At 72.6% G+C, this 56,016-nt stretch carries 52 protein-coding genes and 1 other RNA gene (1 of these 53 cut by a window edge); 28 read left to right on the top strand and 25 right to left on the bottom strand.

Going from position 1 to position 56,016, the window contains the following annotated elements:
- On the top strand, window positions 1-5 hold the 3' portion of the coding sequence (locus ACFWWQ_RS04780; protein WP_384590085.1) for a site-2 protease family protein. Its footprint begins 790 nt before the window's first position; only the last 5 of its 795 coding nucleotides appear in the window; the start codon falls outside the window, past its left edge; it ends in the stop codon at window positions 3-5.
- Window positions 6-39: 34 nt separating this feature from the next.
- On the opposite strand, the gene ACFWWQ_RS04775 is transcribed toward ACFWWQ_RS04780, so the two are convergent.
- From ACFWWQ_RS04775 to ACFWWQ_RS04765, 3 genes are all read right to left on the bottom strand, one after another.
- Complete coding sequence (locus ACFWWQ_RS04775) at window positions 40-264, bottom strand: hypothetical protein (RefSeq protein ID WP_384590082.1); 225 nt, start codon at window positions 262-264, stop codon at window positions 40-42.
- 145 nt (window positions 265-409) lie between these two features.
- A complete protein-coding gene (gene npdG / locus ACFWWQ_RS04770; protein ID WP_384590079.1) occupies window positions 410-1,159 on the bottom strand; it encodes an NADPH-dependent F420 reductase in 750 nt (249 codons plus the stop codon).
- Between the two features lie 134 nt (window positions 1,160-1,293).
- Entirely contained in the window at window positions 1,294-1,977 is a 684-nt protein-coding gene (locus ACFWWQ_RS04765) for a FadR/GntR family transcriptional regulator (RefSeq protein WP_384590076.1), read from the bottom strand.
- 179 nt (window positions 1,978-2,156) lie between these two features.
- On the opposite strand from ACFWWQ_RS04765, the gene ACFWWQ_RS04760 reads away from it, so the two are divergent.
- A complete protein-coding gene (locus tag ACFWWQ_RS04760) occupies window positions 2,157-3,116 on the top strand; it encodes a dihydrodipicolinate synthase family protein (protein WP_384590073.1) in 960 nt (319 codons plus the stop codon).
- Window positions 3,117-3,276: 160 nt separating this feature from the next.
- On the top strand, window positions 3,277-3,900 hold the full coding sequence (locus ACFWWQ_RS04755) for a hypothetical protein (RefSeq protein ID WP_384590070.1): 624 nt from the start codon (window positions 3,277-3,279) through the stop codon (window positions 3,898-3,900).
- Between the two features lie 21 nt (window positions 3,901-3,921).
- On the opposite strand, the gene ACFWWQ_RS04750 is transcribed toward ACFWWQ_RS04755, so the two are convergent.
- Entirely contained in the window at window positions 3,922-5,001 is a 1,080-nt protein-coding gene (locus tag ACFWWQ_RS04750; protein WP_384590067.1) for a sugar ABC transporter substrate-binding protein, read from the bottom strand.
- Between the two features lie 196 nt (window positions 5,002-5,197).
- Window positions 5,198-5,428, bottom strand: a complete 231-nt coding sequence (locus tag ACFWWQ_RS04745; protein WP_143940444.1) for a hypothetical protein — start codon at window positions 5,426-5,428, stop codon at window positions 5,198-5,200.
- Window positions 5,429-5,495: 67 nt separating this feature from the next.
- Between ACFWWQ_RS04745 and map the strand changes: the two genes are divergently transcribed.
- The 7 genes from map to ACFWWQ_RS04710 all read left to right on the top strand — a co-directional run bounded on the left by map (window position 5,496) and on the right by ACFWWQ_RS04710 (window position 12,443).
- On the top strand, window positions 5,496-6,353 hold the full coding sequence (gene map / locus ACFWWQ_RS04740; protein ID WP_384590063.1) for a type I methionyl aminopeptidase: 858 nt from the start codon (window positions 5,496-5,498) through the stop codon (window positions 6,351-6,353).
- Window positions 6,354-6,529: 176 nt separating this feature from the next.
- On the top strand, window positions 6,530-7,207 hold the full coding sequence (locus ACFWWQ_RS04735) for a heme oxygenase (biliverdin-producing) (protein WP_384590060.1): 678 nt from the start codon (window positions 6,530-6,532) through the stop codon (window positions 7,205-7,207).
- A 149-nt stretch (window positions 7,208-7,356) separates the two neighbouring features.
- Entirely contained in the window at window positions 7,357-7,671 is a 315-nt protein-coding gene (locus ACFWWQ_RS04730) for a hypothetical protein (RefSeq protein WP_384590058.1), read from the top strand.
- 389 nt (window positions 7,672-8,060) lie between these two features.
- Window positions 8,061-9,209, top strand: a complete 1,149-nt coding sequence (gene efeO, locus ACFWWQ_RS04725) for an iron uptake system protein EfeO (RefSeq protein WP_384590055.1) — start codon at window positions 8,061-8,063, stop codon at window positions 9,207-9,209.
- Entirely contained in the window at window positions 9,206-10,519 is a 1,314-nt protein-coding gene (gene efeB / locus ACFWWQ_RS04720) for an iron uptake transporter deferrochelatase/peroxidase subunit (RefSeq protein ID WP_384590052.1), read from the top strand. Before efeO ends, efeB begins: the two co-directional genes overlap by 4 nt.
- A 69-nt stretch (window positions 10,520-10,588) precedes the next feature.
- Complete coding sequence (gene efeU, locus ACFWWQ_RS04715; RefSeq protein ID WP_384590049.1) at window positions 10,589-11,581, top strand: iron uptake transporter permease EfeU; 993 nt, start codon at window positions 10,589-10,591, stop codon at window positions 11,579-11,581.
- A complete protein-coding gene (locus ACFWWQ_RS04710; RefSeq protein ID WP_384590046.1) occupies window positions 11,568-12,443 on the top strand; it encodes a hypothetical protein in 876 nt (291 codons plus the stop codon). Before efeU ends, ACFWWQ_RS04710 begins: the two co-directional genes overlap by 14 nt.
- Window positions 12,444-12,537: 94 nt before the next feature.
- Here ACFWWQ_RS04710 and ACFWWQ_RS04705 read toward each other — a convergent pair whose 3' ends face one another.
- The 5 genes from ACFWWQ_RS04705 to ACFWWQ_RS04685 all read right to left on the bottom strand — a co-directional run bounded on the left by ACFWWQ_RS04705 (window position 12,538) and on the right by ACFWWQ_RS04685 (window position 17,617).
- On the bottom strand, window positions 12,538-13,281 hold the full coding sequence (locus tag ACFWWQ_RS04705) for a bifunctional DNA primase/polymerase (protein WP_384590043.1): 744 nt from the start codon (window positions 13,279-13,281) through the stop codon (window positions 12,538-12,540).
- 149 nt (window positions 13,282-13,430) lie between these two features.
- Complete coding sequence (locus ACFWWQ_RS04700; protein WP_384590040.1) at window positions 13,431-14,027, bottom strand: TetR/AcrR family transcriptional regulator; 597 nt, start codon at window positions 14,025-14,027, stop codon at window positions 13,431-13,433.
- A 67-nt stretch (window positions 14,028-14,094) separates the two neighbouring features.
- Window positions 14,095-15,054 (bottom strand): small ribosomal subunit Rsm22 family protein, encoded by a 960-nt coding sequence (locus ACFWWQ_RS04695; RefSeq protein ID WP_384590037.1) that lies wholly within the window; start codon window positions 15,052-15,054, stop codon window positions 14,095-14,097.
- 53 nt (window positions 15,055-15,107) lie between these two features.
- Window positions 15,108-16,241: a serine hydrolase domain-containing protein gene (locus ACFWWQ_RS04690; protein WP_384590034.1), complete on the bottom strand. Its 1,134-nt coding sequence runs from the start codon at window positions 16,239-16,241 to the stop codon at window positions 15,108-15,110.
- Between the two features lie 53 nt (window positions 16,242-16,294).
- A complete protein-coding gene (locus tag ACFWWQ_RS04685) occupies window positions 16,295-17,617 on the bottom strand; it encodes a multidrug effflux MFS transporter (RefSeq protein ID WP_384590032.1) in 1,323 nt (440 codons plus the stop codon).
- Between the two features lie 289 nt (window positions 17,618-17,906).
- On the opposite strand from ACFWWQ_RS04685, the gene ACFWWQ_RS04680 reads away from it, so the two are divergent.
- From ACFWWQ_RS04680 to ACFWWQ_RS04670, 3 genes are all read left to right on the top strand, one after another.
- Window positions 17,907-18,803, top strand: coding sequence for a DUF4429 domain-containing protein (locus ACFWWQ_RS04680; protein WP_384590029.1), 897 nt, complete (start codon window positions 17,907-17,909; stop codon window positions 18,801-18,803).
- 214 nt (window positions 18,804-19,017) lie between these two features.
- The gene (locus tag ACFWWQ_RS04675) at window positions 19,018-19,908 is read left to right on the top strand and encodes a PhzF family phenazine biosynthesis protein (RefSeq protein WP_384590301.1); all 891 of its coding nucleotides are present in this window, start codon (window positions 19,018-19,020) and stop codon (window positions 19,906-19,908) included.
- 340 nt (window positions 19,909-20,248) lie between these two features.
- Window positions 20,249-21,616 (top strand): hypothetical protein, encoded by a 1,368-nt coding sequence (locus ACFWWQ_RS04670; protein WP_384590298.1) that lies wholly within the window; start codon window positions 20,249-20,251, stop codon window positions 21,614-21,616.
- A 403-nt stretch (window positions 21,617-22,019) separates the two neighbouring features.
- On the opposite strand, the gene ACFWWQ_RS04665 is transcribed toward ACFWWQ_RS04670, so the two are convergent.
- Together ACFWWQ_RS04665 and ACFWWQ_RS04660 are read right to left on the bottom strand one after the other, a co-directional pair.
- Complete coding sequence (locus ACFWWQ_RS04665; protein ID WP_384590026.1) at window positions 22,020-22,580, bottom strand: GNAT family N-acetyltransferase; 561 nt, start codon at window positions 22,578-22,580, stop codon at window positions 22,020-22,022.
- Window positions 22,581-22,601: 21 nt separating this feature from the next.
- Window positions 22,602-23,951, bottom strand: a complete 1,350-nt coding sequence (locus ACFWWQ_RS04660; RefSeq protein WP_384590023.1) for a hypothetical protein — start codon at window positions 23,949-23,951, stop codon at window positions 22,602-22,604.
- Between the two features lie 487 nt (window positions 23,952-24,438).
- On the opposite strand from ACFWWQ_RS04660, the gene ACFWWQ_RS04655 reads away from it, so the two are divergent.
- The 8 genes from ACFWWQ_RS04655 (at window position 24,439) to ACFWWQ_RS04620 (ending at window position 29,972) form a co-directional block, all read left to right on the top strand.
- The gene (locus tag ACFWWQ_RS04655) at window positions 24,439-24,780 is read left to right on the top strand and encodes a DUF6415 family natural product biosynthesis protein (RefSeq protein WP_384590020.1); all 342 of its coding nucleotides are present in this window, start codon (window positions 24,439-24,441) and stop codon (window positions 24,778-24,780) included.
- A gap of 435 nt (window positions 24,781-25,215) precedes the next feature.
- A complete protein-coding gene (locus ACFWWQ_RS04650; RefSeq protein ID WP_384590017.1) occupies window positions 25,216-25,785 on the top strand; it encodes a hypothetical protein in 570 nt (189 codons plus the stop codon).
- Window positions 25,786-25,815: 30 nt separating this feature from the next.
- A complete protein-coding gene (locus ACFWWQ_RS04645) occupies window positions 25,816-26,292 on the top strand; it encodes a hypothetical protein (RefSeq protein ID WP_384590014.1) in 477 nt (158 codons plus the stop codon).
- A 281-nt stretch (window positions 26,293-26,573) separates the two neighbouring features.
- Window positions 26,574-27,593 (top strand): radical SAM protein, encoded by a 1,020-nt coding sequence (locus ACFWWQ_RS04640; RefSeq protein WP_384590011.1) that lies wholly within the window; start codon window positions 26,574-26,576, stop codon window positions 27,591-27,593.
- Window positions 27,590-28,222: a dTMP kinase gene (locus ACFWWQ_RS04635; RefSeq protein WP_384590008.1), complete on the top strand. Its 633-nt coding sequence runs from the start codon at window positions 27,590-27,592 to the stop codon at window positions 28,220-28,222. Before ACFWWQ_RS04640 ends, ACFWWQ_RS04635 begins: the two co-directional genes overlap by 4 nt.
- Window positions 28,215-28,721: a hypothetical protein gene (locus tag ACFWWQ_RS04630; protein ID WP_384590005.1), complete on the top strand. Its 507-nt coding sequence runs from the start codon at window positions 28,215-28,217 to the stop codon at window positions 28,719-28,721. The genes ACFWWQ_RS04635 and ACFWWQ_RS04630 overlap by 8 nt, the downstream gene beginning before the upstream one ends.
- A complete protein-coding gene (locus tag ACFWWQ_RS04625) occupies window positions 28,718-29,512 on the top strand; it encodes an STM4013/SEN3800 family hydrolase (RefSeq protein WP_384590002.1) in 795 nt (264 codons plus the stop codon). The genes ACFWWQ_RS04630 and ACFWWQ_RS04625 overlap by 4 nt, the downstream gene beginning before the upstream one ends.
- Window positions 29,513-29,528: 16 nt before the next feature.
- A complete protein-coding gene (locus ACFWWQ_RS04620) occupies window positions 29,529-29,972 on the top strand; it encodes an NUDIX hydrolase (RefSeq protein ID WP_384589999.1) in 444 nt (147 codons plus the stop codon).
- Between the two features lie 482 nt (window positions 29,973-30,454).
- On the opposite strand, the gene ACFWWQ_RS04615 is transcribed toward ACFWWQ_RS04620, so the two are convergent.
- From ACFWWQ_RS04615 to ACFWWQ_RS04595, 5 genes are all read right to left on the bottom strand, one after another.
- Window positions 30,455-32,401 carry an FAD-dependent oxidoreductase gene (locus ACFWWQ_RS04615; RefSeq protein WP_384589996.1) on the bottom strand — a complete coding sequence of 649 codons (1,947 nt, stop codon included), beginning with the start codon at window positions 32,399-32,401 and terminating at the stop codon, window positions 30,455-30,457.
- Window positions 32,398-33,624 carry a cytochrome P450 gene (locus tag ACFWWQ_RS04610; protein WP_384589993.1) on the bottom strand — a complete coding sequence of 409 codons (1,227 nt, stop codon included), beginning with the start codon at window positions 33,622-33,624 and terminating at the stop codon, window positions 32,398-32,400. Before ACFWWQ_RS04610 ends, ACFWWQ_RS04615 begins: the two co-directional genes overlap by 4 nt.
- Window positions 33,621-34,571 (bottom strand): thioesterase domain-containing protein, encoded by a 951-nt coding sequence (locus ACFWWQ_RS04605; RefSeq protein WP_384589990.1) that lies wholly within the window; start codon window positions 34,569-34,571, stop codon window positions 33,621-33,623. Before ACFWWQ_RS04605 ends, ACFWWQ_RS04610 begins: the two co-directional genes overlap by 4 nt.
- A gap of 122 nt (window positions 34,572-34,693) precedes the next feature.
- Window positions 34,694-38,005: an amino acid adenylation domain-containing protein gene (locus tag ACFWWQ_RS04600; protein ID WP_384589987.1), complete on the bottom strand. Its 3,312-nt coding sequence runs from the start codon at window positions 38,003-38,005 to the stop codon at window positions 34,694-34,696.
- A complete protein-coding gene (locus ACFWWQ_RS04595; protein ID WP_384589984.1) occupies window positions 38,002-42,390 on the bottom strand; it encodes an acyltransferase domain-containing protein in 4,389 nt (1,462 codons plus the stop codon). Before ACFWWQ_RS04595 ends, ACFWWQ_RS04600 begins: the two co-directional genes overlap by 4 nt.
- Before the next feature lie 768 nt (window positions 42,391-43,158).
- On the opposite strand from ACFWWQ_RS04595, the gene ACFWWQ_RS04590 reads away from it, so the two are divergent.
- The 3 genes from ACFWWQ_RS04590 (at window position 43,159) to ACFWWQ_RS04580 (ending at window position 44,745) form a co-directional block, all read left to right on the top strand.
- On the top strand, window positions 43,159-43,671 hold the full coding sequence (locus ACFWWQ_RS04590) for a hypothetical protein (protein ID WP_384589981.1): 513 nt from the start codon (window positions 43,159-43,161) through the stop codon (window positions 43,669-43,671).
- Between the two features lie 298 nt (window positions 43,672-43,969).
- The gene (locus ACFWWQ_RS04585) at window positions 43,970-44,101 is read left to right on the top strand and encodes a hypothetical protein (RefSeq protein WP_384589978.1); all 132 of its coding nucleotides are present in this window, start codon (window positions 43,970-43,972) and stop codon (window positions 44,099-44,101) included.
- The gene (locus tag ACFWWQ_RS04580; protein ID WP_384589975.1) at window positions 44,077-44,745 is read left to right on the top strand and encodes a hypothetical protein; all 669 of its coding nucleotides are present in this window, start codon (window positions 44,077-44,079) and stop codon (window positions 44,743-44,745) included. The genes ACFWWQ_RS04585 and ACFWWQ_RS04580 overlap by 25 nt, the downstream gene beginning before the upstream one ends.
- A 219-nt stretch (window positions 44,746-44,964) precedes the next feature.
- On the opposite strand, the gene ACFWWQ_RS04575 is transcribed toward ACFWWQ_RS04580, so the two are convergent.
- From ACFWWQ_RS04575 to ACFWWQ_RS04560, 4 genes are all read right to left on the bottom strand, one after another.
- Entirely contained in the window at window positions 44,965-45,294 is a 330-nt protein-coding gene (locus tag ACFWWQ_RS04575; protein WP_384589973.1) for an Lsr2 family protein, read from the bottom strand.
- A gap of 90 nt (window positions 45,295-45,384) precedes the next feature.
- Window positions 45,385-45,606, bottom strand: a complete 222-nt coding sequence (locus ACFWWQ_RS04570; RefSeq protein WP_384589970.1) for a DUF397 domain-containing protein — start codon at window positions 45,604-45,606, stop codon at window positions 45,385-45,387.
- A gap of 434 nt (window positions 45,607-46,040) precedes the next feature.
- Window positions 46,041-46,441: RNase P RNA component class A (gene rnpB, locus ACFWWQ_RS04565), an RNA gene on the bottom strand.
- Between the two features lie 39 nt (window positions 46,442-46,480).
- Entirely contained in the window at window positions 46,481-47,974 is a 1,494-nt protein-coding gene (locus ACFWWQ_RS04560; RefSeq protein WP_384589967.1) for an RNB domain-containing ribonuclease, read from the bottom strand.
- Window positions 47,975-48,171: 197 nt separating this feature from the next.
- Between ACFWWQ_RS04560 and yaaA the strand changes: the two genes are divergently transcribed.
- Together yaaA and eda are read left to right on the top strand one after the other, a co-directional pair.
- Window positions 48,172-48,969: a peroxide stress protein YaaA gene (yaaA, locus tag ACFWWQ_RS04555; RefSeq protein WP_384590295.1), complete on the top strand. Its 798-nt coding sequence runs from the start codon at window positions 48,172-48,174 to the stop codon at window positions 48,967-48,969.
- A gap of 70 nt (window positions 48,970-49,039) precedes the next feature.
- Window positions 49,040-49,681 carry a bifunctional 4-hydroxy-2-oxoglutarate aldolase/2-dehydro-3-deoxy-phosphogluconate aldolase gene (gene eda / locus ACFWWQ_RS04550; protein ID WP_384590292.1) on the top strand — a complete coding sequence of 214 codons (642 nt, stop codon included), beginning with the start codon at window positions 49,040-49,042 and terminating at the stop codon, window positions 49,679-49,681.
- Between the two features lie 74 nt (window positions 49,682-49,755).
- Here the strand turns inward: eda and ACFWWQ_RS04545 are convergent, their stop codons facing one another.
- From ACFWWQ_RS04545 to ACFWWQ_RS04530, 4 genes are all read right to left on the bottom strand, one after another.
- Window positions 49,756-50,904, bottom strand: coding sequence for a bifunctional RNase H/acid phosphatase (locus ACFWWQ_RS04545; protein WP_384589964.1), 1,149 nt, complete (start codon window positions 50,902-50,904; stop codon window positions 49,756-49,758).
- A gap of 3 nt (window positions 50,905-50,907) precedes the next feature.
- A complete protein-coding gene (locus ACFWWQ_RS04540; RefSeq protein WP_384590289.1) occupies window positions 50,908-51,651 on the bottom strand; it encodes a zinc ribbon domain-containing protein in 744 nt (247 codons plus the stop codon).
- Window positions 51,648-52,523 carry a Nif3-like dinuclear metal center hexameric protein gene (locus tag ACFWWQ_RS04535; RefSeq protein WP_384589960.1) on the bottom strand — a complete coding sequence of 292 codons (876 nt, stop codon included), beginning with the start codon at window positions 52,521-52,523 and terminating at the stop codon, window positions 51,648-51,650. The genes ACFWWQ_RS04540 and ACFWWQ_RS04535 overlap by 4 nt, the downstream gene beginning before the upstream one ends.
- A 115-nt stretch (window positions 52,524-52,638) precedes the next feature.
- On the bottom strand, window positions 52,639-53,670 hold the full coding sequence (locus ACFWWQ_RS04530) for an ABC transporter substrate-binding protein (protein ID WP_384589957.1): 1,032 nt from the start codon (window positions 53,668-53,670) through the stop codon (window positions 52,639-52,641).
- Between the two features lie 233 nt (window positions 53,671-53,903).
- On the opposite strand from ACFWWQ_RS04530, the gene ACFWWQ_RS04525 reads away from it, so the two are divergent.
- Both ACFWWQ_RS04525 and ACFWWQ_RS04520 read left to right on the top strand, forming a co-directional pair.
- Window positions 53,904-55,553: a hypothetical protein gene (locus ACFWWQ_RS04525; RefSeq protein ID WP_384589954.1), complete on the top strand. Its 1,650-nt coding sequence runs from the start codon at window positions 53,904-53,906 to the stop codon at window positions 55,551-55,553.
- A gap of 133 nt (window positions 55,554-55,686) precedes the next feature.
- Entirely contained in the window at window positions 55,687-55,854 is a 168-nt protein-coding gene (locus tag ACFWWQ_RS04520; protein WP_384589951.1) for a hypothetical protein, read from the top strand.
- The last annotated feature ends 162 nt before the right edge of the window (window positions 55,855-56,016 follow it).

The raw sequence follows: 56,016 nt of genomic DNA, 5'->3' as shown, positions 1-56,016 counted from the left end.
GGTAGGGGTACGGGGGCGGCGGCCCCGGCCGCGCCCCCCTCAGCCCGTGGCCGCGGTCTCCGCCGCGGCCGCGCGGGCGAGCCGGGCGCGGCGGACGTAGAACCACGCCATGTTGCTGGAGATACCGGCCATCAGGATCCAGACGATGCCGAGCCAGCTGCCCTGGACGAACGAGACGACGGCGGCCGCCACGGCGAGGACGCAGACCGCGACGGCGAATACGGCCAGTCGCGGTGCCGGGCGGGACGAGGGAACGGAGGGCATGGGGGTCGGCTCCTGTCGGGATGGTGCGGTCCCTCCCAGTGTCCCCCATGGCTCCCGGGGGCCCGGCGGGGGTCGGACACCCCGGGAACCGCCACGGCACCGGCCGCGCCCCGCTCCCGCCGGGCGGTACGCCGTGCGGCGGGGCTCACACGTCCGTGAGCCGCACCCCTGCATGCGCCTTGTACCGCCGGTTGACGGAGATCAGGTTGGCGACGAGGGATTCGACCTGGTGGGCGTTGCGGAGGCGGCCGGCGAAGACTCCGCGCATGCCCGGGATGCGGCCGGCGAGGGCCTGGACGAGGTCGGTGTCGGCGCGGGACTCGCCGAGGACCATCACATCGGTGTCGATCTCGTGGGTGTCCGGGTCCTGGAGGAGGACGGCGGACAGGTGGTGGAAGGCGGCGGTGACGCGGGATTCGGGGAGCAGGGCGGCGGCCTGTTCGGCGGCGCTGCCCTCCTCGGGCTTGAGGGCGTAGGCGCCCTTCTTGTCGAAGCCGAGGGGGTTGACGCAGTCGATGACCAGCTTGCCGGTCAGCTCCTCGCGGAGGGATTCGAGGGTCTTGGCGTGGCCGTCCCAGGGCACCGCGACGATCACGATGTCGCTGCGGCGGGCGCATTCGGCGTTGTCGGCGCCCTCGACGCCGTGGCCGAGTTCGGCGGCGGCGGTCTGCGCGCGGTCGGCGGCGCGGGAGCCGATGATCACCTTCTGCCCGGCCTTGGCGAGGCGGTAGGCGAGGCCGCGGCCCTGGTCGCCGGTGCCGCCGAGGACGCCGACGACGTGCCCGGAGACGTCGGGCAGGTCCCACGGGTCGCGCTTGAGGGCGGCCTTGGCGCGGGTCGCGACGTTCTCGGAGAAGGCGGGATCGGAGGCGGGGATGTGGTCAGCAGTAGTCATGGCAGTGATGGTGCCATGGGCGGCGAGGCCGCGGATCATGCTGTGGACGGGCCTTTCGATCTTGGTCCGGGGCCGCGGGAACGCCCCGCCGTCACGACCCCGAAGCCGGCCCCCAGGCCGAGCGCATCGCCCCCTCACTCCGCCAACCGCCGCCGGATGTCCCCGAAGTGCCGGTGCATCGCCTCGACCGCGCGGTCGCCGTCGCCCTCCTCCAGGGCGGTGACGATCTCGGCGTGCTGATGGTGGGTCACCCGGGGGTCCCGGGGGCCGTCGGAGAGGTCGTCGCGGACGCGGCGGAGCGCTTCCCAGAAGGCGTCGAGGACGTCGCTGAGCAGCTGGTTGCCGAGGGAGCGGTAGAGCGCGAGGTGGAAGGCGCGGTCGGTGGAGCCGTTGACCTGCCCGGCGGCCGCCTCCTCCCCCATACGGGCGACGAGGCCCTTGAGGACGGCGAGGTCCTCGGGGGGCAGATCGCGGGCAACGGTGGCGATGAGCCCGGACTCCAGCGCCTCGCGGACCTCCATCAGCTCGTAGAGGCTGGATTCGCCCTGGTGGTGGCGGACGGCGGCACGGAAGGCGACGCCCTCGACGAACGGTTCGAGGGTGAGGGGGCCGACGTAGGTGCCGAAGCCGTGCCGGATCTCGACGATGCGCATGGCCTGGAGCGCCTTGAGCGCCTCGCGGACGGAGTTGCGGCTGACGTCGAGGAGGCCGACCAGTTCGGCCTCGGTGGGCAGCGGGTCGCCGGGCGTGAGCCTGCGCTCCAGGATCAGCTGCTTGATCTGCCCCTGAACGTCCTCGGACAGCGTGCCTCGCGCCATGAATCTCCCTCTCCCGCATCTGCTGTGCGGCGGTCGGCGACCCGCCCCTGCCGGGGACCGGCGCCCTTGACCGACCGCGTGTCCACCTGGCTATTGTGACCCAGACATAGGACATCCCATGTCCGATGTCCCGTGGGACGGGACGCCCGCCCGCCCCACGCACCACCGCTGGAGAGCCCATGGCACTGCCCGCACCCCTGCACGGCGTCGTCCCCCCGCTCTGCACCCCGCTCGACCCGCACGGCGAGGTCGACACCGCCTCCCTCGCCCGCCTGGTGCACCACCTCCTCGACGGCGGCGTCCACGGGCTGTTCGCGCTGGGTTCGACCGGCGAGGTCGCCTACCTCACCGACGACCAGCGCGCCCAGGTACTCGACACCGTCGTCCGGGCGGCGGACGGCCGCGTCCCGGTGCTCGCCGGGGTCATCGACACCACCACCCCCCGCGTCCTCGCGCACGCCGCCACCGCCGCCCGCCTCGGCGCCGACGCCCTCGTCGCCACCGCGCCGTTCTACACCCGCACCCATCCGCGCGAGATCGCCGCGCACTTCCGCCGCGTCCGCGCCGCCGTCGGCCTGCCGCTCTTCGCGTACGACATCCCCGTCGCCGTCCACACCAAGCTGCCCGCCGCGCTGGTGCGGGAGCTGGCCGAGGACGGCACGCTGGCCGGGCTCAAGGACAGCAGCGGCGACGAGGGCGGGCTGCGGCGGCTCCTCGTCGCACTGGGCGGCCGCACCGGGCGCCGCACCGGCCCGGCACCGCGCTTCTCGGTGCTGACCGGCTCCGAACTGACCGTGGACGCCGCGCTGTTGGCAGGCGCGGACGGTGTGGTGCCCGGGCTCGGGAACGTCGATCCGGCCGGGTACGTACGCCTCCACGACGCGGCGCGGGCCGGGGACTGGACGGCGGCCGCCGCCGAACAGGAGCGGCTGGCAGCGCTGTTCGCCATGGTGGACGTCGGCCCGGAGGCCGAGATGGGGCGCAGCTCGTCGGCGCTCGGGGCGTTCAAGGCGGCGCTGGCGCTGCGCGGCGTCATCGCGCACGGTACGACCGCCGCGCCCCAACTCCCGCTGGGCGAGGCGGCCGTCGCCGAGGTCGGCCGGATGCTGGACACCGCCGGGCTGCTCCCGGCGCGCTGACCGGCCGCCGCTCGCGAGCTCCCCGCAGACCGCGCGCGTCCGGCCCCCTGGAGGCACCGTGCACGCTCCGCAGCAGCCGCCCCGGGGACCGCGCCCCCTTTCGGGTGAAGTGCGGGTGGGGCGGCCCGGGGTGGCGGGCGCTGCGGGAGGATGCCGGGCCATGGACGCCGTACGGGTCGCGTTGCTGCGCGACGTTCTCGCCGGGACGGAGTGGCTACAGGCCACCCGCCGCTTCGCCGGGGCGCTGCGCTCCTCGGTCACCCCGCAGGGCGGGCTGCTGCTGGTGGGCGGCGAGACGTACGAGCCGTGGCATCTGGCGGCGCATCTGGACGAAGAGGCGTCCTGGTCGGGGCTGCCGGAGCTGTCGCCGACGCTGGTGCGGCACCGGGTGCCCGCCGGGAGCCCGGCGCATCTGGCGGTCTCCACGGAGCGGCTGGCGGCGGCCGGGCGGGGTGACACGCTGCTGGTCGTCTCGCCGTGGGCGCCGGGCGCCGGGCTGCTGGAGCGGGTCCACGACGCGCGGCGCGGCGGCGCCACGGTGCTGGCGCTGGACGGCGGGGACGACGAGCTGCACGCGCTGGCACACGAGGCGCTGGCGGCGCCGCCGTCGGTGGAGGCGGGGGGCGCCGACGCCTCGCCGCTCGATCTGGAGACGGTGCAGCACCTGGTCAGCGCCGCCGCCGGGGAGAACGGCAGGCCCGCCCCGCGCGGCCGCCACCGCTTCCGCGACCGGCTCTCCCGCCTGGCCGACGCGCTGACGTCACCGCCGCCGCCCCGGTGGTGACGGGCGCCGGGGCCGGCAGCGTCAGTCGAGGCCGAGTGCGGCGCAGTCGGCCGCGAGGTCCTTGGTGCAGATGAGGTCGGTACGGACCGCGCCGTCGCGGATCACGGTGTCGGCCATGTTTTTCCGGGTGACGAGCCGGGCACTGAAAAGCTTCGCGGGAATATGCGAATGGCTCTTGCTGTCGACGGTTGCCGGGGTCAGGGAACCGATGCTCTTTCCCTGGAGAAGATTGACCGCGATTTCCCCGGCGGTTTGCGCCTCGGGCCGGACTTCCTTGTAAACGGTGAAGGTCTGAACACCCTTCACCAGCCTTTGCAGTGCGGCGAGTTCGGCGTCCTGACCGCCGAGCGGGATGTGATGTGCACCGGCTGCTTCGAGTACGTCGGCGGCGGCGCCCGCCATTCCGTCGTTGGCGGCGTAGACCGCGTCGAATCCGGTCGGGCCGAAGGCGTTCACCGCTTCGGTGATCTTCTTCCGGGCCAGCGGTACGGACCAGCCGGGGATGTCCTTCTCGTAGACGATCCGGTCGACCTTGCGGTCGAGGACGGCGTGGGCGCCCTTCTTGAAGGCACCGGCGTTGGGATCGGAGGGCGAGCCGTCGAGCATCACCACCCGGGCGGTGGCGGCGCGCGCTCCGAGGGACGTGACCAGGCCCTCGGCCTGCAGTTTGCCGATCTTCTCGTTGTCGTAGGAGACATACGCGGCGACGGCGCCCTCGGCGAGCCGGTCGTAGGCGACGACCTTGACGCCCCTCTTCGCGGCGGCGTCCACCCACGGGCCCGCCGCCCGGGCGTCGACCGCGTCGAGGACGACGACGCGGACGCCGTCGCGCACCATCTCCTCGAACTGGCGTCGCTGCGTTTCCACGCCACCCTGGGCGTTTCGGTATTCGATCTTGCATTCCAGGCAGCGGGAGGCGATCTTCGAGGCCATGATGCGGCGGTCGAAATCGTCGTAACGCGCGGCTCTGTCCGGCAGCAGCAATCCGATGGATCTGTTGTCGCTCGGCGCCTTCGGCGGTTCACTCCCGCAGGCGGCCAACGGCAGGGCCAGGGAAAGGGCCAATGCGCCGATGAGGACTCTGCGCGGTTGTGCGTTCATTTCGGATTCTCCCCCGTGGGCCGTTCTGGAACGGCTGAAGTGAACGCCACTACCGGTCGTAACGTCAAGAATGGGGAGAGTAACGATACGAAATCACGTGGAATGCGGTGAGGGCAATGCAGTGAGGGCTCCGGAACGCCCTTCTCGTCAGAGCTCCGGAACGCCCTTCTCGATCAGGGCTCCGGGGCGTCCTTCGTCAGGACTCCGGGTCGTCCTTCTTGCCGCTGTCGTGCCAGCGGGGGTCGGTCTCCCACTCCAGGTTGCGTTCGCGGGCCGTCTCCATCGCGTGCGCCGCCTCCTCGCGGGTGGCGTACGGGCCAAAGCGGTCGGCGGCCCGGCATTCGGGACCCTCCTCGACCTTCTGGTGACGCAGGCAGTAGAACCACTCTCCGGGCCTGCCCTCGGTCCGCCTCTTGAACAGCGCCATCGCCGCCTCCTGTGGTCCGTTTCCGTGCCGCCATCCTGCCCGATGGCCCGCCGATACACTCGCTGGCATGTCTGGCCAGTCGCTTCTTGTCCCGGGGAAAATCTCCCCCACCCGCCCCGTCCCCGCCTCGATCCCGCGGCCCGAATACGTCGGGAAGGCCGCGCCCACCCCGTACAGCGGTCCCGAGGTGCAGGACGCCGACACGATCGAGCGGATGCGGATCGCCGGCCGGATCGCCGCGCAGGCGATGGCGGAGGCCGCCAAGCTGATCGCCCCCGGCGTGACCACCGACGAACTCGACCGGGTGGCTCATGAGTTCATGTGCGACCACGGCGCCTACCCGTCCACGCTCGGCTACCGCGGCTTCCCCAAGTCGCTGTGCTCCTCGCTCAACGAGGTCGTCTGCCACGGCATCCCCGACTCGACCGTCCTGAAGGATGGCGACATCGTCAATCTCGACGTGACCGCCTACATCAACGGCGTGCACGGCGACAACAACGCCACGTATCTGTGCGGCGATGTCGACGAGGAGTCGAAGCTGCTGGTGGAGCGGACGCGGGAGGCTCTGAACCGCGCGATCAAGGCGGTCAGGCCGGGCCGCCAGATCAACATCATCGGCCGGGTCATCGAGTCGTACGCCAAGCGGTTCGGCTACGGCGTCGTGCGGGACTTCACCGGGCACGGCATCAACACGTCGTTCCACTCCGGTCTGATCGTTCCGCACTACGACAGCCCCCACCACACGACGGACATCGTGCCGGGCATGACGTTCACCATCGAGCCGATGCTGACGCTGGGCTCGTACGAGTACGACATGTGGGACGACGGCTGGACGGTCGTGACGAAGGACCGCAAGCGCACCGCGCAGTTCGAGCACACGCTGGTGGTGACGGACACCGGCGCGGAGATCCTGACGCTGCCCTGACCTGCCTGGCCTGCCTGACCTGCCTGACCTGCCTGACCTGCCTGACCTGGTGCCGCGCGCCGCGGCATGGCCACCTACCGAATGTTTACCGACAGATCGTCGGGAACGGGTTGACCCGGGCGTCCGCCACGGGTCTACTCAGGCTTGCCTAAGTCACCCGTTCCCGGAGGTCAGCCTTGGACACCACCAGCACGGCCTCGTCCGCGCCCGCCCCCTTCTCGACGCTGCTGCGCACCGCCTCGCGCCCGCAGCACGACGCCACCTCGGGCGATTCGTTCCTCGCCGACCTGATCGACGCCCGGCACGGCGTGACCGCCTACCGCTGCTACACAGAGCAGCTGTGGTTCGTCTACGGCGCCCTGGAGGAGGAGGCGGAGCGGCTGGCCGGGGACCCGGTCGCCGGTCCGTTCGTCCGCCCCGAGCTGACCCGCACGCCGGAGCTGGCGCGCGATCTGGCCCATTTCCACGGCCCGTCCTGGCGCGCCCGGGTGGCGCCGCTGCCGGAGACGGTGGCGTACACCGACCGCATCCGGCACTGCGCGCGCCGCTGGCCCGGCGGTTTCGTCGCGCACCACTACACCCGCTACCTCGGCGACCTCTCGGGCGGGCAGGTGCTGCGCGCCACCGCCGAGAAGGAGTGGGGCTTCGCCCCCAAGGGCGACGGGGTGCGCTTCTACGTCTTCGAGCGGATCGCCCACCCCGCCGCCTTCAAGCGGGAGTACCGCGCGCTGCTGGACGCGGTCCCGGCGGACGATCTGGAGAAGCAGCGGATCATCGACGAGTGCAAGCGGGCCTTCGCGCTGAACGATGCGGTGTTCCATGCGCTGAGCGAGCGGTTTCCGCTGAGCGCGTAGGGGCGGGCCCGTGCGGGACCCGGGTGAACCTGCAACGGCAGTGTGATGCAGGTCACATGAAGAGGTGTCATACGGGGCGGCACCCGGATTCGTGTGCAGGGGGACGGGGCCGCAACGGGGCCCCGCACCACGGGGAAAGGATGCACACCATGCGTAACAGGCGAATCCTCGGCGGCGCGTTCGCGAGCGTCGCGCTGGCGGTGGCCGCTCTCGGAGCGACCCAGACCGGCGCCAGCGCCGCACCCGTCACCGAGACGGCCACCACCGTCGCCCCCGCCGCCCACGCCGTCCCGCAGCACAAGCCGATGGACGGCCCGCCCGGAACCGTCTGGACGGGCAAGAAGTTCTGGACCCTCAGCGGCTGCCAGGAGGCCGGTACGGACCTGGTGTCCAGCGGCAAGTGGGCGGACCCGTTCTGCGACGGCGGCGGCCTCCAGTACGACCTGTGGGCGCGTCCGCTGTAACGGACACCGGGGTCCGACAGCGGTCCGGCCCCCTCAGCACCGCCCCGTCCCGCGCGGATCCGCGGCCGGGCAGGACGGGTGGTGCGCCTCGACGGAACGGTGGAGCCGGGTGAGCGTCCCTATGGGCGGGCACCCGGCTCCGTCGCGTTCGGGCGGCTGGGGAAAGGATCAAGCCAGTGCCGCCACCCGTCACACCCATTCGACCGCGACACTCCTTACTTGACGATTTAATGACTTTCCCGTGACGCAAATCCGACCATTCCGTCATCGCACCGTGTCCCGTGAGAGCCGGATCACGGGCGTACGAGGGCATTTTTCAGGTAAGCCTCAGATAACTTAGGGCTGCCTTAGCAACCCCGTACCGTCCCTCGCCTCCACTGGAGCCCCGCATGCGAGCCCTCCGTTCACCCGTCGTCGCCGCCATCGCCGTGGCCGCGGCCCTGACCGTCGTCTCCGGCTGTGCGGCCAAGAGTGACGGCAAGGGCGGCAAGGGGGTGATCGAGGTGGCGGCGAGCGACAGCGCCTGTGAACTGTCTGCCGACACGTTCCCCGCTGGGCACGTCCGCTTCGCCGTGCAGAACAAGGGCTCCAAGACCACCGAGGTCTACGTCTACGCGCCCGGCGACCGCATCGTCGCCGAGCGGGAGAACATCGGCCCCGGCACCAGCGCGGAGATCACCGCCGAGATCAAGCCAGGCCACTACGAGGTCGCCTGCAAGCCCGGGATGAAGGGCGACGGCATCCGCCAGAAGGTGACGGCCGACGGCAAGGGCGCCGACGGCAAGCGCGACCCCCGCCTCGACGCCGCCGTCGCCGCGTACCGCACCTACGTCCAGCAGGAGGCCGACCGGACGCTGCCCGTCGCGCAGAAGTTCGCCGACGCCGTGCGCGCCGGGGACGTGGCGGAGGCGAAGAAGATGTACGCCCTCTCCCGCGTCGGCTGGGAGCGCACCGAGCCCGTCGCCGAGTCGTTCGGGGACATCGACCCGAAGGTCGATGTGCGCGCCGACGGCCTGGAGGACGGCCAGAAGTGGACCGGCTGGCACCGGCTGGAGAAGTCGCTCTGGCAGGAGAAGAAGATCTCCGCGGACGACAAGAAGCTGGCCGCGCAGCTGATCGACGACCTCAAGGACTGGCAGAAGCGCGTCGGCACCGCCGACATCACCCCGACCAGCATGGCCAACGGCGCCAAGGAACTCCTCGACGAGGTCGCCACCGGCAAGGTCACCGGTGAGGAGGAGCGCTACAGCCACACCGACCTGGTCGACTTCCAGGGCAACGTCGAGGGCGCCCAGAAGGCGTACGACCTGCTGAAGCCGGTGGTGTCGAAGAACGACCCGGAGCTGATGAAGGAGCTCGACCGGCAGTTCAAGGAGATCCGCGCCCGGCTCGACGACCACCGCGACAAGGGCTCCGCCGACGGTTTCGTCTCGTACGACACGGTCGGCAAGGAGGCCCGTAAGAAGCTGTCGGACAGCGTGAACGCGCTGGCCGAGCCGCTGTCGAAGCTGGCCTCGGCCGTGGCGGTGACCAAATGACCGAGCCGGTGGACGAGACGCCCGCGGACGAGACGCCCGCGGAGGAGAGCGCCGCGCCCTCGCGGCGGAAGCTGCTGGGCTGGGGCGGTGCGGGGCTGGCGCTCGGCGCCGTCGCGGCGGGCGGCACCGCCACCGCGCTGCGCTCCGGCAACGCCGCCCCGGCGGACGCGGACGCCGCCGCCGGAGCGGCCGTGCCGTTCCACGGCGCGCACCAGGCGGGCATCGCCACCGCCGTCCAGGACCGACTGCACTTCGCGGCGTTCGATGTCACCACCGACGACCGCGAGGCGCTGATCTCGCTGCTCAAGGAGTGGACGAAGGCGGCGGCCGCGATGACGGCGGGCGACGCGGTCGGCGACGGCGCGGTCGGCGGGCTCGCCGAGGCGCCGCCGGACGACACCGGCGAGGCACTCGGGCTGCCGCCGTCCCGGCTGACGCTGACGTTCGGCGTCGGCCCGACGCTCTTCGGCAAGGACGGCAAGGACCGCTTCGGGATCAAGGACCGGCGGCCGGACGCGCTGATCGATCTGCCGCAGTTCCCCGGCGACAACCTCGACAAGGCGCGCAGCGGCGGCGACCTGTGCGTCCAGGCGTGCGCGGACGATCCGCAGGTCGCGGTGCACGCCATCCGCAACCTCGCCCGGATCGGCTTCGGCAAGGTCGCCATCCGCTGGTCGCAGCTGGGCTTCGGCAAGACGTCGTCGACGACGCCGGGCGCGCAGACCCCGCGGAACATGTTCGGCTTCAAGGACGGCACCGAGAACGTCGCGGGCGACGACCCGAAGTCGCTGGACACGCACGTCTGGGTGCCCGCCGCGGAGGCGAAGGGCGACGCGGCGTGGATGGCCGGCGGTTCGTACCTCGTCGCGCGGCGCATCCGGATGCACATCGAGACCTGGGACCGCACCTCCCTCAAGGAGCAGGAGGACGTCTTCGGCCGGGACAAGGCCGAGGGCGCCCCGGCGGGCCGTACGCACGAGCGGGACGCGGCGCATCTGCCGTCGATGCTGCCGACCGCGCATGTCCGCCTCGCGCACCCCGACAGCAACGGCGGCATCCGCATCCTGCGCCGCGGCTACTCCTTCACCGACGGCACCGACGGGCTGGGGCGGCTGGACGCGGGGCTGTTCTTCCTCGCCTACCAGCGCGACGTCCGGCACGGGTTCGTGCCGTTGCAGCGGAAGCTGGCGCGGCACGACGCGCTCAACGAGTACATCCAGCATGTCGGTTCCGCGGTGTTCGCGGTGCCGCCGGGCGTCCGGGACGCCGCCGACTGGTGGGGCCGGGCGCTGTTCACGCCGTCCGCCTGAACCGCCCGCACCACCACCGCCGTACGCCACGTACGCCACGAACGCTATGAAGGAAGAGAAGGGACCGACGTGTTCGGCAACTATCTGATCGGTCTGCGCGAGGGTCTTGAGGCCAGCCTCGTCGTCTGCATCCTCATCGCCTATCTGGTCAAGACGGGGCGGCGGGAGGCGCTGCGTCCGGTATGGGCGGGGATCGCGCTCGCCGTGGTGCTGTCGTTCGCGTTCGGCGCGGCGCTGCAGTTCGGTTCGCAGACGCTGACGTTCCAGGCGCAGGAGGCGCTGGGCGGCTCGCTGTCGATCGCCGCGGTGTGCCTGGTGACGTGGATGGTGTTCTGGATGCGGCGCACCGCGCGGCATCTGAAGAAGGAGCTGCACGGCAAGCTGGATGCCGCGCTGGCGATGGGCACCACGGCGCTGGTGGTCACCGCGTTCCTGTCGGTGGGGCGCGAGGGCCTGGAGACCGCGCTGTTCATCTGGACGGCGGCGCAGTCGGCGCAGGACGGCGTCCGGCCGCTGGTCGGCGCGCTGTTGGGCCTGGCCACGTCGGTGGTGCTGGGCTGGCTGTTCTACCGGGGCGCGGTCCGTATCAACCTCGCGAAGTTCTTCACCTGGACCGGCGGGATGCTGGTGATCGTCGCGGCGGGCGTCCTCGCGTACGGCGTCCACGACCTTCAGGAGGCGGGGATCGTGCCGGGGCTGTCGACCCTGGCGTTCGACGTCAGCGACCAGATCCCGGCGGACAGTTGGTACGGCACGCTGCTGAAGGGCATCTTCAACTTCCAGCCGAATCCGACGGTGCTGCAGGTCGTGGTGTGGGCGGCGTATCTGCTCCCCACGCTCGCGGTGTTCCTCTCCCCCGGTAGGGTGGCGCCGAATCCTGCCACCCCGGCGGCGCCCGCGCCCGCCCCGGTCGCCCCGAAGGAGCCCGAGTCCCATGACACGCAGGTCGCCGTTCCGGGTGGCGCTCACACTGACGTCGGCAGCGGCGGCACTGGCGCTGCTGACCGGGTGCGTGACGGTGCACGGCGAGCGGGAGATCGTCCCGGCGGTGACGAAGGCTGACGCCGCCAAGGCGCTGAAGCACTTCATTGACGGCTTCAACAAGGCGAACCGCACGCTGGATCCGGCCGTCAACGCCTCGTACGAGTCGGACGCGCTGCTCATGATCGACCGGGCGGGCATCAAGGCCGCCCACGCCGCGCATCCGCAGGGCAACCCCAACGCCAGCCCGCTGACCTTCCGCGACCCGCATTTCACGGTCCCGAAGCAGGCGGGCTGGCCGCGTTTCTTCCTGGCCGACGCGGTCAGCAACCGCCGGGACCGCAGCGGGCAACCCTCCCGCTGGTTCCTGGTGTTCAGCCGCACCGCCGCCGACGCCCCGTGGCGGGCGGCGTATCTGGCGACGCTCTCCGGCGACCAGGTACCGCAGTTCAGGACGGACGCGGACGGGTTCGCCGAGCCGGTGCCCGCGGACGGCGGGAACGGCCTGGTGGTGGACCCGGCGCGGCTGAGCACGGCGTACACGGACTATCTGCGGACCGGCAAGGGCGATCTGTTCGCGCCGGGCTTCCGCACCGATGCCTGGCGCCGGGACCGCGAGGCGAAGTCCCGCACGCCGGGGTCGCAGATCCAGTACCTGGACCAGCCGGCGCGGTTCGCGCCGGTGGCGCTGCGGACGGCGGACGGCGGGGCGCTGGTGTTCTTCGCGAGCTACTACCACCAGCAGAAGACGGTGTCCGAGGGCTCGACGATGCAGGTGTCCCCGCAGGTGCAGGGCGTCATGGACAAGCCGGTGAAACAGGCCACGAAGATCACGCTGACGAATCTGACGGCACAGGTCGTGAAGGTCCCGGCGAAAAGCGCGGGTGGCAAGGTCGCGGTGCTGAACCACGTCGAGGCGCGGACGTCGGCGAAGGTGCCGTAGCGGCGCCGAAGGGCGCGGGCCGGGAGAGGCAGGCGCGCGGCGTCCGGGAGGTGCGCCGTGGCGGTGGCCCGCCGGGCGTCCCGGCGGGCCCGGGTCAGCGGCCGATGGGCCAGGCGGCCGTCTCGTGGTCGGGGGTGCGGCCGATGAACTCGGCGCAGGCGTCGGTGAGGGTTTCCAGCAGCGTCAGCGGGTCGGGCAGCGGGCGCTCGGGGCCACGCAGCCAGGACACGGCGGGCCGGTCACCGGGGAGGCGGGACGGCGGCAGCAGGACGTAGCTGCCGCGGCAGTGCCAGCGCAGGCCCGGATGCTCGTCCATCGTCTCGGGGTGGCAGTCCAGCTCGCACGGCCACCATTCGTCCTCGTCGTCCGGGGTGCCGCGGGTGGCGGTGTAGAAGAGCATCCGGCCGTCGCCGATACCGGCGCCGCTCAGCGAGACCGGGCCCAGCTCGACGGAGGCGGCCTCCAGGCGCTCCAGGGCGGTGCGTCCGGCCTCGGCGGGGACGTCGAGGACGTCGTGGGCGATGCCGGTGGCGGTGATGAAGTTGGCCTGCGGGAGGGTGCGGACCCAGGCGGCGACCTTGTCGCGGTCGGTGGTGGCGACGGTCTGCCAGCCGAAGGAGACGGGGTGGCGGCCGGGGGTGGGACAGCCGATGCGTGCGCAGGAGCAACCGTAGCCGGACGGGTGTGCGGCGGGGGCGATGGGGAAGCCCGCGTCGGCCGCGGCCAGCAGCAGGTCCTCGCGGCCGCGCGCGGCCGCCGATCCCGTGTCCGTCTCATCGCCGTCCGATCCGCTCTTCGGCCGACGCAGCCACTGGGAGAACCTGCTTTTGCGTTCCATCTATCCCCTCAATTCGAGCGGTGGTCTGGGAACAATGCTGCCACCATCCTGCGCTCCGGGTGACCCGTGTCAGGATCTGGGGCCCGTACGGGACGGACGAAGCGGGCATTTGCCATCCCGTACGAGGGAGCGCACGCCGGGCGCGCGGCTCAGTCGTGGGGGCGCACCGCGCGGAGTACCAGGTCGACGAGGGTGTCGGTGTAGGCGTGGGTCAGTTCGCCGGTGCGCATCAGCCAGCGCTGTGAGAAGGGACTCAGCAGCATCTCGGTGACGATGCGGGGGTCGGCGTCCGGGTCGATCTCCCCGGCATCCCGGGCGGCGCGCAGCCGGGCCTCGTAGACGGCGAAGCCGGGCTCCAGCAGGCGGGCGACGAAGGCGCGGGACAGCTCCTCGTCGGCGGCGCCCGCGGCGGCGAGCGCGCGGTAGGGCGCCTGGAAGGCCGGGTCGTTGAACTCGTCGCAGGTGGCCCGCAGGACGTACTTCAGGTCGGCGGCCAGGTCGCCGGTGTCGGGCAGTCCCTCGCCGTAGCTCTCGACGCCCTCGGTGAACGCGTCGAGCAGCACCGCCGCCTTGGAGGGCCACCAGCGGTAGATCGTCTGCTTGCCGACCCCGGCGCGGGAGGCGATGCCCTCGATGGTCAGGCGCGGGTAGCCGACCTCGCCGACCAGGGCGAGGGCGGCGTCGAAGATCGCGCGGCGGGAGCGCTCGCTGCGGCGCGCGGCGTTGGGCGAGGGGGTGGTGGGCATGGCGCGATCGTACCGAGCGGGCCCCCTGGACGAGACGGGTCGTCTCGCTGGAACCGGGGCGCGGCGGTCACTCCCAGGCGTCGCCCCAGGCCGCGTCCCGGGCCGCGCGGTACCGCTCGCCGTGGCGTTTGGTCACCGTCGCACGGCGCAGCCCCTCCTCGGCGGTGCACAGGTCCAGCAGCACCTGGCCCTTGCGGAGCTGCGGTTTGCGGACGATGCGATCCACCGCAGGCACAGCGGGGTCCGCGGGCAGCCGGACCGCCGCGACGTAGGAGAACTTCTCGTCCTCGTACGCCAGCGAGCCGCCCTTGACCTGGCGGTGCAGGGAGGAGCGGCTGACCCGGGCGGCGAAGTGACACCAGTCCTCGCCGGGCACGATCGGGCAGGCGGCGCCGTGCGGGCAGGGGGCGACGATCCGCAGCCCGGCGGCGGTCAGTTGCTCGCGGGCCTCGCGGATGCGGAGGTAGCCGTCGGGGGTGCCCGGTTCGATCAGTACGACGGCGGTGGCGGCGGCCGCGGCGTCCACCACGGCACGGCGGGCCTCGGGCCGCAGCTCGCCCAGGACGTACGAGACGGTCACCAGGTCGGTGCCCTCCGGGACGGAGAGGCCGTCGCCGATGACGCCGCGCCGCCACTCGGTGCCGGAGAGCGTGCCGTCGGCCAGCTCCCGGCCCAGGTCCAGGGCGGGCTGCGCCCAGTCCACGACGGTGCTGCGGTGCCCGTCCCAGGTCGCGGCGGCGGCCCAGGTGGCGGCGCCGGTGCCGCCACCGATGTCGAGATGGGTGCGCGGCGCGAACTCCGGCACCCGGGCGGCGAACGCGGTCAGCGCGGACCGTACGGCCTCGAAGGTGGCGGGCATGCGGTACGCGGCGTAGGCGGCGACGTCGGCGCGGTCGCGGAGCACCGGGGCGTCGGTGGGCGTGGTGCCGCGGTAGTGGAAGATCAGCCGGTCGACGGCCCGCGTGGCCTGCGTGGGCGGCAGGCCGTCGAGCAGGCCGGCCAGGGCTGCGCGCAGTTCGTCGTGCATGCGGCCAAGTTTACGGGGCGGAACGGGGACGCCCGGCCCCGTCCCGCCCCGCGTCAGCCCGCCCCGTCCCACGCCGCCACCGCGCGCGCCAGGCAGGTGGCGGCCGCGGCGCGGGGTGCGCTGCCCGCGGTGCGGCGGCGGGGGTGGACGGTGGTGGCCAGCAGGACGAGGAAGGTGTCGGTGGCGCGGTCCAGGACGAGGCTGGTGCCGGTGAAGCCGGTGTGTCCGGCGGCACCGCGGCCCGCCAGCTCGCCCATGAAGTACGGCTGGTCGACGGCGAAGCCGAGGCCCGGCGGGTCGAGGAGGGCGGCGACGGTCTCCGGCCGCAGCACCCGCACCGCGCCGTACGCCCCGCCGTTGAGCAGCGTCCGGCAGAGGACCGCGAGATCCTGCGCGGTGGAGAAGAGACCCGCGTGCCCGGCGACGCCGCCCAGCGCCCAGGCGTTCTCGTCGTGCACCTCGCCGCGCACCATGCCGCGGTCGGCCTTCGCCCACGGCCGCTGCTGGTCCTCCGTCGCCGCCACGCCCTGCGGCGCCAGCGGCCCGTACGCCGTGGAGTGCAGGCCCAGCGGGGCCGTGACGCCGTCGCGGACCAGGGCGGCCAAACCCCGGCCGGTGCGGCGCTCCAGCAGCAGGTGCAGGGCGAGGAGGTTCAGGTCGGAGTAGCGGGGGCCGCTGCCGGGGCGGTTGTCGGGCGCGGCGGCCTGCGCCCAGAGCATCGCCATCTGCTCGGCCCGGTTCCTCCCTTCGTACAGCGGCAGTTCGGGGCGGAGGCCGGACGTGTGCGTGAGGAGGTGGCGGACGGTGATGCCCGGGGCGAAGGCGGGGAGGGTGGCGCGGACCTCCTCGTCGAGGGTGAGGGCGCCGCGTTCGACGTGCTGGAGGGCGACGAGCGCGGTGAAGAGTTTGCTGACCGACGCCAGGTCGAAGACGGTCGTGGGGCGCATCGGCTCCCAGGCGTCGCGGGGCAGCGGGACGCCGCGGCCGGCCGCCGGGTCGTGGGCGTGGTAGCGGACCGCCCACCCGGCGGCTTCCTCGACGGCGACGACCGGGCCGCGTCCGGCGAGGACGACGGCGCCCGCACACCACGGGTCCCGGCCGTGCGGCAGCGCCCGGACGCCGTCGGTCAGCCGCCCGGTCCAGCCGGGGTCGAGCCCGGCGTCGGCCGGGGTGCCGGGCCGGAGCACCGGTGCGTACGGGACGGGTGAGGCGCCCGGGGTGTGCGGCGGCTTCGGTGTGTTCAGAGCGTGACCCTCCCGTCGGCGGTGCCCCCGTGCGTGCCCTCCCCACGCTGCCACGGGCGGCACAGGCCGAGGAAGCACGCCAGCGCCAGAACGGCGCATCCGAGCTGTACCACGGCCATCGGGACGGCGGTGTGCTCGCCCGCGATGCCGACCAGCGGGGAGGCGACGGAGCCGAGCAGGAACGTCGAGGTGCCCAGCAGCGCGGAGGCGGAACCGGCGGCGTGCGGGGTGCGCAGCAGCGCCAGGGTGTTGGTGCTGGGCATGACCAGACCCATCGACGCCATCAGGACGAAGAGTCCGGCCGCGATCGGCCACAGCCCGACCGGGCCGAAGACACCGGAGGACATCAGCAGCAGCGCCGTACCGGCCAGCGCGATCAGCGTGAGGCCGGTGCCCAGCACCTTGTTCAGCGGCACCCGGCCGACCAGCACCTTGCCGTTGATCTGGCCGACCGTCACCAGCCCCACGGAGTTGACGCCGAACAGCAGGCTGAAGGTCTGCGGGGAGGCGCCGTAGATCTCCTGGACGACGAACGGCGAGGCGGAGATGTACGCGAAGAGGGCGGCGAAGCCGAAGGCGCCGACGAGGAGGTAGCCGGAGAACACCCGGTCGGCGAGGAGGTCGCGCATGGTGCGCAGGGTCTCCCCCAGGCCGCCCGCGTGGCGCCGCTCGGGCGGCAGCGTCTCGTGCAGGGTGCGCCACACGACGGTGGTCAGCAGCAGGCCGACGACGGTGAGCACCACGAACACGCCGCGCCAGTCGGTGATCCGCAGGATCTGCCCGCCGATCAGCGGTGCGACGACCGGGGCGACGCCGGAGATCAGCATCAGGGTGGAGAAGAACCGGGCCATCGCGACGCCGTCGTAGAGGTCGCGGACGACCGCCCGCGCGATGACGATCCCGGCGGCGCCGGCCAGGCCCTGGAGCAGCCGGAAGGCGATGAGGATCTCGGCGTTGGGGGCGAAGGCGCAGAGCGCGGTGGCGAGGACGTAGATGACCATGCCGGTGAGCAGCGGGCGGCGGCGCCCCCATTTGTCGCTCATCGGGCCGACGATCAGCTGCCCCAGCGCCATCCCGGCGAGGCAGGTGGTCAGGGTCAGCTGGACGGTGGCGGCGGGGCTGTGCAGCGCCTGGGTGACCTCCGGGAGGGCCGGGAGGTACATGTCCATGGAGAGCGGCGGGACGGCGGTGAGGCCGCCGAGGACGAGAGTGAGGAGCAGTCCGGTGCGGCGGGACGCGGACGGCGGTGCTGCCGCGCCCCGCCCGGATATGGGGGGAAGATCCTTGTTCTCTGCCGTGCCGGGCGCGGCGTCCGTCATGAGCGTCTCCAGTTTTTGTTGATGGCCGCGGACCATCGTGTCATGCAGCGGCCCCTTTCCGGCCGCTTCGCCCGGGGCGGCCGGACGGCCTCCGAGGGGTGGACGGGCCCGGCGCCCGCCCGCCCCCGGAGGCCGTTTCAGGCGGGCCGCAGCCCGGGGTCGCCCGCCTCGGAGACGAAAGAGGCGGCGGTGTGCACCGGGGCGTCCGGGGTGGTGACGGCGGGCGATTCCGGGACCGTACGCGTCGGCTCGGGGGCGGCCGGAGCAGCGGCTCATTAGGGTCCTGGGCATGGCAGAACTGATGACGCGGGACGGCAGCTGGGCCTTCGACGGCGAGGCCGTACGCATCGTGCCGGGCAGCGAGCGCGGGGTGCACCGGCTGCGGCAGGAGCTGGGCGAGCACACCGTCCCGCTGGAGGCGGTCGCGGGCATCTTCTACGAACCGGCGCGTAAGGGCGGCCGGTTGCGGCTGCGGCTGCGGGACGGCGCCGATCCGCTGCTCCAGGCCACCGGCGGGCGGCTGCCGGACGACGCGAGCCCGTATCACCTGGCGGTCGAGGCGGACCGCGCCGGTGTCGCCGAGTACCTCGTCGGCGAGGTCCGGCGGGCGCTGACGCTGGAGGAGATCCCGGAGGAACCCTGCGACCGCTATCTGTTGCCCGGTCCGGCGGTGCCGCTGTCGGCGGCGGGCGTCGACGGCACCGCGACGTTCGACGGCGAGCGGGTGGAGATCGCCTGGCGCTGGAACACCAACGAGCACAAGAAGCACGCCGGTCCCCAGGAGTTCGCCATCGGCGATCTGGAGGCGGTGGAGTGGCGGCCGCCGGTCGGCCTGGACTCGGGCTTTCTGCGCTTCCGCCCGCACGGCGTGAAGCCGCACGGCAAGCCGGAGCACGACCCGCACGCCATCGAACTGTGGGGCTTCAAGAAGGAGAGCGGCCGCACCGCCCTGCTGGCGTCGGCGGTCACCGCCCGCCTCCCGCACCCCAAGGCACCCGCCCGACGCCTCGAGGCCGCGCCGTCCGGACCGGCCGCCGAGCCGCGCGCGGCCGCCCCCGCCGAGGACCACGACACGCTCCTGCGGCGCCTGCGTGAACTGGGGGAGCTGCGGCGCGACGGCGTCCTGACGGAGGGGGAGTTCGCCGCGGCCAAGGCGTCGGTGCTGGAACGGTTCCACGGGGCGTGAGGCGGGGCCCGGCCCGGTGAGCCGGGGGTGAGCCCGGCCCGGGGAGGCATGTTCCTCTGCGCCCGCCCGGGAGACGTCGGCGCACACCGGGCCGTACGAGGCGGCCCACCCCGGGCGGGCACCCCCCGGGAATAGCTCGCCGCACGAGCAGGTTCTCGCCGCCATGACACGCGACGACAGCTCCACGGCCGGTACCGGAACCACGGGCGTCACGATGGCGGCGCGCTCGGCCCCCTCCCTCAACTCCCCCGAAATCCTGCGCTACACCGCCTTCTCCGACGATCCCGCGGGCGGCAACCCTGCCGGTGTCGTCCTGGACGCGACGGGGCTCGACGACAAGGCCCGGCTCGCCATCGCCGCACGGCTCGGCTACTCCGAGACGGCGTTCCTCACCGCCCCGCCCGAGGGCCTGGGCGTCCCCGGACGCGCGTTCACGATCCGGTACTTCAGCCCGCTCGCCGAGGTGCCGTTCTGCGGCCACGCCACGGTCGCCACCGCCGTCGCCCTCGCCGAGCGCCACGGCCCCGGCGAGCTGGTCTTCGCCACCCGCTCCGGCACCGTCCCGGTCACCGTCCGCGAGGAGGGCGGCCGCCTCGTCGCCACCCTCAGCAGCGTCGAGCCGTACGTCACGGACGTCGCCCCGGACGCTCTCACCGAGGCGCTGGCCGCGCTGGACTGGCCCGCCGCCGACCTCGACCCGGCACTGCCGCCCCGTATCGCCTACGCCGGGGCCCGCCATCTGGTGCTGGGTGCCGCGACCCGCGCCCGCCTCGCCGACCTCGACTACGACTTCCCGCGCCTGGCCGCCCTGATGCGGCGCCTGGACCTCACGACGCTCCAACTGGTCTGGCGGGAGAGCGAGTCCGTCTTCCACGTCCGCGACCCGTTCCCGGTCGGCGGCGTCGTCGAGGACCCGGCCACCGGCGCCGCGGCGGCGGCCCTCGGCGCCTACGCCCGCACCCTCGGCCTCGTCACGGCCCCCACCACCCTCACCCTCCACCAGGGCCACGACCTGGGCCGCCCTGGTCTACTCACCGTCGCACTGCGCGACGGCGACCCCCGCGCCCACGTCGGCGGCACGGCCACCGTCCTCCCGGGGAGATGAACAGCCCTTCCCCGCCCCGGAGTTCGGCCCGGATCGGGGAATCGGGGCCGGGCGCCGCTCCCGGTGGACGGCGCCCGGCCCGGCGTGCACGGGGTCGTACCGGGGCGTTCCCTCCACACTCGGAATCCCTCTGGTCCGGACCATGGCCGCGGGACTCCCCGCTCCGTATCGTGTTGCCCGCGCCGCCGACCGCTGTTCACCTCCCGTATGCCCGGGGGTACGGCCGCTGTTGACGGCGGTCCAGGACATTGTTCGCGACACCGGAGCCGTCGAAGGGCACACCGTGCGCAGTCGTCTTTCCCTGTCCCCCCGCCCCTCCCCCCGCGGGTCTCTGCACCGGATACCGCTCGCCCTCGGCGCGGCCCTCGGCCTCACCGCTCTCGGGCTGGGCGGGCCCGCGCTCGCCGCCGCCTCCGGCAGACCGGGCATCTCCCTGTCGTCCGGCTATCTCTCCGGCGCGGTGGGCGCCACCAGCGACCCGTCGGTGACCGTCAAGCTGTCGGGCGGCGACGCCTCGGCGCTGAAGGTGTCGGCGCGCGCCAGCTCCGACACGTCCGTCGCCCGCACCGGCGACGTCCACGTCAGCGGCGACGGCGCCACCCGTACGCTCACCGTCACCGCCCGCGGCGTCGGCTACACCGACCTGAAGATCGAGGTCACCGACGGCGACGGCGCCTCGGCCACCGCCACGCTGCACTACGCGGCGTCCGCCGCCGTCCAACGCGCTGCGGACACCCGCTACTTCACCGGCTCCAGCGACGCGTCGGCCGCCGTGGACGTCGGCGGCGGCTATGCGGTCGTCGCCGATGACGAGTCGAACGTGCTGCGCCTCTACGACCGGCGGGCGGGCGGCGCGCCGGTGAAAACCTGGGACTTCAGCGACGAGTTGGGCGTCTCCAAGGAGATCGACATGGAGGCGGCGGCCCGCGCCGGCGACACGATCTACTGGACCGGTTCGCTGGGCAACAGCAAGAAGGGCAAGTTCCAGCCCGACCGCGCCACCGTCTTCACCACCAAGGTCAGCGGCTCCGGCGCCGGCACCCGCCTCTCGCTCGGCGGCTCGTACAAGAAGCTCCGCGACGACCTGGTGGCCTGGGACAAGAAGCACGACGACAGGTACGGCTTCGCCGCCGGTACGGCCGAGGGGCAGGTGCCCAAGCAGATCGACGGATTCAACGTGGAGGGCCTGGAGTTCGCGCCCGGCTCCACCACCACCGCGTACGTCGGCTTCCGCGCGCCGCTGGTGCCGCCGAAGAAGGGCGGCAAGGCGCTGCTGGTGCCGGTCACCAACCTCGACAAGGTCGTCGGCGACGGCGCCCACGCGGCCATCGGCACCCCCGTCGAACTGGACCTCGGCGGCCTGTCGATCCGCGACATCCGCAAGAACGCCGCCGACCAGTATCTGATCGTGGCCGGTTCCTGGGCCGCCGACGACAACAGCGCGGCGTATGCCCTCTACACCTGGGACGGCGTCCCCGGACACGCCCCGGCGAAGGCGCAGGACCTGCCGACGAAGGACCCCGGCGGCTGGGAATCCGTGGTGGACGTCCCCGACCTCACCGCCCCGGACGCCCGCGCCCAACTGATCACCGACGACGGCTCCGCCGACCTCTACGGCGACGGCACCGAGGCCAAGGACCTCCCGCACGACGCGTGGAAGAAGTCCCGCGCGACGTGGTTCCCGGTGGGCACGAAGAGCGGCCGGTAGGCCGTACCGAGCGGCACCCGGTACGTACGGACCGGGTGCCGCCGCACGCCCGGAGCCGGGGCCCGGCACCGGCATACCCCTGGCAGCGCAAGACGTCCGGGACGGTCCGCGTCGCTCCCTGAGACCGCGGAAGGGACGCCCATGAGCATCAACGCACCCCGCCCGTCCGGGCGACCGCCGCACGACCCGCCGCAGCCGTACACCCCGCTGCGGCAACGGCTGCGCGGGGACGAATGGCCGATGCCGCGCATCCGCGGCATCGGCTCTTCGGGCTGCGGATCAGACTGCTCATACGGGCCGCGGTGTGGCTGCTCGCGCCTCCCGTGGTGGTGAGTGGCCAGGCAGACACTGCGGCAGTTACGAATTCCCACCCCCACGCTTTCCAGGGAAATGCGGAATTGACTCACGACCCGCCGCTTGCACCGCTCCACTCGGAGTCGAGAATCCCATGAACTATCGAATCACGCCATTTACCGGACTTGAAAATATGCTCGCGAATCCTACCCTCTTCGGTCATGCCGATCGTGGCCATCATGTGAGCTGACGCAGCATTGACCGGCGACCTAGCACCCCAGATTCGATGCAATCCGAGACTGTCGAACCCAAAGTCAAACAGAAGACGCACAGCGTCTAGTCCATAATGTGCGCCCCAGTAATTCGGGTTGAGCGCGATGCCGAAAGTCGCCGCTCGCTGTTGGTGCGGGTCATTCGCCAGTCGAGTGAATCCGATCAGCTCGTTGCTGAATCGCTCTACTACAGCAAGCGCGTATTCATCACGTGGGGAGTTCGCGGCTGACGCAATAGAGCGAGCGACGATGCCGCTGGTCTGCTCCAGAGAACGCGGCTCGAACGAGAGGTGTTCTGTTGCCTCGCTGCTCCCATAGATGGCGTATACCGCACCGACATCACGGACCGCGAGTTCTCGCAACGCCACACGGCTACTGCAACGGCTGACCGGATACATGGAGTGTGACCCTACCTTGACCTAGCCCGGAAGTGCGGGCCGGACCGGTTCGTAGTTCGCGATCTCAGCACGAAGCTCGCTGGCCAACCCTGCCGATCGCACCGAATGACGGCTGAGGCCGTGGCGAATGCGTTCGGCGGAGACCACGATGCCGTTGTTCCTGTGACTGGGAGCCAGGTCGAGAACCGGGCGTACGGCATCAGCTACCCCGTCGAGATCTCCTGCATAGAGACGTACCAGCGCCAGGTTGCAGCGCGCACCTGCCTCGTCACCGAATGCCCAGTTGGGGTCTTCCGCGTTCTGGAACCCGCCGACCGCACGCTCGGCCCGCTCAGCGAGTTCCGGCCCACCATGCCCGAGCAGCACTTCCGATTCCACCATGTAGTACAGCTGTTTGATCTCCGGGTAGGTGAGAAGCCCACCCAACGCATCGAGATCGTCGGGGACAACCAAGTCCCGGAGGTCTTCGGATCGGCGGTTTGCGGATCGCACCGTGTCCTCGTCACCGAGAAGAGCCGCCGCCCGTGCTTCCAGGCCGGGCAACCATACGCTGACCGTGCCACGCACTCCCTGAGCGTTGACTGCTCCCTGTCGCGCGTAGTGAAGCGCGTCTTCCGGGCGGTTCGCCCAATACGCGATCAGCGATTTCAGCCCATCGACAAGGGCCATCAACCCCGTGTGTTCGGCTGCCTTCGCACAGAAACCAGCGACACGCGCTTGCTGCATCGCGACCTTCGAGTCCCCCATGTCGTGAGAGCCCTTCGCCATGAGGAAGGACAGCACCGTCGCCATGAAGTTGAGGTCACGGGTCTGCGAAGGACGTGTACGTCCTCCTTCGAGAAGACGGAACGCGTCGTCCTGTGCTCGGGCCAGGTCCTCCCACACCTGTGACAGCGGCGTACGCGGGTACACCTCGACAATGCGGTGCACCTCATCACTGAGGAATCCGAGAGCTTCGTCGCCGACTTGTTCCCGCTCCGCTCCAAGCGCGAAGTCCATAGCTCGTCGTGCAGCCATTGCACCTGTCCTTCTCATCTCGGGCAGGCCCATGCCGGGTTCGGCACGGCCGTCGTTCGAAGACGTGCTGATAGCCGGGGCAGTGATGGGGAGATCCCCCTTCGGCACATGCGTCCACAGCTGCTCAGTGTTGTACCCGAACATGCTCAACAGCACGCGCCGGGCGTCCGGTTGAGGTCGGCGCTTCCCGTAGTACCAGGCTTCGAAGGTCGCCCTCGCGGGTGCTAGCGCTGCCAATGGCGGATTCTCTTCGACCTTCGACAACTTCCGAGCAGCCTCTTGGAAGGACCGTCGGAACGCCTCGTAGTCACTGATTTCACGCTGATCGATCAGGTACCGGAGCAATGTACGCATGGGCTCCCTCGCTTCTCGCACATCGAGCACGCCTATGCGTCAGACAGTAGAGCCCGACGGCTACAACCTCCCCTATTTCAGGCAGCTTTAAGGACACCGAGGCAAGACCGAGGAATTCCCGACGTGGACCTTCATTCAGCCTCGCCAGGTCCGAGGGGGGAATGGGGGTGGATCTGTCTCTCACACGGCCATCAAGCTCGTAGCACTCCTGACAGAGAGTGCCCATCCGAGCTCCGTCCGTGGACCCCAGGGAGCCGCAGTGACGCCCCAGAACGAGCGACCATCCACCGCCACGTGCGAGAAGCCCTCCTGCGATCCTGCAATCTGGACGGCTCTCGACACCGGGACGGCCCGCCTCCTGCGGCTCATCGGCAGGATGCATGACGACTATCTGGCCGAGTACGACGACGTTCTCGATGCCGTACTCGGCGCACCGGCCGGCCCGGCGGGAGTCGCTGGAAGCCGTCGGGTACCTGGGCTCCGTTCGATGTCTGAGCTGTTGCGCCGCCGTCCCGGCGCCCCTTCCGTCCACGGGCTGGATGTCACCTCCGAGCGGGTACTCCTCGCGGAGCGGTTGGACCGTCTGCTGGGGCAGCTCGCCAACATCGCCCGCGCACGAGCTGGCGGCCACCCCGGCCCGGAGTTCTCCACGGCGATCGAACGCGCCGACGGGCTCCACACCGGCCCGGCCGCTACCGTCAATGCCGATGAGGCCCACGTCCGTCGGATGGCGATGGCGGCCCAAGACCTGCTCGACCACCTGGAGCCGGACGACGCCTCGCCGTTGCCGACTTTCGAGCCGCTGCCCCAGAGGCTGTGGTGCGCATGATCCCGTCGCTGCCGCCCACGTACTGGGCGCGCCTGGACCGCACCGGCACCGACAGCCGGCCCGTCGGCGGGCCGCGCTGCATCATGGCATCGTGCCCGGATGCGGCGATGACGTGGCTTCGCGCCTCCGTCCGTGAGGCTCTTCTCGACCTTGACCGCGCCGGTTTCGACTGTTCGTGGGCGTGGCTGGGTGATCACCGTGCCGCCGCTGACTCCGCGGCCGGCCTTCTCCAGGGGCGTCCCGTGCGCTTCTCTGTGACGTCGCCGGCCGGTCGCTGGTCCTGGAGCGCCGTCCCCGTCAGCGGGCTCCTGCCCGTCGCTGGAGGGTGCCCCGCTTCGCCGTCGCCGCCCAGCCGCAGTGGCTCGGCCGACCCGATTCGACGCCGCCCCCTTCCCTCGCTCGTGGCCAACTAACCAGCTCTGAAAGGATTTTCCGATGCCGAAGCACACCTCCGAACTGACCGGGTCCGTAGTCCCCTCCCTCGCCGCTCGCGTACTGACCGACGGGCTGCGCGCCGCGGGCATCTCTGCACAGGCATCCATCACCCCGGATGGCGAGATCACGCTGAGTCCGCTGTCCGAGGGCCAAGTGGAGCTGTTCGCGGAGCATCTGCGCCCCGACCTGCTTCCGGTCGTGGACGAGCTGCGCGAGGTGCTGGAAGCTCACGGGATCCGCGCCAGGCCCACCGTGGCACACGGAAGGATTTACCCCGGCGCGTACTCCATGGCGGACGTCGACACCCTTGCCATCGCCCTGGGCGGGCCTGCGCAGCCCGGCTTGGACCAGGGCTGCTGTCCCGACTGGCCCGCCGCTCATGACGCGTGCTGCCGCCTCGAAGCGGCGAGCGCGGAGGCGATCGGCCATCGCCTCCGCGGCGATCTCCGCCCGTACTGCGCCAGCTGCGACCGAGACGTCGCCCTGAAGCTCCTCCCGCTGGAAAGCGGCGTCACGCGCCGTCTCACCGAGGCCCTCAACCGCGCCGCGAGCCGGGCGCCCCGCACCTGAACGCCGGCTATTCAGAAAGGGCTTGTGTCCATGACCACGGTTGAGTTGTCGAGGGCGGAGAGGCAGGTCGTGCTGGGGGTCGCCTACGGCCTGTCGTTCCAGTCGATCGCGTCCCGGCTGGCGATGCGGCTGGAGGCGGTGCGGGGCCTGATGGCCCTGGCCAAGGGCAAGCTCGGCGACCGCGACATGCCGGACGCCGCAGCCATCGAGCGTGCCTACAAGGCCGGCGCCCTGCCCGACCCGCCACCTGACGGCATGCCGGTACGTCTTACTCCTTCTCAGATCACCCTGGTCTGGCTGGTCTCCCTGGGGATGACCATCCAGGAGATCGTGATCCGCTCCGCGGTCCCGGCCGCCACTGTGGAGCGAGACCTCGTGGCGCTGTGCGCCGCCGTCGGCGCCCAGTCCCCACCCCACCTGATCACCCGCGCCCGGCAACTGCGCATCCCCTACCACCGCCGGCTCCCCCACCCGGCCCGCTCCTCCCGTCGACGCGCCACGGTGTAGCCGGCCCGACATCTCTGGCGCCGACGCCCCCAAGCCCGGCGACTGGTCACCGCTCTCGCCCCCGCACCCGGCCCCGCCCTCTCCCCACCAGTCCGAGCAGAAGAGCTGCGCAATTCACCGACCAGAGCCGAAGCAGGCGGTTGCCTGCCAATGGCACGGGGGCTGCCGCCATTCGGAGGGAGACAGACCGCACCGTCCGCCGGCCGATCGGCGGCCGGCCTGTGATCCGTGAACCACCCCGCTCCGCACGCCGCGGAGCGGTCCCGGCACTGGGAGGAACCGTGCACGACCTGCTCGGCAGCAAGCCTTCAACGGACTGGACCGCCCTCCACAACTTCGCCGCCCTGCGTGGGCAACTCCGCGTCTCCCTCACGCCCCGCTGCAACATCGCCTGCTGGTTCTGCCACAACGAAGGCGACGTCCCGCCGCCGCTCACCCGCCGCGACCGCACCCAGCAGCCGCGCGAGCGCGCCCTGACCGCCGACAACTACCTCATGCTCATCTCCGCCCTGATGGACGCCGGCCTCAAGCGCGTCTACTTCACCGGCGGCGAACCGCTCACCTCGCCGCTCGCCCGCCCCGTCCTCGAACGCCTCCCCGCACCCGCGCCGGACGCCTCCTACACCCTGATCACCAACGGCACCCTTGTCCGCGCCCATCAGTCCTGGCTGGCCAAGACCCACCTCGACAAGATCAAGGTGTCGCTGCACTACTTCTCCGACGCCTCCCTCAACGCCATCGCCGGGACCCGCATCGGCATCGACACCGTCCTCGACGGCATCGAAGCCGCCCGCGAGAGCGTCCCGCGCGTCGAGGTGAACACCCTCCTGCTGAAAGAGAACACGCACGAGGTCCGCGCCATCCTCGACTTCGCCCTCCAGCGCCGCCTGCCCGTGCAGTTCATCGAGCTGGTCTCCACCGACTTCAACGCCGCCCGCTCCGCCAGCGCCGTCCCGGCCGACGCGATCGTCACCCATCTGCGCACCCTCACCCACGACGAACACGTCGAGGTCGCCGGAACCGGACAGGGCCGCCGAGTCTTCCGCGTCGACGGCGTGGAGATCGACGTCATCCACCGCCACCTCGGCCGCCACCACGTCGGCCAGTGCGGCACCTGCCCCCTGCGCAGTACCTGCGTCGAAGGGTTCTGGGCCCTGCGCGCCGACCACAACGGCGGCCTCCAGCCCTGTCTGCTCCGCGACGACCTGCGCCTCGACGTCCGCGACCACCTCTCCGACCCCGCCCGCCTGGCCGAGGCCGTCGCCGGTCACCTGGCCGCCTTCACCGAGGGAGTCCTGTGACCAGCCCGCCGCCCTACGCGCCGTCTCCCGCCGTCCGCCGCGGCCCGTTCGTCGTCCTCGAAGGGGTCTCGGGCATCGGCAAGTCGACCCTCGCCCGGCTCCTCGCCGACCGCCTCGACGCTGCCGCCCTGCACACCCTCCCGGGCCCGCACGCCACCTGGGCGCACACGGCCAGCACCGACCTGGAACCGCTGCCGCAGTTCGCGTTCTACCTCTCCGGACTCCTGCACGCCTCCGACCTCGTCCACCGGCAGCTGGCCTCCAGCCCGGTGATCGCCGACCGGTACGCCTCGTCCGTGATCGCCTGCCACGCCGCCGTCCACCGCCTCGACACCGACGACGTCACACACCTCCTCGCACCGTTCACGCCCTACCTCGCCGCGCCCGACCACACCTTCTATCTGCGGTGCTCGCCCGGCGCACTGCGTGAGCGGATGGCCACCAAGAAGGACCTCAAGGCCGACGACACCGCTCTGTTCGGCATCCCCGGACGCCTGGAGCGCCTGGTCGCCAACTTCGACGCGGTAGCCGACGCCGACACCACCGCCATCCGCCTCGACACCGACGGCAGGTCCCCGGACCAGCTCGCCGACACCGTCCTCGACCACTTGGAGCAGGCCCGTGCTTAACCTGATCGACGTCGACGCCGTCCTTGCCGACGGCTGCGCCAGCGGCCGCTACCCCGGCCAGATCCACGAAGGTGTCGCCTGGTGGATCGGCGCCTGCCTCGTCGTCACCACCCGTGCCCACCGGATCGCCGTCGCCCACGACGGCCGCCCGCTCTCGGCCCGCTTCCACGAGCGCCTGTGCCGCGGCGCCATCAACGCCCGCCACTACGCCGCCACCGTCACCGACCTCGGTCACGCCAGCGAGCACGACCTCTCGGACGCTGCCCACGGCCTCGGCGGAGTTCCCACCGTCTTCGTCTCCACCCTCCACGACACCGACACCGACACGGTGACCCTGACGCTCCACGACCACGCGGGCGACCACCTCACCGAGGACACCGGGCTCGCCGCCATCCGCCGCATGATCGCCGAAGACCGCGTCCCGATCCCGGTCAACGACGCCGCCCGCGGCAGCATCGAGCCTCACCGCCCCAGGATCAGGGCGGAGGCCGGGCGGTGATCGACGCGCGCGAGATCATCACCACGGGCACGAACATCCTCTTCGTCACCCTCGACTCCCTGCGCTACGACGTCGCCCAACACGCCCACGCACTCGGCGAAACCCCGCACCTCGCCCGCCTGCTCCCCGGCACTGGCTGGGAACGCCGCACCACGCCGGGCACCTTCACGCTCCCCGCCCACACCGCGTTCTTCCACGGCTTCCTGCCCAAACTCCCCACCCCGCACCAGCCCCCGCGCCTGTGGGAATGCCGCCCACCGGCCTTCAAGAGCGTGCGTCCGCCGACCTTCGTCCTCGACGCCCCCAGCCTGCCCGCCGGACTCGCACAGCACGGCTACCGGAGTGTGTGCATCGGGGGCGTCACCTACTTCTCCCGCGAAACGCCGCTCGGCAACGTCCTGCCCGACATGTTCGACGAGGACCACTGGCAACCCGCTTTCGGCACCGCCGAACCCGACTCCACCCGTCACCAGGCCGACTACGCCCTGCACCTCGCGGACCGCTACCGCGACCGGCCGCTGTTCCTGTTCCTCAACGTCTCCGCCACCCACGTCCCCCACAGCCACTACCTCGGCCACAGCTCCGACACCGCCCACTCCCAACGTGCCGCCCTCGCCTACGCCGACGTCCATCTCGGCCGCCTCATCACCACTTTCACCGCCCGCCAGCGATGGCTGATCATCCTGTGCGCCGACCACGGCGACGCCTACGGGGACGACGGCTTCCATGGCCGCGGCATCATCCACCCCGCCGTCACCACCGTCCCCTACAGCGCCTTCGTCCTCGGGTAGCCGCTACGCTCCGCGCATGACCGATGCCGACCGCACCACGCCGTCCCGGGACGCCTCCGTCGTGGTGGCCCGGGACGATCAGGGCCTCGTCGCTCTCCTCACCGCCGACTTCCCCAGCCACGGCGGCCACCATCTCTTCCTCCCTGGCGGCCGCATGGAGACCGGCGAAACGCCCGAGAAGTGCGCGCGCCGTGAGCTTCGCGAAGAAGCCGGTGCCACAGCACAGCAGTGGCGTTCTCTCGGCTCCTACGCCATGACCCTGGCCTCCACCGCCCGCGTCCACCTCTACGAAGCCCGCCACCTCACCCTCGGCCCACAGCAACTCACCGATGCCGAAGAGGACTTCAAGCTCATGTGGTGGCCCATGAGCGACGCCCTCGACGCCGCCCGCCATGGCAGGTTCCTCCTCCCGGCAGGCCCTCTCGCTCTCTTCCTTGCCGAGGTCCACAACCGCCCCTGAGTGCCGACGGGTCCGCGAAGCGGCTTCGCCCGCTGCTTTCCGACGCGACCACATCCTCGCCGTCCTCACCAACACCGCCCACGGGCTCGGCCACGCCCGCAACATCGCCGGGAAGATCGCGTTCGCCAACATCGGCCTCGAAGGCCCGCGCGCCACCGTGCGCCGCGTCCCCGGCGACCACGATCGGCCACCGCCTCCGCGGCGATCTCCGCCCGTACTGCGCCAGCTGCGACCGAGACGTCGCCGTGAAACTCCTCCCGCTGGAAAGCGGCGTCACGCGCCGTCTCACCGAGGCCCTGGCCCGCAGTACGAAGCCGACGAAAACCCGAACCTGAACTTCAACTCGCCGACTCATAAGCGAGGTTGTACACATGGTCAGGGTCGACTCGTCGGGCCTGGAGACAAAGGTTCTGCTGGGCGAAGAAGGCCCGCCCCGGTGCCGGGTCGCACCGGGGCGGGCCCTCCCGCCGCGTCCCCGGCGCCTACAGGCTCCCGGCGACCGTACGGGCCCGGTTCAGGGCCTCCAGCAGGGGGGCCGGGGCGTGCGCGTCGCCGACGCGGTGGACCGTCAGGCCCCGGTCGCCCAGCGGTCCGGCGAGGTCGTCGGCGGGGACGCGGACGGTGGACCAGACGACCTGGCCGACGTCGTCGACGGTGGCGCGCTCCCCGCTGAAGACGTTCTCGTAGTGCAGCGTCCCGTCGTCCAGCCCGGTCGCGGCGGCGCCGGTGACCACCTCGACCCCGGCGGCGGACAGCCGCCGGTGGATCCCCAGCCGGCTGGTGTACGGCACCGTCTCGGCCAGGGCGAGGCGGGGGGTGAGCAGCACCGTCCGCGGGTGGCGGGCGGCGAGGAGTTCGGCCAGCGCGCAGGCCGCGGCGCCGTCGTCCTCGGCGAGGAGCACGGCGGTGCCCGGGGCGGGCGCCTCCGGTGCGGCGAGGTAGTCGTTGATCCCGGTGCCGCCGGCGACGGGCGGTCTCATCCGCGCCCCGGTGGCCAGGACGACCGTGTCCGGCGCGGTCGCGAGGACCTCCGCCTCCCCGGCCGGTGCGTCCCGGACGATCTCGACGCCGGACCGGCGCGCCGCGGCCTCCTGGGCGGCGACCAGCACCCCGAGGTCGCCCCGCCCGGGGAGCGCGGCCTCGGCACGGGTCCGGCCGCCGAGGCGCGGTCCGGCCAGCAGCGTCACCCGGTGGCCGCGGTCCGCCGCCGCCCGGGCGGCCTCCAGGCCCGCGACGCCGCCGCCGACCACCGTCACCCGCAGCGGGGATTCCGCCGCGGCAGGCGGCTCGGCCTCCTTCGCGGTCAGGCCGAACGCCGGGTTGACCGGGCAGGCGGCCGGGCGCCCGGCGTGCACCTCACCCCAGCAGGCGTTGCAGTACACGCAGGGCCGGATCAACTCCTCCCGGCCCGCGCGGGCCTTGCGCGGCAGGTCCGGGTCGGCGACCAGGGCCCGGCCGAGGGCGACCAGATCGGCGGCGCCGGAGCGCAGCGCCGTCTCCGCCTCCGCCGCCGACCGGATGCGGCCAACGGCTACCACCGGCACCCCGCCGGCCGCGGCCCGCGCCTCGCGCTGGAGGTCCAGGTACGGGCTGGGCGGGTAGGACGCGTCGGGGACGTGGTCGCCGAAGCTGGGCGCGATGGTGCCCTGCGCGAAGCACACGTAGTCCACGGGCGCGCCCGCCTGGATGCGGGTGAACAGCGCGGCGGCATCCGCGGGCCGCAGTCCGCCGCGTACGCCCTCGTCGCCCGGCATCTTCAGGCCGATCACGAAGTCCGGGCCGGTGACCGACCGGATGGCCTCGATGACCTCCCGCAGGAAGCGGGAGCGGCCCGTGGCGTCGCCGCCGTAGTCGTCCTCGCGGTGGTTGGACCACGGGGAGAGGAAGAGCGAGAGCAGATGGCCGTGGGCGGCGTGGAGTTCGACGCCGGAGAAGCCCCGTGCGGCGAGCATCGCCGCGGAGCGGGCGAACGCCTCGGTGAGCGTGGCGATATCGCCGTGCGACATGGCCCGCGGCATGGTGCGGCTGTAGTGGTCCGGGAGCGCGGAGGGGCCCATGGGCCGGGCGCCGCCCGTGGTCCACAGCTGGCTGCGGCCCAGGTGGTAGAGCTGCCCGATCATCCGGCAGTCCTCGCCCTCGACCGCCTCCGCGATCCGCGCGAAACCGTCCCACCCGGCCGGGTCGTAGGTGACCAGGGCGAACGGCTTCGGCTCGGACGTCGGATGGACCGCCAGCGCCTCCGACACCACCATCCCGGCGCCGCCGGACGCCATACGGGCGTACCCGGCGACGGTGCGTTCCGTGGGAAGGTTGCCGGCGCCGAGGCCGGTGATCATCGCCGGGAAGGCGATGCGGTTCTTCACCGCACGGCGGCCCAGCGTCATGGGGGTGAACAGCTGCTCGTAGCGGCCGTCGGAAGCGGCGGTCATGCGTCCCACTCCAGCCACAGCTTCCCGGGGCCGCGGAAGCAGATGTTCCGCGGGTAGTCGACGTCCTTGCCGGCCAGCCGCAGGCTCGGTGCCCGCTCGGCCAGCAGCTCCAGCATCACCCCGATCTCCATCCGGGCCAGCGGTGCCCCGAAGCAGTAGTGGATGCCGCGGCCGAAGGTGAGGTGGTGGCGGGCCGCCTCGCGGCGGATGTCGAACGCCTCGGGGTCGTCGAACGCCTGCGGGTCGTGGTTGGCCGAGCCGATCTGCAGCAGCAGCTTCGCCCCCGCCGGGACCTCGACGCCGCCGATGTCGACCGCGCGGGTGGTCTGGCGGCGCCAGGTGAAGAGGCTCGGGTCGTACCGCAGCGCCTCCTCGACGGCCTGCGGCACCAGCGACGGGTCGGCGCACAGCGCCTCCCACTGCTCGCGGTCGCCGAGCAGCCGCAGCAGCGCGCTGGTCGCCACGTTGGTGGTGGTCTCGTGGCCGGCGAAGCTGATCGCGTGGATCACATTGGTGATCTCGTCGACGGTCAGCGCCTCCGGGTCGTCGAGGTGGACGCGTATGAGGTCGCTGGTGAAGTCGTCGCGGGGCTCGGCCAGCCGCCGGTGGACGAAGTCGACGCAGTACTTCCAGTACCGCACCATGAACTTCGCGACGTCGGTCTGCTGCTCGGGCGTGGCCCGGCCCCAGGTGAACACCATCCGCTCGGCGGCGAGTTCCTTGAGCATCACGGTGTCCTCGGCGGGGAAGCCGATCAGCGCGAAGACCACCGAGGCGGGCAGCGGGTAGGTCAGTTCGTTCACCGCGTCGAACCGGGGGCGGCGCAGCATCCGCGCGATCAGCTCGTCGGCGCGGGCCCGGACCGTCGGTGCCAGGACCTCCAGGCGGCGGGCCGAGAAGACCTTCAGGCAGTGGGAGCGGACCCGGCTGTGCTTGGGCTCGGGGCCGTTGGACATGGTGGGGCTGGTGCCGAAGCCGTCGGCGAGGAGGGCGCGGGCCTCCTCGTCCAGCGGGAAGACCGGTTCCTGGGTGTTGGCGCCGGAGAAGGTCCGGTGGTCCTTCATGATCCGCTCGATGTCGGCGTGCCGGGTGACCACCCACAGGTTCAGCTCGGGGTGGTGGAACACCGGGGTTTCCGCGCGGATCTCGGCGAGCTGCGGATACGGGTCGGTCAGGAAGGCGGGGGCGAGCGGGTCGTAGCCCGCGTGTACGGGGCAGCTCATCGGCCGGCCCGCTCGACCGCGGCGCGCAGGGCGACGCCGACGCGGGACATGTGCGGCTCGGCGCAGTCGAAGAGGGTGCTCGCCTCGGCGTCGATCTTCTCGATCTCGACCCGCTCCGGATCCATGGCGTCGAGGGCCTTCGCGTACGGCGAGCCGGGGTCGACGACGTTCTCGCGGCGGGCGTCCTCGCCGACGGCGAGGACGTGCAGCCGTCCCTTCAGGCCGCCGGCCGGGCGGTAGGCGAACATCGCGCCGAGGTTGGCCTGGTACACCGCGATGCGGTGGCGCAGCACCCCGGGGTCGACGCTGCCGAGACCGGGCTGGGCGGCGAGGAAGTCCACCAGGATGTCGGTGCGCTCCTCCTCGGGCGCGGCCGCGATCCGCTCCAGCGGCAGCTCGACGGGGTGGCCGAGGAGCCGTTCGATGATGAAGCCGTAGTCGTGCAGGGCCCGGGTCTGGAGCGATTCCGCCTCGGGCAGCTCCCGCCAGGCGCGGGCGAACGTCGGCATCAGGTGCAGGACGAGCGGCACCTCCTCGCCGGCGGCCTCCAGTTGGCGGGCGGCCTCGAAGGCGGGCAGGCCGCCCATGCAGTTGCCGGCGAGGAAGTAGGGGCCCTCCGGCTGGACGCGGCGGATCTCCTCGATGCCGCGTGCGGCGATCTCCTCGACGGTGGTGGTCGGCGACTGGTCGCCGTCCAGGCCGGGCGACTGGCAGGCGTACACGCCCCAGGGGGCGGGGACATGCGGCAGATAGCCGCTCATGTAGCCGACGCTGCCCTCCGTCGCCGGGAAGAAGAACAGCCGGGGGCTGCCCTCGCGCAGCACCTTGAGGTGGGAGCCGGTCAGCTCCAGCAGGCGGGCCTCGGCGTTCTTCTCGGCGAGCAGCCGGAGCAGCGCGAGCCGCTTGGTGCCGGACAGGCCGCTGACCCTGTTGGCGAGATCGGTCATGGGGAACTCCAGGGGGATTCATACCGAAGTGGGGATTCGTGCCGAAGTGGTTCTCGGGGGTTCGGTGAGGGGGGATCGGGGAGGGTGACCGGGGTGGGGAGGGTGGTTGGGGGTACGGGGGGCTAGGCGGCCGGGCCGGACAGGAGGGCCGCGGCCTCCTCGTCGGAGAGGGAGTCGAGCAGGGCGAGGGCCGCTTCGAGGTCGTCGGCGGGCCGCAGGTGGCCGGCGACCGCCGCGACCGAGGCGTCCTGCATGAAGACGTGCAGCGGGATACGGGTGCCGGTGGACTCGCGCAGCCGGTACAGGACGCCGGTGGCGGCCAGGGAGTGGCCGCCGAGGCGGAAGAAGTCGTCGTGCCGGCCGATCCCGGTCAGGCCCAGGACCTCCTCGTACACCGCCGCGACGGCCTGCTCCTCGGGGCCCGCCGGGGGCTCCGCGCCACCGGAGGCGAGGGCCGCCGGGAGCGGCGTCCGGCGCAGCGCGCCGCGGTCGGTCTTGCCGTTGGCGGTACGGGGCAGCTCCGTGTGCGGGATGAACCGCTGCGGGATGAGCGCGGGGCGCAGCAGCCCGGCGAGGTGGGCCGCCAGCTCCTCCTCGGCGGGCGGGGCGGCCGGGTCGGCGGCCCGCAGATGGGCCACGAGCACCTCGCCGTCGGCCGGGACGACCACGGCGTCGCGGACCGCCGGGTGGCGGCGCAGGGCGTGCTCGATCTCCTCCGGCTCGATGCGGTGGCCGCGCACCTTGAGCTGGTCGTCGGTGCGGCCCAGGAAGACGGGCGTGCCGTCGGGCAGCCGCCGGACCAGGTCGCCCGTACGGTAGGCGCGTTCGGCCCGTCCGTCGCAGGTGTCGAGGGTGACGAAGCGCTCGGCGGTCAGCTCGGGCCGGTGGAGGTAGCCCAGCGCCAGGCCGTCGCCGGTGAGGTACAGCTCGCCGGGGACGCCGGGCGGGACGGGCATCCGGTTCCGGTCGAGGACGTGCAGCGCCGTGTTGGCGACCGGCCGGCCCAGCAGGACCGGCCCGTCCCCCGGCCCGGCCTGCCAGCGGGTGGACCAGATGGTCGTCTCGGTGGGGCCGTAGAGGTTCCACACCTCGGCGCAGCCACCCAGCAGCCGGTCGGCCAGGTCGCGGCTGAGGGCCTCGCCGCCGGACCAGACGCGCAGCCGGGTGCGGCCGGGCCAGCCGGAGTCCAGCAGCATCCGCCAGGTCGAGGGCGTCGCCTGCACGACCGTGGCGTCGTGCCGCTCCAGCAGGGCGGCGAGGCGGTCGGGGTCGCGGGTCTCGGCATCGGTGGCGACGACGAGGGTGGCGCCGGTGAGCAGCGGGAGCAGCAGCTCCAGCAGCGAGATGTCGAAGAAGAGCGCGGTGACGGCGACGAGCACGTCGTCGGCGCCGAGGCCGGGCTGATCGCCCATGGTGGTGAGGAGGTTGACCAGCGCGGAGTGCGGTACCTCGACGCCCTTGGGGGCGCCGGTCGAGCCGGAGGTGTACAGGACGTACGCGGCCGTCGTCCGCGGGTCGCGCACCGCCCGCTCCGGCGCCGCGCCGGGCGGCGGGACGTCCGCGGTGGCGTCCAGTGCGCGGATGCCCTCGGGCAGCAGGGCGGCGGTGTCCGGGCCGGTCCAGGCAGCGGTCAGCCCGCAGTCGGTGGTCATCCGCGCCATCCGGTCGGCGGGCAGGTCCGGGGCGAGCGGGACGAAGGCGGCGCCCGCGCGCAGGGAGGCGAGCACCGCGGCGACCATGTCGGCGGAACGGTTCATCAGGATCCCGACCCGGCCGCCCGCGCACCCCTGGTCGTGCAGCAGCGCGGCGAGGGCGTCGGCCCGGGCGTCCAGGCGGCGGTAGGACCACTCCTCGTCGCCGCAGCGCAGCGCGGTGCGGTCCGGGGTGCGGGCCGCCTGCGCGGCGAACAGGTCGGCGGCGGTCGCGTCCGACGGGTAGGCGCGGGCGGTGTCGTTGGCCGCCGCAAGGGCCCGCCGGTCGTCGTCGGACAGCACGGTGACGAGCTGCGTGGCGCGGTCCGGGTCGTCGGCAAGCCGCTGTGCGAGCTGCTGCCAGCGGTGGGCGAAGGCGGTCGCGGTGGCCGGGTCGAACAGCTCGGTGCTGTGGCGCAGTTCCAGCTCCAGCGCGCCGTCGGGCGCGGGCGTGAAGTACACCTCCAGGTCGAACTGGGTGGTGCCGGCGTCGAACGGCACCGGGGCGGCGGTGACCTCGGGCAGGTCCAGGCAGCCCGGCAGGTCCTGGAGCGCCAGGAACGTCTGGAACAGCGCGTTGCGGCCGGGGTCGCGCTGCGGGGCGAGCCGCTCGACCAGCCGCTCGTAGGCGTAGTCGCAGTGGTCCCAGGCGGTGGCGCAGGTCCGGCCGGTGCCGGCGATCAGCTCCCGGAAGGTGGGCCGGCCGGTCAGGTCGACCGGCAGTACCAGGGTGCTGACGAAGCAGCCGGCGGTGTCGTGGAAGCGGGCGTCGGGCCGGTTGGCGTACGGCGTGCCGACGACCGCCCGGTCGCCGCCGGTGTGCCGGCCGAGCATCACGCCGTGGACGGCGAGCAGCGCGGCGAAGAGCGTGGTGCCCTCCGCCTCGGCGAGCGCGCGCAGCGTGTGCACCGTCGTGGCGGGCAGGGTGCGGCCGGCGGTGGCGCCGCGGTAGCTGCGCTGCCGGGGACGCGGCCGGTCCGCCGGCAGTTCGGCGGTGGCGTCGGCGGTGGCGAGCGTCTTCTCCCAGTGGTCGAGGGCGGCAACCCGGCCGGGGGCGTCCTCGACGGCGCGCTCGTGGGCGACGAAGTCGGCGTAGTCGGCGGCCGGTTCGACGGCCTTGCCGGCGTACGCCTCGGACACCCCGTTCAGCAGCAGGCCGTACGTCCAGCCGTCGGCTATGAGGTGGTGCACCGTCAGGCCCCAGATCCATTCGTCGTCGCCGAGCCGCACCAGCGCGGAGCGGATCAGCGGCGGACGGGCCAGATCGAAGGGGCGTACCAGCTCGGCACGGAGGAGCGCGGGCCACTCCTCGCCCGGACCGGGGTCGAGGACGGTGGTGGTGACGGTGGCGGCGTCGGGCAGGAACTGCGCGGGGTGGCCGGCGAGTTCGGCGAAGCCGGCGCGCAGGCCGGGCTGGGCGGCGAGGACCGTGTTCAGCGCAGCGTCGAGGGCGGCGGGGTCCAGCCGTCCGCGGAGCCGGTGGGCGTAGCTGAAGGTGTAGCCGGTGCCGCTCGCGTCCAGTTCCTGGAGGAACCACAGGCGGCGCTGGATGCCGGAGAGCGGCAGCACCCGCCGGTCGTGGAGCCGGGCGAGCAGGGCGTCGCGGTGCGCGGCGACGTCGTCGCGCAGCGCGGGGGTGAGGATGCCGTCGGGGCCGCGCAGCCGGAGGCGGCCCGCTTCGGCGCGGAGGTCGCCGCCGCGGGCGACGAGGGCGGCGAGTACCGGGTCCGTGGGGTCGTTCACAGCAGTACCTCCGTCGGGGCGTCCTGGGAGTGGCGTGCGTCGGCGCCGGCGCCGACGGCTTCCTCGGCGAGGGCGGTGAGCGAGGGGGCGGCGAGGATCCGGGAGACCTTGAGGTCGGTGTTCAGGTCCTCCAGCAGGGTGTTGCGCAGTTGCATCGCGACCAGCGAGCCGGCGCCGAGCGCGAGCAGCGGGACGTCGTCCGGCAGTTCGGCGGGGTCCGTCTGGAGCAGGGCGGCCAGATGGGTGCTCAGGTGGTGCCGGATCAGCGCGGCGGCCTCGGCGGGCGAGGAGGCGGCGGCGAGCCGGTCGGCCGGCGGCACCCGGTCCGTGGTCTCCTCGACGGCGCGCGGCGGGTCGGTGATCCAGTAGCGGCGGCGCTGCCAGGGGTAGGCGGGCAGTGCGGTCAGGCGCCCGGCGGGCAGCGGGACACGGTCCCAGTCGAGGGCGACACCCGCGGTGTGCAGGGTGGCCAGGGCCCGGGTGAGGGTTTCCGGGTGCGGCACGTCCCGGCGCAGCGCGCCCACCACGCCGCCGTCCTGCCGTTCGCGCATCAGGTCCTGGAGCGCCGGGACCAGCACCGGGTGCGGGCCCAGTTCCAGGAAGCAGACCGGCCCGTCGGCGGCGATCCGGTCGACGGCGTCCGCGAACCGCACCGGCTCCCGCAGGTTCCGCGCCCAGTACCCGGCGTCCAGGGCCTCGCCGGGGTGGACGCGGCCGGTGACCGTCGACACGAAGGGCACCCGCTCCGCCCCGGGCGTCAGCGATTTCAGCGCACGCCGCAGATCCGGAAGGAGCGGTTCGAACTGGCGGCTGTGCCCGGCGACACCGACCTGGAGGATGCGCGCCATGACGCCCTGGGCGTCGAGCTTCCGGGCCGCGTCGGCGATCTCGTCGGCGTCGCCGGTGAGCACCGTGGTACGCGGCCCGTTGGCGGCGGCCAGTTCCACGCTCGGCGCGTACGGCGCGACCGCGGCGAGTGCCGCCTGTGCGTCGAGGTCCACCAGCAGCATGCCGCCCCGTCCTGTCAGCGGGCCGAGGGCCGAGCTGCGGCGGCAGATCACGCGCACGGCGTCGGGCAGGGAGAGCGCACCGCAGGCGTACGCCGCCGTGACCTCGCCCATGCTGTGGCCGACCACGGCCGCGGGCTCGACGCCCCAGGACCGCCAGAGCGCGTCGAGGGCGACGCCCACCGTGAACACGGCCGGCTGGACCGTCTCGATGGCCTTCGGGTCCAGCGGCCGCTCCCCGCGCAGCCAGGGCAGCAGGTCGATGCCGCCCTCGGCGTGGATCAGCTCGGCGCAGGCGTGGGCCGCGCGGCGGAACGCGGGCTCGTCCCGGTACAGCTCCTGGCCCATCGCGGCGTGCTGGCCGCCCTGGCCGGGGAAGACGAAGACCGTGCGGGTGGTGGCGGCGCGGGCCCGGCCACGCACCAGGCCCGGCGGGTGCTCGCCCCGGGCGTACGCGGTGAGGGAGGCGGCCGTCTCCCGGGCGTCGGCGGCGACGAGCGCGAGCCGGTGCTCGTGGTGGCCGCGGTGGGCGGCGAGCGTGTGGCAGATGCCGGGCAGTTCGCCGGGGGCGGCCGTGTCGAGGCGGCCGGCGGTCAGCCGTGCGGCCTCGGCGAGCGCCCACTCGTCGCGGGCGGACAGGGTGAGCAGCGGGGGCCACGCGGTGGGGGCGGGGGCGTGCGGGAGTGCGTCGGCCGTTGCCGTGAGCTGCGCGGCGGCCGGTTCGCCCCGGCGCATCGACGGCAGGGCCACCCCGCGCCCGTCCAGCGTCCGTTCGGTGTCGAGCTGCGTGACCGGGTGCGGGTTGAGGTCGAGGAAGTGGCGGTGGCCGCGGGCCGCGAGGGCTGCGATGCCGTCGCCGAAGAGCACCGGCTCGCGCAGGTTGCGGCACCAGTAGTCGGCGTCCAGCTCCTCCCCGGCGGCGGTCTCCCCGGTGACGGTGGACCACATCGGTACGGTGCCGGGGCCGGGGGCGAGGCCCGCAAGGGCCTTGCGCAGGGGGGTGAGCAGCGGGTCCATGTGCGCCGAGTGCGAGGCGTAGTCCACGTCGATCGGGCGTACCGTCACGTCCTGCGCGGCGAGCGCGGCGGTCAGGCTCCCGATCGCGGCGCGGCCTCCGGAGACGACGGTGCGGTCCGGTCCGCCGACGACGGCGACCGCGAGGTCCGGGGCGCCGTGGCGGGCGAGGGCGGCCCGGGTGTGTGCGGCGTCCAGGCCCACGACCGCCATCGTCCCGTCGCCGGCCAGCTCGTCGACGAGCCGGGCGCGGACGGCGACGAGGCGCGCCGCGTCGTCCAGCGAGAGCGCGCCGCTGACGTGGGCCGCCGCGATCTCGCCCATGCTCTGGCCGATCACCGCCGCCGGGCGCACACCCCGGTCCGCCCAGAGCGCGGCGAGCGCGACCTGCATGGTGAAGACGGCGGCCTGGACGGCGCTGGTGTCGTCCAGCGGCTCCCGGCGCAGGGTGAGCAGGTCCTTGACGCTCCGCCCGCCGAGGTGCGGCGCCAGCGCCCGGTCGCAGGCGCGCACCGTCCGGGCGAACGCCGGTTCCGTCATCAACTCCACACCCATGCCCGGCCACTGCGACCCCTGCCCACCGAAAACGAAGACCGGGCCGGCGGTCGCGTCGCCGGCCGCTCGGGGCGCGGCCGGGTCCGCCGGTACGGGCGCGAGCGCGGCCTCCGGACCCGCCGGTACGGGCGTGGCCGGCGTCGTGGTGCCCGCCGTCTCCTCCCGGGGCGCCGCGGACAGCAGCAGGTGGCAGTTGGTCCCGCCGAAGCCGAAGCCGCTCACCCCGGCCCACGCCTCCTCGTCCGCGCCGCCCGGCCAGGGCCGTGCCGCCGTGGGCACCGCCAGCCGTAGGTCGTCGAAGGGGATGTGCGGGTTGGGGCTCTCGAAGTGCAGATTGCGCGGGACCTCGCGGTGGTGCAGCACCAGCGCCGTCTTGACGAACCCGGCCACCCCGGCGGCCGCCTCCAGGTGGCCGATGTTGCTCTTCACCGCCCCGAGCAGCAGCGGCGCGTCGGCGGCCCGCCCCTCGCCGTAGACGGCGCCCAGCGCCCCGGCCTCGATCGGGTCGCCGAGCATGGTGCCGGTGCCGTGGGTCTCCACGTACCGCACGGTGGCCGGGGCGACGCCGGCGTCCGCGCAGGCCCGGCGGATCACCGCCTCCTGCGCCTGCGGGCTGGGCGCGGTCAGGCCGTTGCTGAAACCGTCGTTGTTGACGGCACTGCCGCGCAGGGTGCAGTAGATACGGTCGCCGTCCGCGCGGGCCCGGGAGAGCGGCTTGAGCACCACCAGGCCGCCGCCCTCGCCGCGGACGTAGCCGTTGGCGCGCGCGTCGAACACCTTGCAGCGGCCGTCCGGCGCCATCGCGCCGAAGTGCGACATCGCCACGGTGCCCGCCGGGCCGCAGAAGAGGTTGACGCCCCCCACGAGCGCGAGGTCGCACTCCCCGGCGAGCAGGCTGCGCCGCGCCTGGTGCAGCGCGACCAGCGACGACGAGCACGCCGTGTTCACGGTCAGGCTGGGGCCGGTGAGGCCGAGGGTGTAGGAGACGCGGGCGGAGATGATGCTGAGGTCGCCGCCGGTGGCCGAGTGCGCGGTCAGCCGCGTCGGGTCGGCGGCGGTCAGCGCGGCGTACTCGCTCCACATCGCGCCGACGAACACCCCCGCCGCCCGGCCCCGCAGGCTCCCCGGCACGATGCCGGCGTCCTCCAGCGCCTCCCACACCAGCTCCATCACCAGCCGCTGCTGGGGGTCCATGTGAAGGGCCTCGGCGGGTGAGATCCCGAAGAACAGCGGGTCGAAGCCGGCTATCTCCTCCAGGAATCCGCCCCACCGGGTCGCCATCCGGCCGGGCTCGCCGGGCGCGTACCAGTCGTCGACGGCCCAGCGCTCCGGCGGCGTCTCGGTGACCGCGTCCCGGCCGCCGGTCAGCAGGTCCCAGTACGCGGCGAGGCCCGGCGCCCCGGGGAACCGCGCGGCCATCCCCACCACGGCGACCGGCTCGTCGACCGCCGCCGCGACGGACTCGGCGACGGCCGGCGCGGCGCCGGTCCCGGACGGCTCCGCGCCCTGCCCGGCGAGCTGCCGCGCCAGCTCCGCGGGTGTCGGGCAGCTCCACGCGAGGGTGGGGGCGAGCGGACGCCCGAGCCGACGCGACGCCTCGGCCACGAGGCGGGTGAGCGCCATCGAGTCCAGCCCGTAGGAGGTGAACCGCCGGTCCGCACGGACCTCGTCGCGCGCCCGGCCGGTCGCCCCGGCCACCCACTCCAGAAGCCAGCCCTCAAGACTTCCGGCGTCACCGGCCGCCGGTGTGCCGGGGCCCGCACCCGGGCCGTGAGCTGTTCCGCGATGCGGGTCGAGCCGCTCAGACATTCCTGAACTCCCTTGTGCGCCACCACTCACAGAGTGTTGAACCGTGTGTCACGGAGGGGACCGGAAGGACACACCGGCGGCGGGCGTCCGAGCGCAAGATCACAGCGCTCCCGCGAGTCCTCGGACGTACGGAAGCGAACCAAGATCAACAGCGCGTGCAATCCCCGACACAGGCTGTCAACGGCCCTCCCCCCACCACACCTCTGATTGGGTGTAGTGCACACCAAGTTCCTGTGATATGGGCACGACCTGCGGTTTTACCCTCACACCAACCGGCGGGCCCCGCGTACCCCTGAGGACTCCAACCCGTTTCCCATGGTTCATTTCCCCCGAGGCCGGACACCCGCCGCGCAGGGAGGGGCACCCCGCATCCCGCATCCCGCATCCCGGAGTCCGGTCCGCGGCCCGGGCCGCTCCGCGCCGGGACGCACTCCGCCCGGACCCACCCCCGAGCGCCCGCGACCACCCGCGCGAAGCCGGGCCCCGCCCTCACGCGGTACGAAAAGGAGTCCTCCACGCGACAGGGCGACCCGCGCGGCTGGACCGCGGAGTGCGCACCCCCGATGCGTTCTCTCCTTCATCACAGCCGTCAACACGTTCTTGCCGGGGAATACCTCCACCCGTCCAGTCGGGTCACAGATGCCGAAAACGAATGCGCGGAGCATGATGGAGCCAAGCAAGTCGAGCCCTTTGATACGTATACCCCATTGCAGACCAACCGGTTTCACGGTACGAAGATCAGCTGCCCGATACGTGAGGAGGTCCGTCTTGTTCTGGAATTTGACTGTCGAGGATCGCCTGTTCGAGATCAGGCTTCTCGATGGAGCGGAGATGCTGTCCCGCTGGGACGAGGTCGAAAGAATGCTTCGCAAAGCATTCGATGATGCGCAGTACAACGATGACGGATACTCCGTGGAGAACCCCGTCAGCTTCACCCGGGCCGGAGTGGATGGCGCCCTGGGGCCCGGGATCAAACACGTGATAGCGCTCGGCAACGGGGGCCTCGTCGGAGGATTCTTCTGCCTCCCGACGGAACCGAGGGGCGATGAGAAAAGCTGCGATGTCGGCTGGGTATTCCTGACCCCTGACCTTCCTCATCCCTATCGCCGAGGCGTCCTGAACGAGATCATGGCGAGGGGATACCAAGCCGTCAAGAACGCCGGCTTCGAGCGCATCGTATCCAACATGGGCACCGCAGCGGGAAGCGCCGCATTGACCCGGTACGGCTTTGTCCACTCCCCGCTTCCCAGCACATCGAACCGGTGGGTGAAGGAGCTGTAACAACAGAAATTCGACCACAGAAAAGGGTCTCCGGCCAGGGCAGACACCAGGCCGGAGACCCTCTTCAAGCTGACCGGCGGACGAGACCGGCCTGTACGCCGGGAACAGTCTCCTCAGCAGCAGCTACCTGCGGAAACACCTCCGGACGAGGCGCATCGCCACCAGATCGCCACACCACGGAACACCGCCGCCACCCTTACGCGACCTCCTCATCATCAACGTCCACCAGAAGGGGCCTGGAGGGCGGCTCGAATACTGGGGGTCGGCCATCAGCCGAGGCCGCCAGGTGAACATCGTGGTGATCGTCCAGTACGCCCGAAAGACCAGCGACGGCACGTACGACGCAGGCAAGGGTGAGAAGATCGGCGTCATCACGGCTTACTGCAAGAACCAGCCGAGGAACAAGTGCCCGAACTGGGTGAATCAGTGACAGACACGCACGACGAGACGGCGGAGCAGCAGGCGGACATCACCCGCCTGCTGCTCCACCACATTCAGGCCCCCATCTCCGGAACTCAGTGTCTGCGGGGGGTCCTCCCAGCGCCGGATTCGGCCGCGGCGATCCGCATCGTCACGGGCGCCGCCGGGGCCTACGAGCCCACGGAACTTATCGGCTACGAGTTCCCTTTGGATGCCAGCGGCGATCAGGTCACCGCCCGGGACGTTCTCGGGATGCTCCGTACTCTGCTCACAGGTACGCACATCTACCCGAACCACCAGCTTGGCAGCGTCATGGGGATGACGCTTGTACAGGTCGATCCCACGAGTGTGAACGTGGCTGCCGACACTTCGGATGAGCGAGCCTTCGGGTTCCTGCGCGCGCTCGTATACCCGTACACCGAGGAAGAGCCGGAGCCTCGGCTGCGCGGCTTCCTCCTGCGGGGCCAGGACCAGCTACGCCTTTACGTTGACCTCGACGACGCATCGCATGTGATCGCCGTCGACATCCGGACCTCTGGCGCCACCACCGCGCTCCTCGCAGCGCTGCCTTCGCTGCTGACCGAGGAGCTGCGCACATCTATTGACGAGGCGGATCCTCACTGCTCCCGGGCTGTAGATCTCACTGACTGGTGAGGGCAGCGGGCAGTTCTCCAGCATCCCGTCGCGGGTGTTCATGGCCAGGCCGAGGATGGTCCCGTCCACCGTGACGCGACGGCCTCCCGTGGGGCTGGGAGGATGAACGACGATTCGTGCCGTGAGGCCACCATCGCAGCCGGATCGGCGTTCTGCTCCCCGAGAAGCACAAAGGCTCCCCCGCGCGTAGCGAGGGAGCCTTTGAAATAATTAAACAACTCAGTTGGCCTTGGCGTATGCCTCACGGATATCGGCGGGGACACGGCCCCGATCGTTGACGTTGTATCCGTTCTCCTTGGCCCACGCGCGGATCTTCGCGGTGTCCTCCCGACCGGCGGGCGCGGGCTTCCCTGCTCGGGCCTTACCTGCGCGGGTACGACGGCCGGCCTTGAGGAACGGCCCCATGGCATCCAGCAGCTGGTCGTAGGAGTCCGGCCCAAGGTCGATCTCGTACGTCACGCCGTCCAGCGCAATGGTGTGCGTAGCCGCCTCAGAGGACTCTTCGCCTGTCAGGTCGTCGGTGATAACGGTGATTACTTTTTGTGCCATGCCCGGATGATACGGGGGCTCAGATGAAAAATAAAACGCCCACCTTTCCGCGAGAAAGGCGGGCGTCCTCTGAAGGGGGAGCAGCCCTGCTCAGGACAGGAGATTCGACTGTCCAGCCTGAATGCTCTTGGTGAAAAGCTCGTAATCCTTGCGGGAAATGATCAGGACCTTGGCGTCAGGGTCACCGACGTCTTTGGAGTCGCGCAGTGCCACGACCCCATCGACGAACGCAACCTCAAGGCAGTTGTTAGTGCCATTGGACAGATGGCTCTTTACCCATGTGGCGTTGGTGAGATCGACCTGCTTATTCATGGTTCAGTCCTGGATTATTTCCGAGCAACGTTTCCAAGTTGGGCAGGTTGCTAGAAACTTTTCTCATACGCCATGGTTGCTCATGTGAGAGCAACGCCCCGGTCTCATAGGGGAGTTGATTCCTGCCAACGAGCCTGCCCCGACGTTAACACGGCTCGTCCTCGCGGAGGGAAGACCTCGTGACGAAGAGCAGTAACGCACCAACGCCCGCCGACAGCCCCCGGAACAGGGGGCGCCGGGGCCTCCGACCGGAGGACTCCGGGACTAGGCCGGCGCCGAGAGCGACGATGGATGGTCTCGCAGACCCGCTACGAGCGGCACCCTCGGATGCGAAAGCCCGCAAAGGGTGACCAGCTCGCTCCGCCCTCACGACGCACGAAAAGGGCCCCTGACCTGGTAAAACACCAGGTCAGGGGCCCTTCGTCGCTAGGCGACGGACGAGTCCGGCCTGTACGCCGGGTTCTGTCTCCCCCGGCCCTTGCGGGCCGAGGGGAGGCGGCCATCCATCTAGGGCTGCCGTTGCCGACAGCCTCGTGCGGTCTACCCGCGGACTCGGGCGGGCAGCCCTCGGTCGTCCGCGCAGGAGCGCCGGGGCGCTCCCTCTTGACCTTGCTCCGGGTGGGGTTTACCGAGCCCTCCGAGTCACCTCGGAGGCTGGTGGTCTCTTACACCACCGTTTCACCCTTACCGGTGCCTTGCGGCTCCGGCGGTCTGTTCTCTGTGGCACTGTCCCGCGGGTCACCCCGGGTGGGCGTTACCCACCACCCTGCCCTGTGGAGCCCGGACGTTCCTCGGGAGGGTCCGAAGATCCTCACGCGGCCGCCCGGCCGGCTCGTCCGCCGTGGTGACCATGCTACCCGGCCGGACCCGGCGGTCAGGCCGGGGTGAAGCGGACGGGGTCGCTGCCCGGTTCGGCGGCGGTGAGACGGACGCGGAGGGCATCGCCGAGGCGGGGTGCGGGGGCGTCGGGCGGGGTGGTGAGGCGGCCGGTGACGGCGGGGGTACGGAGGTGGACGGTGGCGTCGTCGGTGTCGTCGGTGTCGCGGTCGGTGTCGGTGACGACGGCGTCGAAGGTCTCGCCGATCCGGTCGCGCAGCAGGGCGGCGGCGACGAGGGCGACGCATGCGCGCTCGGCGTCGTCGGCGCGGCGGGCGCCGGTCGCCATCGTGGCAGGCAGCCCGGCCAGGACGGAGCGGACCCAGGACGGCGGCGCGATACCGGCCGAGGCGGCCAGGCAGAGTTCCGAGGTGTAGCGGTCGACGAGGCGGTTCAGCGGGGCGGTGGCGTGGGCGTAGGGCAGAACGACGGCGGCGTGCACCGCGGCGGACGGCGGCGGGGGGCTGCCGTCGAACGCGAGGTAGCCGCCGCCGCGCAGCACGGTGGCGCACTCCTGGAGGAACGCGGCGTGCGAGGCGCGGTGCGGGTCGAGGCCGCGGACGAGCGCGGCGTACGACGTGTGATGCGGCCAGTCGACCCCGAGGGCGTGGGCGGTGCGGCGGAGGCGGGCGACGGAGCCGTCCGGTGCGGTGGGCAGGGTGCGCAGGATGCCGGTACCGGCGGCGAGCATGAGGTCGGCGGCGGCCACGCCGATGAGCTGGGCGAGCTGTGCGGTGAACCGTTCGGCGGGGAGCGGGGCGCGGTAGGCGAGGGCGTAGCGGCCGTCGTGGGCGGTGAGCCGGGCCTCGGGGACGTACAGGGAGATCGCGCCGCGGGCGCGTTCGCGGGCCTCGCGCAGCAGGCCGGTCTCCCGGAGCAGGGCGAGGGGTTCCTCGGCGGTGCCGTCGTCGAGGATGCGCTGGACGGCCGGGTGGTCGAGGCGCGCGCGGGAGCGGACCCGGGCGCGGCGTACGGAAGCGGTGGCCAGGGCGCCATCCGCGTCGAGGTCGAGCTGCCACAGGACGGCCGGACGGTCCTCGTCGGGCAGGAACCCGGCGGCCCGCTCGCTGAGGGCGTACGGGTGGAGGGGGACGCGCGCGTCGGGGAAGTGGAGGGTGGTGACGCGGTGGTGGGCCTCGGCGTCGAGGGCGCCGCCGGGGGTGACGAAGGAGGCGACGTCGGCGACGGCGTAGTGGAGGCGGAAGCCGCGTCCGGCGGGGCGGCGGGCGAGGAACATCGCGCGGTCGAGGTCCGGGGCGCCGGGCGGTTCGAGGGTGAAGAGCGGCAGGTCGGTGGCGTCGGCGAGGCTGTGGGCGGTGGCCACGTCGCCGGCGGCGGTGGGGATGCGCGGGGCGAGGGCCGCGCTGTCGGCCTCCGCCTGGGCGGTGGGCGGGAAGTGTTCGGGGATCTCCAGCCGCCCGCGCAGTCCGCGCAGCGCGGCGCGCAGCGGGTCCTGCGCGGCGTCGGTCACGTGCATGGGGCGGCGGGGCATGTCACCGAGCGTAAGGCGGTGCGGCGTGTGCGGCGCGGTGCGGCGGGGCGGGCCGGGGCCGGTCGGGTGCGGGCCCGGATCACGGCCGTGAGCTGCGGTTCCGTCGTGGTGGGCGGCAGGACCTACGCTGTGGCGGGGTCTGCGGCGCGGTGCGCCGGGGCCCGCCGTACCGCATTCGCCGCGTGAAGGAGAAGACCGTGCTGGTGCTGTTGCCGCCGTCCGAGGGGAAGGCCACGGGGGGCGAGGGGGCGCCGCTGGATGTGGCCGCGCTGTCGCTGCCGGGGCTCGGCGCCGCGCGCGAGGCCGTGCTGGAGGAGCTGGTCGCACTGTGCTCGGACGACGAGGAGAAGGCGCGCGAGACCCTGGGCATCGGCGTGGGGCTGCGGGGCGAGGTCGCGAAGAACGCGGCGTTGCGGACGGCGGGCACCCGCCCCGCCGCGGAGATCTACACCGGGGTGCTCTACGACGCCCTGGGCCTGACGACGCTGGACGCGGCGGCGCGGGAGCGGGCCGACCGGTCGCTGCTGGTGTTCTCGGGCCTGTGGGGCGCGGTGCGGCCCGGCGACGCGATCCCGTCGTACCGCTGCTCGATGGGGGTGAAGCTGCCGGGCCTCGGGGCGCTCGGGGCGTACTGGCGGGAGCCGATGGCGCGGGTGCTGCCGGAGGTCGCGGCGTCCGGGCTGGTGCTGGATCTGCGGTCGGCGGCGTATGCGACGGCGTGGAAGCCGAAGGGCGAGGTGGCGGGGCGGACGGCGACGGTGCGGGTGCTCCAGTCGAAGATCGTGGACGGGGTGGAGAAGCGGTCGGTGGTCAGCCACTTCAACAAGGCCACGAAGGGGCGGATGGTCCGCGATCTGCTGAGCGCCGGGAGGGCGCCGGAGGGCCCGGCGGAGCTGGTGGAGGCGTTGCGCACGCTCGGGTACACGGTGGAGGCCGAGGCCCCGGCGCGGGCGGGCCGTCCGTGGGCGGTGGATGTCGTCGTCACGGAGGTGTGAGACCAGCGCGTTGCACAGAACGCAACGCTCGTTGCGGAGAGTGTGGGGAGAGGCGCAGTATGGGCGCGTGATGCACGCTGCCCCCTCGCCCGCGCCCGCCTCCGTGCTGGGCCTCGCCCCCGTCATTCCGGTCGTCGTGATCCAGGACGTCGCCGACGCCGTGCCGCTCGCCCGCGCCCTGGTGGACGGCGGACTGCCCGCGATCGAGGTGACGCTGCGGACACCCGCCGCGCTCGACGCGCTGACCGCCATCGCCGCCGAGGTCCCGGACGCGGTGGTCGGCGCGGGCACCCTGCTGACGCCCGAGCAGACCACCGCGGCCTGCGGCGCCGGTGCGCGGTTCCTGGTGAGCCCCGGGTGGTCGCCGCGGCTGCTGGCCGCGATGCAGGACGCCGGTGTGCCGTTCCTGCCCGGCGTCTCGACGGCGTCGGAGGTGGTGACGCTGCTGGAGCAGGGCGTGACGGAGATGAAGTTCTTCCCCGCCGAGGCCGCGGGCGGCACCCCGTATCTGAAGTCGCTGGCCGCGCCGCTGCCGCAGGCCCGTTTCTGCCCGACCGGCGGCATCGGCGCTGCGTCCGCACCGTCCTACCTCGCACTGCCCAACGTCGGCTGCGTCGGCGGCACCTGGATGCTCCCGGCAGACGCGCTGGCCGCCAAGGACTGGGGCCGGGTCACCGAACTCGCCCGCGAGGCCGCCACGTTGGCCCGCTGATCACACCGGCACTCCGGACCGTATGACGACGGGCCCGGCACCTTTCGCAGGTGCCGGGCCCGTCGTCATACGCGTCAGCGCAGGTGCGAGGTGTCGTTCAGCAGCCGCAGTGAGGCGTTGCCGTCGGCGTAGTACGCGACGGCGGAGAGGGAGGCGGCCGACAGCTCCATGCGGTACAGCGCCTCGGGCGGGGCGCCGAGCGCCAGCCGGACCAGCGTCTTGATCGGCGTGACGTGGGTGACCACGAGGACGGTACGGCCCGCGTACCGGGCGGTCAGCGCGTCCCGGGCGGCGGCGACCCGGCGGGCCACCGTCGCGAACGCCTCGCCGCCGCCGGTCGGCGCCACGCGGGTGGAGCCCAGCCAGGCGTCGAGGTCGTCCGGGTACCGCTCGCGGACCTCGCCGAAGGTCAGGCCCTCCCAGGCGCCGAAGTCCGTCTCGCGCAGCCCGTCCTCGACGCGGACGTCGAGCCCGAGCCGGCCGGCGACGACCGCGGCGGTCTGCCGGCAGCGGCGCAGCGGGGAGCTGACGACGGCTTCGATCGTGCCGCGGGCGGCGAGCGCGGCGGCGGCCGCCTCGGCCTGCCGCAGCCCCGCCGGGGACAGCTCCGGGTCGCCGCCGCCGCTGCCCGAGAAGCGCTTCTGCGGGGTCAGCGCCGTCTCACCGTGGCGCAGCAGGACGAGGGTGGCGGGCGCGCCGAGGTCGGCGCTCCCCCAGCCGACGGCCGGGGCGGCCACCCTGGTCGCGTCCGTGCCGGGGCGCGCCGGGGCGTCGAGCGCCGCGCGGGAGTCCTCGGGCCGCCACTGACGGCCGTCGCGCCCGGCGTCCATCGCCTCGTTGGCGAGCCGGTCGGCGTGCTTGTTCTTCGCCCGGGGGATCCACTCGTACGAGACCAGCGTCGCCGGGTGGGCGGCGGCGGCCTCGGCGGCGAGCGGCTTCATGTCGGGGTGCTTGATCTGCCAGCGGCCCGACATCTGCTCGACGACGAGCTTGGAGTCCATCCGCACCCGGATCCGGGCCGCCGGGTCGAGGGCGTGCGCCGCCCGTAGCCCGGCGACGAGGCCGCGGTACTCGGCGACGTTGTTGGTGACGGTGCCGAGGAACTCGGCGGCCTCGGCGAGGGGTTCGCCGGTGGCCGCGTCGAGGACGACGGCGCCGTAACCGGCCGGACCCGGGTTGCCCCGGGAGCCGCCGTCGGCCTCGACGATCAGGGTGCGGGCCACGGCCTACAGACCGGAGTCGGGCGTGCGGACCAGGATGCGGCTGCAGTTCTCGCAGCGCACGACGGTGTCGGCGGCGGCCGTGCGGATGTCGTTCAGCTCGGTGATGTCCAGCTCCAGGCGGCAGCCCTCGCAACGCCGCTGGAAGAGGCGGGCCGCGCCGATGCCGCCGTGCCTCGCGCGCAGCCGGTCGTAGAGCTTCATGAGGTCGGCGGGGATGTCGGCGACGGTCAGCTCACGCTCCTTGGTGACCGTCTCGGCCTCGGCGTCGATCTCGGCGTAGGCGGCGTCGCGGCGGGCGGTGACGTCGTCGGCCTTCGCCTGGGCGCCCTCGACCCGGCCGGACAGCTCGGTGGCGCGCTCCTGGGCGGCCTCGCGGCGCTCCATGATCTCCAGGACGATGTCCTCCAGGTCGCCCTGGCGCTTGGCGAGGGAGGCCAGTTCGCGCTGGAGGCTCTCCAGGTCCTTGGGCGAGGTGATGGCGCCGGAGTCCAGGCGCTTCTGGTCGCGGGCGGCGCGCTGGCGCACCTGGTCCACGTCCTGCTCGGCCTTGGTCTGCTCGCGGGCGGTGTCGCTCTCCTCGGTCTGCGCGGCGACGAGCAGGTCGCGCTGCTGGGTGAGGTCGGCCTCCAGGGTGGTCAGCTCAGCCAGCTCGGGGAGGTTGTTGCGCTTGTGCGCGAGCTGGGTGAGGCGGACGTCCAGGGCCTGGACGTCGAGGAGACGGATCTGGTCGGCGGGCGCGGCGTTCAGCGGGGGGCTCCTGGGGTGTGTGTCGGGGCGGAGGGGGTGGCGGACGCCGCGTGGGCGGTCCAGGGGTCGGTGACCGTACGGGAGACGTGCGTGCGCAGGCCCCAGCCGTGGCGGTCGGAGACGGCGTCGAGCTGGGCGGCGGCCTGCTCGCACCAGGGCCACTCGGTGGCCCAGTGCGCGGCATCGAGTAGCGCCGGGGGGACGGCGCCCACGCTCTGGGTGGCCTCGGAGGCCGGATGGTGGCGCAGGTCCGCGGTGAGGAACGCGTCCACACCGGCGGCCCGCACCGCGTCGAAGAGGCTGTCGCCCGAGCCGCCGGAGACGGCGAGCGTACGGATGACGCGGTCCGGGTCACCGGCCGCGCGGATGCCCTGCGCGGTGGCCGGGAGCCGGGCGGCTGCGTGGGCGGTCAGCTCGGCGAGCGTCATCGGGTGCGGCAGTTCGCAGATCCGGCCCAGGCCGCGGCGGCCGTGCCGGTCGGTGGCGTCCGGCACCAGCGGGCCGGTGATCCGCAGGTCGAGCGCGCCGGCCAGGGCGTCGGAGACCCCCGGGTCGGCGGTGTCGGCGTTGGTGTGCGCGACGTGCAGGGCGATGCCGTTCCGGATGAGCGTGTGGACGACCTTGCCCTTGACGGTGGACGCCGCGACCGTCGTCGTCCCGCGCAGATAGAGCGGGTGGTGGGTGACGAGGAGGCCGGCGCCGAGAGAGACCGCCTCGTCGGCGACGGCCTGGACGGGGTCGACGGCGAACAGGACGCGCTCGACCTGCGCCGCGGGGTCGCCGCAGACCGTGCCGACGGCGTCCCACTCTTCGGCCCGCTCGGTGGGCCAGAGGGCGTCGAGAGCGCTGAGGACTTCAGACAGTGCGGGCACGGGTGGAAGGTTACCTCCCGCCCGGGGCCCGCCGTCCCGCCTCCCCGGCGGGCGGTGACGGGTGCCCGGCGGTGTGCGGCGGCGGGGTCCGCCGCCGCGCCGCCGGGCCCGGACGTCACTTCTTGACGAGGTATCCGCGCAGGTCGTCGAGGACGCTGTCGGCGGCGGTGACGCCGAGGCCGAGGTACCAGGTCTCGTCCTTGACGTTCTTGGCGTGGCCGTCCTTGACCGCCTTGAGGTTCTTCCACAGCGGGTTGGACTCGGCGGTGTCCCGCTTGGTGGCCTTGGGGTCGCCGTAGACGCCGGTGAAGATCCAGTCGGCGTCCGCCTGGTTGATGTTCTCCGGGCTGACCTCGGTGGCGAGGTCGTCGACCTGCTGGTTCTTCGGGCGGGGCAGGCCGACGTCCTTGAGGAGGGTGCCGATGAAGGACTGCTGGGCGTAGAGCCGGGTGAACTGCGGCATGTAGCGCAGCATCGTGACGGTCGGCTTCTTCGGGCCGATGTCCTCGCCGAGCTTCTTCGCCTTCTCCTCGTACGCGGCGAGCTTCGCCTTGGCCTCGGCGGTCTTGTCCAGGGCGGCGGCGTTGAGGAGGTAGTTCTCCTTCCAGGTGAAGCCCGGGCGGATGGAGAAGACGGTCGGGGCGATCTTCGAGAGCTGCTGGTACTGCTTCTCGGCGCGGAGCTTGCTGCCGAGGATCAGGTCGGGCTTGAGCTTGTTGATGGCCTCCAGGTTGAGGCCGTTGACGGTGCCGACGCTCTTGGGATTCCCGGCGTCCTTCTTCAGGTAGTCCGGGATCGCCTCGTCGCCCTCGGTGGGGGCGTAGCCGACGGGCTTGATGCCGAGGGAGACGACGTTGTCCAGCTCGCCGACGTCGAGGACGATGACGCGCTTGGGTGCGGCCTTGAGCTTCGTTTCGCCCATGGCGTGCTCGATGGTGCGGGGGAACTGACCGGCCTTGGCGTCGGTTCCCATCTTGGCCGTCTCCTCGGCCGCCTTGGCGAAGTCCTTGCCGCCCTGGGCGACGGACTGGGAGCCGGCGCCGTTGTCGCTCTTGCCGCCCCCGTCGGAGGAACCGCAGGCCGCGAGGGTGAGGGCACCGGCGGCGGCGAGAGCTGCGGCGGCGGCGCCGCGGCGGCGAAGGGACATCGCGTACTCCTGGGGGTCGGACTGCGGGCGGTCCACGGGAGGCGGCACACCCGGCACAACGAAGGTTAGGCAGCCCTTACTTTACGCACGCTTGATACGGCCAGCACAGGGACCCCGGCCAACACCGGCGAACCGGACTTTCGCCACCCTTATGCGTGAACCCTCACCGCACACGTTGATCGGCCGGAAGTCCGAAAACTACCTTCGGCATGATGACTGGAGGTGACCATCCGATGACGGTCTGTGTCAGGAAAGACATCACGGCGCTCGGACGTCCGCCCCGCGCGCCGCTGACGATCGCCGCCGACGGCTCGTACGCCGCCCGGCTGGTACGTCAGGACGACGGTACGGACAGCTGGTTCCCGGAGCGCTGGACGCTGAGCGGACCGGAGCCCTACGCCGTACCGCTGCCCGGCGAAGCCCCGGAGGCGCCGGACAGCGCCCTGCTGCCGCTGGCGGACGGCCGGGTGCTGATCCGGCGGCCGGTCGAGGACGGTTTCGGCCTCGCGCTGCTGTACCCGGCGGGCCCGGGCACCGGCGAACTCCCGCTCGGCACCATCGAGGCGCCGGAGCTGACGCTGCTGCCCCCGGCGCCCGGCGGCCGGAGCGCGCACGCGCTGACGCCGGGTGACACCTCCACCTCCCTGTGGCTGCTGCACGGCGGTCCGGACGGCCCCGAACACCTCGCGGAGATCCCCGGGCGGTGCACCGGCGGCGCCTGGCTGGACCGCTCCGGGCAGCTGCTCGCCGTCGACCAGGAGCTGGACGGCCGGACGAAAACCGTCGCCGTCGATCTGACCCGCGGCGGTGAAACGACACTGCTTCTCCAGATCACCGAGGAGAGCAACGACCGGCTGCTGCTGGCCGATCCGGACAGCGGACTGCTGCTGGTCCGCTCCGACGCGCCGGGCGAGGACCGGCTCGGCTGGGGCGTCCTGGGCAGCGCGCTCCCGGTGCGGTTCCCCTCCTGCCTGCGGCCGCCGGACGCGACGCTCACCCCCTTTGCCGTCCAGCCCGGGCAGATGCTGACGCCGGAGCAGTGCGCGGTGGCGTGGCGCATCGAGGACGGCGACGGCGAACGCCTCGGCGTCTGGCGCCCCGCGGCCAAGGGTCTGCGGCAACTCCCGCCCCCTGACGGCTGGTTGACCGGCGCGGGCCGCTGGAGTGCGGACGGCGAACTGCTGCTGCCGTACGTCACGGACACCGTCGCGTGCGGTCTGGCGCGGATGGCCGTGCCGCTGGAGCCGTCCGAGGAGCCGTGGGCGCGCACGGCGGAACCGGTGCCGGACCCGGTGCCGGTCGTGGAGCCGGACCCGGTGCCGGTGCCGGTGCCGGCATCGATCACGGCGCCGGTCGCGGCGCTGCTCCCGGTGCTGGCCCCGGCGCTGCTCCCGGCGCCGACCCCGGTACCCCTCCCGGTACCGGCGCTGCCCGCCGCGCGGGCCGCGGAGACCGTGCCCGTACCGCCGGTGCCTGCCGCCGTGCCCGTACCGCCGGTGCCTGCCGCCGTGCCCGTACCGCCGGCGGGGGCCACCGTGCAGACGCCGGACGCGGAGCGGCCGCGGCTGCCGCAGGCGGTGCGGACGATGCAGGGGCTGCGCACCACCCGCCCGCCGCTCCCGGTGCGCAACACCCTGGGCGGGGACGCCATCCGGCGGTGGCAGGACCGCGGCCGGATCGCCCCGATCGGCGCGGCGCTCCCGCCGCCCCGGGACGGCGGCTCCACACCCTCCCCCCCACCGGACACCGCGCTCCGGGAACCGTACGCGGGCGCCGCGCATCCTTCTTCCCACGGGCCGGTGCCGTTGCAGGAGGCGCCGCTGTCGGCCGGGGAGGCCCGGTGGAGCGTGATCACCCGCCCCGTTAGGATTCAGCGGGGCTGATGGGGTCCGCCCTTCACTCCCGACGGAGCGCGGGTCGACCCCCCGCGCAGCCGGTCGACCCGGCCATCGGCGGCGACACCGCGGCGGTCCCGACGCGTACAGCCGTAAGCGATCCGACGGAGTGACACTTCCCATGCCCGAAGCCCAGACCGACACGACCGAGGCGCGCCCGCAGGAGGCACCCGCCCAGGCCGCCGAGGCCCAAGGCGCCGGCAGACACCGCGGTCCGGCAGCGACGGAGGAGGCCAAGGCAGCCGCCAACGGCCGTCACCGCCGCGCCAAGCAGCCCCAGCACGCCTGATCACCAGGCGCCCCGGAGCCTGTCACGGCCCCCCCGCCCCAAATACCCGCGGGCGTGGGGGGGGGTGGGGTTTGGGGCGGGGGGCCCCGGCGCCCCCCCCCTCCCTAATGTCTGCCGGTGGGTCAGTTCTTCCGCGCCACGCCGCCGTACTCGATCCACTCC

Source organism: Streptomyces sp. NPDC059080 (assembly GCF_042739975.1).
In the GTDB taxonomy this organism is placed as follows: domain Bacteria; phylum Actinomycetota; class Actinomycetes; order Streptomycetales; family Streptomycetaceae; genus Streptomyces; species Streptomyces benahoarensis.
The sequence above is the reverse complement of the archived record's forward strand: the minus strand, read 5'-3'. Positions and strand labels throughout refer to the sequence as shown.

Excerpts from the sequence above, each read along its gene's own strand:
- ACFWWQ_RS04615 (WP_384589996.1), bottom strand. The coding sequence starts at position 32,401 with ATGACCGCCGCTTCCGACGGCCGCTACGAGCAGCTGTTCACCCCCATG.
- ACFWWQ_RS04695 (WP_384590037.1), bottom strand. The coding sequence starts at position 15,054 with ATGCACGACGAACTGCGCGCAGCCCTGGCCGGCCTGCTCGACGGCCTG.
- ACFWWQ_RS04765 (WP_384590076.1), bottom strand. The coding sequence starts at position 1,977 with ATGGCGCGAGGCACGCTGTCCGAGGACGTTCAGGGGCAGATCAAGCAG.
- eda (WP_384590292.1), top strand. The coding sequence starts at position 49,040 with ATGCACGCTGCCCCCTCGCCCGCGCCCGCCTCCGTGCTGGGCCTCGCC.
- efeO (WP_384590055.1), top strand. The coding sequence starts at position 8,061 with ATGCGAGCCCTCCGTTCACCCGTCGTCGCCGCCATCGCCGTGGCCGCG.
- ACFWWQ_RS04775 (WP_384590082.1), bottom strand. The coding sequence starts at position 264 with ATGCCCTCCGTTCCCTCGTCCCGCCCGGCACCGCGACTGGCCGTATTC.
- ACFWWQ_RS04705 (WP_384590043.1), bottom strand. The coding sequence starts at position 13,281 with ATGGAACGCAAAAGCAGGTTCTCCCAGTGGCTGCGTCGGCCGAAGAGC.
- ACFWWQ_RS04650 (WP_384590017.1), top strand. The coding sequence starts at position 25,216 with ATGCCGAAGCACACCTCCGAACTGACCGGGTCCGTAGTCCCCTCCCTC.
- ACFWWQ_RS04520 (WP_384589951.1), top strand. The coding sequence starts at position 55,687 with ATGCCCGAAGCCCAGACCGACACGACCGAGGCGCGCCCGCAGGAGGCA.
- ACFWWQ_RS04575 (WP_384589973.1), bottom strand. The coding sequence starts at position 45,294 with ATGGCACAAAAAGTAATCACCGTTATCACCGACGACCTGACAGGCGAA.
- ACFWWQ_RS04645 (WP_384590014.1), top strand. The coding sequence starts at position 25,816 with ATGACCACGGTTGAGTTGTCGAGGGCGGAGAGGCAGGTCGTGCTGGGG.
- map (WP_384590063.1), top strand. The coding sequence starts at position 5,496 with ATGTCTGGCCAGTCGCTTCTTGTCCCGGGGAAAATCTCCCCCACCCGC.
- ACFWWQ_RS04730 (WP_384590058.1), top strand. The coding sequence starts at position 7,357 with ATGCGTAACAGGCGAATCCTCGGCGGCGCGTTCGCGAGCGTCGCGCTG.
- ACFWWQ_RS04570 (WP_384589970.1), bottom strand. The coding sequence starts at position 45,606 with ATGAATAAGCAGGTCGATCTCACCAACGCCACATGGGTAAAGAGCCAT.
- efeB (WP_384590052.1), top strand. The coding sequence starts at position 9,206 with ATGACCGAGCCGGTGGACGAGACGCCCGCGGACGAGACGCCCGCGGAG.
- ACFWWQ_RS04760 (WP_384590073.1), top strand. The coding sequence starts at position 2,157 with ATGGCACTGCCCGCACCCCTGCACGGCGTCGTCCCCCCGCTCTGCACC.
- ACFWWQ_RS04685 (WP_384590032.1), bottom strand. The coding sequence starts at position 17,617 with ATGACGGACGCCGCGCCCGGCACGGCAGAGAACAAGGATCTTCCCCCC.
- ACFWWQ_RS04525 (WP_384589954.1), top strand. The coding sequence starts at position 53,904 with ATGACGGTCTGTGTCAGGAAAGACATCACGGCGCTCGGACGTCCGCCC.
- ACFWWQ_RS04700 (WP_384590040.1), bottom strand. The coding sequence starts at position 14,027 with ATGCCCACCACCCCCTCGCCCAACGCCGCGCGCCGCAGCGAGCGCTCC.
- ACFWWQ_RS04530 (WP_384589957.1), bottom strand. The coding sequence starts at position 53,670 with ATGTCCCTTCGCCGCCGCGGCGCCGCCGCCGCAGCTCTCGCCGCCGCC.
- ACFWWQ_RS04560 (WP_384589967.1), bottom strand. The coding sequence starts at position 47,974 with ATGCCCCGCCGCCCCATGCACGTGACCGACGCCGCGCAGGACCCGCTG.
- ACFWWQ_RS04680 (WP_384590029.1), top strand. The coding sequence starts at position 17,907 with ATGGCAGAACTGATGACGCGGGACGGCAGCTGGGCCTTCGACGGCGAG.
- ACFWWQ_RS04745 (WP_143940444.1), bottom strand. The coding sequence starts at position 5,428 with ATGGCGCTGTTCAAGAGGCGGACCGAGGGCAGGCCCGGAGAGTGGTTC.
- ACFWWQ_RS04605 (WP_384589990.1), bottom strand. The coding sequence starts at position 34,571 with ATGACCGATCTCGCCAACAGGGTCAGCGGCCTGTCCGGCACCAAGCGG.
- ACFWWQ_RS04595 (WP_384589984.1), bottom strand. The coding sequence starts at position 42,390 with ATGTCTGAGCGGCTCGACCCGCATCGCGGAACAGCTCACGGCCCGGGT.
- ACFWWQ_RS04755 (WP_384590070.1), top strand. The coding sequence starts at position 3,277 with ATGGACGCCGTACGGGTCGCGTTGCTGCGCGACGTTCTCGCCGGGACG.
- ACFWWQ_RS04660 (WP_384590023.1), bottom strand. The coding sequence starts at position 23,951 with ATGCGTACATTGCTCCGGTACCTGATCGATCAGCGTGAAATCAGTGAC.
- ACFWWQ_RS04620 (WP_384589999.1), top strand. The coding sequence starts at position 29,529 with ATGACCGATGCCGACCGCACCACGCCGTCCCGGGACGCCTCCGTCGTG.
- ACFWWQ_RS04610 (WP_384589993.1), bottom strand. The coding sequence starts at position 33,624 with ATGAGCTGCCCCGTACACGCGGGCTACGACCCGCTCGCCCCCGCCTTC.
- ACFWWQ_RS04655 (WP_384590020.1), top strand. The coding sequence starts at position 24,439 with ATGTCTGAGCTGTTGCGCCGCCGTCCCGGCGCCCCTTCCGTCCACGGG.
- ACFWWQ_RS04665 (WP_384590026.1), bottom strand. The coding sequence starts at position 22,580 with ATGTATCCGGTCAGCCGTTGCAGTAGCCGTGTGGCGTTGCGAGAACTC.
- npdG (WP_384590079.1), bottom strand. The coding sequence starts at position 1,159 with ATGACTACTGCTGACCACATCCCCGCCTCCGATCCCGCCTTCTCCGAG.
- ACFWWQ_RS04675 (WP_384590301.1), top strand. The coding sequence starts at position 19,018 with ATGGCGGCGCGCTCGGCCCCCTCCCTCAACTCCCCCGAAATCCTGCGC.
- ACFWWQ_RS04750 (WP_384590067.1), bottom strand. The coding sequence starts at position 5,001 with ATGAACGCACAACCGCGCAGAGTCCTCATCGGCGCATTGGCCCTTTCC.